Raw genomic sequence first — 53,929 nt, 5'->3', positions numbered from 1 at the left:
GATGAAGCCGCGCCGGGAGTAGTCGTTGAGCAGCAGTTCCCCGATGGCCTTCTGCGTGCCGTAGCTGATCTGCGGGTTGAGGAAGCTGTCGTCGGTGAAGGGCTGGGGCACCTCGCCGCCGTAGACGGCGATGGAGGAAGTGAAGACCACGACCGGCTGTGTCCCCAGCGCGCGGGCGCGTTCCAGCACGTTGAGATGGCCGTGCAGGTTGACCTTGTAGCCGAAGTCGAAATCCTCTTCGGCATGGGCCGAGACGACCGCTGCCAGCAGGTAGATCACGTCGGTGTCCGGCGCGATGGCTTCGGCGGCGGAAACGGGATCGGTGATGTCGGCCTTTTGATAGGCGACCTCGAACGGCGCGTCGATTTCGGCGGGGGTGACGACATCGGCCAGGGTCAGGCGGGTGATGGGCTTGCCGCGCAGCGTGCCACGCTTTGCCAGCAGGCGGGCGAGTTTCTGGCCGACGAGACCGGCGCCGCCGATGATGAGGATGTTCATGGGGTCTCTCCTTGGTCGAAGATCTGCGGCGCCAGCGCGCCGGGGTGCTGGATGACCTCTGCCGCCAGATGGGCGGCGCGGGACATGGCGGTGCCGAGGCTGGCGCCGGTGGCGCGCGCGGCCAGGAACCCGGCGCCGAAACTGTCGCCCGCCGCCGTGCTGTCGGTGATTTTCGTCACCTCGGGCGGGGTGGTGGTGACGCTTCCGTCTGCCTCGGACCAGCCGTGGCAGGGCGCCTCGCCGTTCTTGATCACCACGCAACTGGCCCCGGCGGCACGATAGCGTTGCAGCGTGTCCTCTGGCGTGGCGTCCTGGAAGGCCAGTTGTTCCTCGTCGAAACTGGGCAGCACGGTATCCGAGACGGCAGCGCCCATGAGCAGGCCCGAGCGCATCGCCTCGGCGCTTTCCCACAGACGCGGGCGCAGGTTGGTGTCAAAGGCGATATGGGCGCCCGCAGCCCGCGCCCGTCCCAGTGCGGCGCAAAGCGTCCTGCGGGCCTCGGGTGCGAGGATGGCCAGGGTGATCCCCGAGAACTGGATCACGTCGCGTTCGGCCATGATCTCGTCCAGCCAGGCGGGATCATCGGCGAGCGTCTTGGCCGCGGACTGGCCGCGCCAATAGGAAAAGCTGCGTTCGCCGTCGCGGGTCTGGATCATGTAGAGGCCCGGCGTCCGGGTCGGGTGGCGGCGGATGGCGTCGTTGGACATGCCCTGCGCGCCGATGAACCGGGCCAGGTCATCCGACATGGCGTCCTCTCCCAGCACGGTGCCATAGCTGACGGTCCATGTGGCGGGCAGAAGGCGGCGCGCGTACCAGGCCGTGTTGAAAGTGTCGCCGGCATAGCCCAGCCGGAACAGGCCGGGGTTTTGCGGCGCCGGGGCCATTTCGACCATGATTTCGCCAAGGGAAAGAAAGCGTGTCATTCGGCGGCCCTTGCCTGCGGTTGGGCGGGCAAAAGCTTGCCCGGGTTGAGGATGCCCCTGGGATCGAAGGCCTGCTTGATGGCCTGCATATAGGCCAGCGCCGCGCCGTGTTCGGCATCCATGAACGATTGCTTGCCGATGCCGATGCCATGTTCGCCCGACACGGTGCCGCCCAGCCGCAGGGCGGTTTCGCCAAGGGCATGGGTGAACTCATGCGCGCGGGCCATTTCATCCGGGTCATTGGGATCGACCGACAGGCCGGCGTGGAAATTGCCGTCGCCGACGTGGCCGACGATGGTGGCGGTCAGGCCGAGGCGGGTGGCATCGGCCTGGCTTTGCGCCACGGCCTCGGCCAGGTGAGAGATCGGCACGCAGACATCCGTGGGCCATATGTGCTTTCCCTTCCCCAGGGCGGCAGAGGCGTAATGCGCGTTGTGACGCATGGCCCAGAGCGCGTTGCGGTCCTCTGTCGTGGTGGCCGTCTGCCAGCCCTCGGCACCGAAATCGGCCGCGATCTCCTCGAAACTTGCCATCTGTTCGGCGACCGCCTGCGGCGCGCCGTGGAATTCCAGGAACAGGTGCGGTTTCTCCGGCAGGCCCGCATCGGCATAGGCGTTGAAGCCGCGCACCATCATGTGGTCCAAGAGCTCGATCCGGGCCATCGGGATGCCGCACTGAATGGTGGTGATGACACATTGCACCGCCTGTTCGACATCCTCGAAACGGCAGGTGGCGGCGGTCACGGTCTCTGGCGTCCCGTGCAGGCGCAGGGTCAGCTCGGTGAGGATGCCAAGTGTCCCCTCGGAGCCGATCATCAGGTGCGTGAGGTCATAACCGGTCGAGGATTTCCGCGCGCGCGAGCCCGAGCGGATCACCGTGCCGTCGGCCATGACCGCCTCGAGCGCCAGAACATTGTCGCGGATCGTGCCATAGCGGACGGCGGTAGTGCCAGAGGCGCGGGTGGCCGCCATGCCGCCGATGCTGGCATCCGCGCCGGGATCGACCGAGAAGAAGAGGCCGGTGGCACGCAGCTCCTCGTTCAGGGCCTTGCGGGTCAGGCCGGGCTGCACGGTGCAGGTCAGGTCCTCGGGGTCGACCGCCAGAACGCGGTTCATCCGGCCCATGTCCAGGCTGATGCCGCCGTGCAGGGCCAGGTGCTGGCCCTCCAGCGAACTGGCGGCGCCATAGGCGGTGACCGGGCAGTCCTGCGCGTGGCAGATCTGCAGAATCTGCGAGACTTCCTCGGTTGTCTCCGGGTAGGCCACCGCGTCGGGCGGCGTATTGGGGTAATAGGTCTCGTTCTGGCCGTGCAGCGTGCATTCGGCGTTCGAGGTGCTCAGCCGGTCTCCCAGCAGCTCCTGCAGCCTGGCTATGGCGGTTTCATGGGGCATTGGCAGCGTCTCCGGCGGCGAAGATGGCAAGAACCACGACTGCCAGCATCGAGGCGGCCATGACGTAGTTGATCCGGCGCTGGTCCCTGTCGGACAGGTTCAGCCGGTGCAGCGTGGCCCCGGCCAGAAGCCAGCCCAGGTGGATCGGTATCCAGATCGTATTGACGATGAGCAGCTTGGTCACCGTCTCGAACATGATGCTGTCGGGCGCGTAGGGAAAGCCCGCAAAAAGCGTGGTGTTGACGGCGTAGGCCTTGGGGTTGATCGCCTGCAAGAGGATGCCGGCCATCACGGCCGGGGGCGCCTTGGCCTCGATGAAGGCGATCTTGCTGCCGGCAAAGGCGATGCGCGCCGCGAGGTAGAGCAGGTAAGCGATCGAGGCCACCATCAGCACAGTGCGCACCACCGGCACCGACAGCACGACGGCGGCGACGCCGGAAATCACGGCAAGCGCCACGAGGTTGGTGCCGATGAAAAGCCCCAGCACATAGGCCAGCCCGGGACGGAACCCGTAGGCGGCGCCCAGCCCGGCGGTCGACAACACCCCGGGACCCGGCGTGATGATCAGGAAAAGGACGGCCAGCGCAAAGGTCAGCATGGGGCAGGCGCCCGTGTCGCTGTCATGTTCTCCTCCTGATCCGGCTGATGTCCGGCCTGCTTGCGTGGCGGCCGGTTTGGTATACCATCTGCAATCAAACCAGCCGGGGCGGGAATGTCAACGGCGTGCGGGACGGCGGGAGGCCGTTTGCGGCCAGGTGCCGCCTTGCCCCGTGCGCCGACCCGCCCCGGCGCGCTCAAAAAGGGGAGGAAGCGCATGTCTGACAAGGTCAAGGTCGGGTTCATCGGGGTGGGTCTCATGGGTCACGGGATGGCGAAGAACCTGCTGGAAAAGGGCCACCCGTTGGTCGTCAAGGGCAACCGCAACCGCGCACCGGTCGAGGACCTGGTGGCGCGCGGCGCGGTCGAGGTGGCGACCCCGTGCGAGATGGCCGCAGCCTGCGACGTGATCCACATTTGTCTTGGCAACGCGCCGCAGGTCGAAAGTGTTTTTCGGGGCGAGGACGGCATCCTTGCGGGGATGCGCGACGGTCTGATCGTGGTGGAATGTTCCACCTCCGATCCCAACGTGACCCTGGCGCTGGCCGCCGAGCTGGGCGAACGCGGCGGGCACATGGTGGACGCGCCGCTGGGCCGTACCCCCAAGGAGGCCGAGGCCGGCACGCTGGACGCGATGGTCGGCGCCGACCCGGAGGTCTTCCAGCGCATCCTGCCGGTGCTGGATTGCTGGGCCGGCAACATCAACCACGTCGGCCCCGTGGGCGCGGGCCACAAGATGAAGCTGATCATGAACACCATCGCCATGAGCTATGCCGCGCTTTATGCCGAGGTGACCTCTCTGGGCGCCAAAGTCGGCATCCCGCCTGCCACGATCCAGCGGGTCATCGGCTCGTCCCGGCTGGGCAACGGGTTCTTCGACACCTTCATGGACTACGCGGTGAATCGGAACCGCGACGCGCACAAGTTTTCCGTGGCCAATGCGTCGAAGGATGTGCGCTATGCCCTGTCGATGGCGGCAGAGGCGGGGGCGCTGTCGCCGATGGCCTCTGCCACGCGGCAATATTTCACCCAGATCGAGGCACAGGGCCATGCCGAGGACTACGTGCCCTGGATCGCCGATCACATCGCGCGGATGAACGGGCTGGACCTGGAGGAAGAGGCCAAGAAGGGCCGCGACTAGCCCGTCGCCCGGCGGATCAGCTGGTAGCCCAGGTCGATCCTCGTTCCCTTGATGTCCTCGCCGTCGCAGGCGGCGAGGGTCAGGCGCGCGGCCTCGCGCCCGATGGCCGCACCGTCGATGCGCACGGTCGTCAGGTCCAGCGCGGCGGCCCCCGCCACGTCGATGTCGCCAAAGCCGGTCACCGCCAGGGCGCCGGGCACGTCGATGCCGCGCCGCCGCGCCTCGCAGAGCGCGCCCACCGCCAGCGCATCGCTGACACAGATCACCGCGTCCGTATCGGGCCAGCGTTGCAGGACCTGCGCCAGCCCCTCGGCCCCGTAGTCCGGCCCGCCCTGGTCCTCGCGGGGCGGCACCGAATGGATGCGCGGCGCGTGCCCCTTCAGCGCATCCAGATAGCCTTTCTCGCGCATGTCGGCGCGGGTGTCGCTGGCGCGGTCTGTCCGCAGAAAGACCGGCGCGCGGCGCCCGGATGCGATCAGGTGGCGTGCCATGTCGCGCCCCGCCTGCCGGTTCGAAAAGCCGACAGCGGCATGGATCGGCACCTCCGGCAGCTCCCAGAGTTCGATCACCGGCAGACCGGCGCCGGACAACAGGCGGCGGGTGTCCTCGGTATGGTCGCTGCTGGTCAGCACCAGTGCATCCGGGCGGCGGCCCAGCAGGGTCGAGACCATCAGCGCCTCTTTCTCGGGCTGGTAGCGCGTGCTGCCCAGCAGCAGTTGCAAGCCGCCCGCGCTCAGCCCCTCTTCAAGACCCCGGATGGTGGAGGCAAAGACCGGCTGTTCCAGCGTCGAGACCAGCGCCCCAACGACGCGCGAGCGCTGGGAGGACAGCGCGCCGGCAGTCTCGTCTCGAACATATCCCAGCTCCATTACCGCCTTCTGCACCTTCTCCAGCGTGTCGGCGCTGACCTTGGACGGGGTGCGCAGGGCGCGGCTGACGGTGATCTTGCCCACCCCCGCCGCCCGCGCCACGTCACCCATCGTCACCCATTTGCGGTCCATGTCGGTCCCTTCGTTTGACAGCGCTCAGGATAGGGTGGTATCGATACCACGCAAGTCATGGTATCGATACCATCTGTCGAGCCATCAAGCGTGCAACAGGGGAAGAGACGCGATGCTGAGCCGCGAACAACAGGATTTCTACGCCGAGAACGGCTATCTCAAGGTCGAGCAGGTGGTGACGCCCGAGGAACTGGCAGAGCTGCAATCCGTGACCGACGGGCTGATCGACGCCTCGCGTGGCATCACCGAAAGCGACGAGCGTTTCGACCTCGACACCGGCCATTGCGCCGACACTCCGCGCCTGACCCGGATCAAGCTGCCGCACAAGCAGGATCCCGTCTATGACCGGATCTTGAAACACTCGAAGGTGACGGAGGTGCTGAACGACCTCCTCGGCCCGGACACGGTGCTGAACACCGCCAAGCTGAACTGCAAGGCGCCGGGTGGCGGTGCGGCGGTGGAATGGCACCAGGACTGGGCCTTTTACCCGGCCACCAACGACTCGCTCCTGGCCTTCGGGCTGATGCTGGAGGATGTGACCGAGGACAACGGTCCGCTGCTGGTGATCCCGGGATCACACAAGGGGCCGGTGCTGAGCCATCACGCGGGCGGCGTGTTCTGCGGGGCGATCGACCCGGACGATCCGCTGTTCGAAAAGGACAGGATCGTCACGCTGACCGGCAAGGCGGGGGACATGACGGTGCATCACGTGCGCCTGCTGCACGGCTCGGCGCCCAATGTCTCGGACCGGGCGCGCAAGATCCTGTTCTACGAATGCGCCAGCGCAGATGCCTGGCCGCTGCTGGGCGGGTCGAGCTACATCCATTCGCTCGGACAGCGTAAGTTCTGGGAGGATTTCCAGGACCGGATGATCACCGGCGCGCCGGTCTTCACGCCACGGCTTGCGGATGTGCCGGTGACGCTGCCCTTGCCCCCGGCGCCGGACAACACCTCGATCTTCAAGACCCAGATAAGCGGCGGCGCCAAGAGCGCCTTTGCCTGAGGGTCCTGCGTGCTGAGACACGCGGGGGAGGGGCGTCGCCCCTCTGCGCTTTGCGCATTCACCCCTGGGTATTTGGGTCAAGAAGAAACATCAGGGACGCGCCTGCAGCTTCTTCTTGGTCCAAATACCCTCGGGGGAGTCGACCAGAGGGAGACGGGGGCAGCGCCCCCTTACCCGATTTCCACGGCCGAGCCGTCCGCCAGCATCGCGTCGATGTCCAGTGGCGCCTTGAAGCCGTCCTTGACCTTGTGCTCAAGCTCGGACTCGAGCTTCTGAACCTCCTGGACGCGGCCAATGACCTCGTCGATCCGCGCAAAGGGGATCACCACGACGCCGTTGCGGTCGGCGACAATCATGTCGCCGGTGGCGACATGGCAGCCGCCGACGGTCGCGCTGGCCCCCAGGGTGCCGGGACCCGATGTATAAGGCGAATTGGGGTTCAGCCCGGTGCACCAGGCGGGCAGGCCGGCGGCGACGATGCCGGCGTAGTCGCGCATCGGCCCGTCGGTGACGAAACCGGCGGCGCCCGCGTTTTTGAGCATCCCCGAGAGCTGGTCGCCGATGGTGGCGCGGTCCTGGTTGCCGTGGGCCGCATGGACCACAATGTCGCCCGGCGTCAGCAGGTTGACCGCTGCGAGTGTGGCGATGATGTCCGCGGGGCCGCTGTCGGCCACCAGTGCGGGGCCCACCGCGTGACAGTCGAGGTCACGCCCGAAGCCGATGGGCGCGATGGGTGTTGCCATTGCCCCCATGCCGCCCATCGCGTCGCAGAGGAAGGCGGTCTCGACTCCTTGCAGGGCGGCAATCTGCGCCTCTGTCGGGCGGGGGGCACCCTTGACGATGGTCAGGCGGGGCGGTTCTCCGATCATTGGTCAGTCTCCTTGGCAAGTGGTGTGTCCGGGTCGGGCAGGCGCCAGAGCAGGCGGATATAGGCCAGCCCCGAGGCGGTGGCGGTACAGCGGGCCTTCTGCAGCTGGATTTCTTCGGCGGGCAATTCGCGCAGAAGGGCCAGTTCCTCCATCCGGTCGCATTGCACCAGCGAGGAGAGCAGGTCGTATTTCACCTCGATCCCGGCAAGTGCTGCAATGCGTTCAGGGGCCTTTTCGCCCAGATCCGCCATGCGTGCGGCGATGGCCTCTGACCATTCCTGCCGGGTTTCGGCAAAGCAGAGGCCCGCCACGGCGGGGGTTTCGGTCGAGATTTCAAGGCAGGGCGCGTGCGCAATGTCCACGCAGGCGGTGGGGGCCTTGCCCAGGTCCACCGCCGTCTCGACGCAACTGCGCAGGTTGTCGAGGTCGAGACGCGGCTCTGCCTGCAGGGGGGCTGCCAGCAGCAGCGCGGCCAGCGTCAGGGGCGCCATCCGCTGCGCGGCGGGGCGTGTCGTCATGGTCAAGTCCTCCCGGCCTGGGGGCGGTTTGCGCCCTCTCTTGCCCGGCCTCCCGCCGAGCGGCTTGCATTTGGTATACCAAATTGGAACACTCGCACAAGAGAACAGACCTGCCAGAATCGGCGGGCGTCCCAAGGGAGGAAGGACATGTCTGACACTCGCGCCAACAAGCGGTTCCGCTCGCAGGAGTGGTTCGACAATCCCAACAACCCGGGCATGACCGCGCTTTATGTCGAGCGTTACCAGAACCAGGCCTTTACCCGCGAGGAACTGCAGGGCGAAAAGCCGATCGTCGGCATCGCCAATACCGGCAGCGATCTGGCGCCCTGCAACAAGATCCACGTCTTCCTGATGGACCGGATCAAGGCGGGCATCCGCGAGGCCGGGGGCATCCCGATGGAATTCCCCGTCCACCCGATCCAGGAGACCGGTAAGCGGCCCACTGCCGCGCTGGACCGCAACCTAGCCTACCTGAGCCTTGTCGAGGTGCTGCACGGCTATCCCATCGACGGGGTGGTGCTGACCACGGGCTGTGACAAGACCACGCCGGCCATGCTGATGGGCGCGGCGACGGTGGATATTCCCGCCATCGGGCTGAACGGCGGGCCGATGTTGGACGGCTGGTGGAAGGGCAAGCGCGCCGGCTCGGGCACCATTGTCTGGGAAAGCCGCCGCCTGCTGGCCGAGGGCAAGATCGACTACGAGGAATTCATGGGCCGCGTCTGTTCCAGCGCGCCCAGCCTGGGCCATTGCAACACGATGGGCACCGCCAGCACGATGAACGCCATGTCCGAGGCGCTGGGCATGACCCTGACGGGCTCCAGCGCCATTCCCGCGCCTTTCCGCGAGCGTATGGCGATGGCCTATGAGACCGGGCAGCGCATCGTCGAGATGGTCTACGAGGATCTCAAACCCTCGGACATCCTGACCCGTGAAGCCTTCGAGAATGCCATCGTGGTCAACAGCGCCATCGGTGGATCCACCAATGCGCCGCCGCACCTTCAAGCCATCGCGCGCCACGCCGGGGTGGAACTGAACGTCAAGGACTGGGAGACCATCGGCTTTGACGTGCCCTTGCTGGTCAACATGCAGCCGGCGGGCGAATACCTGGGCGAGAGCTTCTTTCGCGCGGGGGGCGTGCCGGCGGTCATGGGAGAACTGATGAGCGCCGGGCGGTTGCACGCCGGGGCGATGACGGCCACGGGCAACAACGTGGGGGTGAACCTGGCCGGGTGTGACAGTCTGGATACCGAAGTGATCAAACGCTACGACGCGCCGATGCGCAGGAATGCCGGGTTCAAGGTGCTTTCAGGCAACCTGTTCGACAGTGCCTTGATGAAGACCAGCGTGATTTCCGAGGACTTCCGCAAGCGATTCCTGTCGGAACCCGGCAACGAGGGGGTCTTCGAGGCCCGCGCCGTGGTTTTTGAAGGCCCCGAGGATTACCACGACCGGATCAATGACGAGAGCCTCGGCATCGACGAACGCACGGTGCTGTTCATCCGCAACGTGGGCTGTGTCGGTTATCCCGGCTCGGCCGAAGTGGTGAACATGCAGCCGCCCGATGCGCTGATCAAGGCGGGGATCACCCATCTGCCGACGGTGGGGGACGGGCGCCAGTCCGGGACTTCGGAAAGCCCGTCGATCCTGAACGCCTCACCGGAATCGGTGGTGGGCGGCGGGCTGGCCTTCCTGCAGACGGGCGACCGTGTGCGGCTGGACCTGAACGCCAGCCGCATGGATGCGCTGGTTTCGGACGAGGACTGGGCCGCGCGGCAAGCGGCCTGGGAGGCGCCGGAGATCGTCAGCCAGACGCCCTGGGAAGAGATCTATCGCACCCATGTCGGCCAGCTTGGCGACGGCGGCTGCCTGGAACTGGCGACGGCCTATCAGCGCATCGCCAAGGATCTGCCCCGCGACAATCACTGAACACGGTTCGGGGCGGTGACGCGGGAGGGGGGCTCTGCCCCCCGCCTTCGGCTCCCCCCGGAGGTATATATTTGCCCAAAGAAACATGGGGGAGGGACATATGAGCCAGACAATCATCATCACCGGCGGTGCGCGCGGGATCGGCAAGGCCTGCGCCGAGGCCTTCCTGGCGGCGGGCTGGAAAGTCGGGATCGTGGGGCGGACCGAGGCATCGGTGGCCGAGATGGCGGGTAGCCACGAGAACGCGCTGGCGCTGCCCTGCGACGTGGTGGACGAGGCACAGGTGGACGCGGCTTTCGACAAGGCGTTGTCGGAATGGGGCCGGATCGACGCGCTGTTCAACAACGCGGGCGTGTCGGTCATGGGTGGCCCGGTGGACGAGATCAGCGTTGATGACTGGCGCCGTTGCATCGAGATCAACCTGACCGGGTCCTTCATCTGCGCGCGCGCGGCCTTTGGCCGGATGCGGGCACAGGACCCGCAGGGCGGGCGGATCATCAACAACGGGTCGGTCTCGGCCCATGTGCCGCGCTGGGGGTCGGCGCCCTACACGGCGTCGAAACATGCGATCACCGGGCTGACGCGGTCTCTGTCGCTGGACGGGCGGCCCTACAACATCGCCTGTGGGCAGATCGATATCGGCAACACCTTGACCGACATGGCCGAGAAGATGACCAAGGGCGTGCCGCAGGCCGATGGCTCCATCGCGGTGGAGCCGGTCATGGACGTGTCGAACGTGGCGAAATCGGTGCTGCACATGGCGTCCCTGCCGCTGGAGGCCAACGTGCAGTTCATGACCGTCATGGCAAGCGCGATGCCCTATATCGGGCGGGGCTGAATACTGTCCCGGGCCCATGTTTCTTTGGGCCCGAAATACCTCCGGGGGTCCGGGGGCAGAGCCCCCGGCGCATCTACCGCGTATGCGGCACCGGGCGGCGCACTCTCCCGCGCACCACGCGCTCGCGCTGCCAGATATAGAGGCCGGATGCGATGATGATCGCGCCGCCGCCCAGCGTCCAGACCGTCGGCCAGGTGTCGAAGAGCAGGATGCCCGCGACGGCGGCCAGGAAGATCTGGATGTAGATCACCGGTGCCAGGATCGAGGCATCCGCCCAGCGGTGCGCGATCACGGCCGCGATGTGGCCGCTGGCTCCGAAGATGCCGATCAGGCAGAAGGCGATCCAGACCGGTCCCTCGGGCCAGACCCAGCCGCCCAGAACGAAAGGCAACAGCGCCAGCGCGGCAAAGCCGCTGGACCAGATCTGCTGCGTGGCGTTGCCTTCGATCCCCGCCAGGAGCCGCGTCATGATGAAGTAGAGCGCCGCCATGCTGAGCGCCCCGATGGAGAGGAACATGGCGGGGTGGAAATCGACGCCCCAGGGCTGCATCACCACGATCACGCCGAGGAACCCCACGCAGACGGCGATGATCCGGCGCAGGCCAACCTTTTCGCCAAGGATCGGGATGGCCAGCAGGGTGACGACGATGGGACCGGCAAAGGTAATGGTCGTCGTCACGGTGATCGGAAGGTATTTCAGCGCCGAAAAGTTGAACACGGTGCTGCCCAGCAGGAAGAAGCTGCGCAGAAGCTGGCGCCAGGGCGCATTCGAGACGAAGGCCTGGCGCCCCTCCCGCGCGCCGTAGATCACCACAGCGACCAGGAAATGCCCAGCGTAGCGGGCAAAGACCACCTGCAGCGCGGGCAGCCCCGCCAGCATCAGCCATTTTGCCGTGCTGTCGATAAAGGTGAACCCCAGCACGGCCAGGGCCATCATCAGCACGCCGGCGGCGGTGCGGTCTTCGCGGGGGAGGGCTTCGGACATGGGACGCTACTTGGCGGTTGGGCAAAGGAAAGGGCTGGGCGGATGCGGTCAGCCGACCGCCCATCCGCCATCGATCACATGCGCCTGTCCGGTGGTAAAGGCGCTTTCGTCGGACCCGAGGTAGATCGCCAGGTGGGCGATCTCTTCTGGCGTGCCGATCCGTCCCATCGGCTGGCGCGCGTTGAAGGCGCGGCGCGCTTCCTCGTAGTCGCCCATTGCCCGCAGCCGGTCATGCAATGACGGGCTGTCGACGGTGCCGGGGCAGATGCAGTTCACGCGGATGCCCTTGGTCACATAGTCCAGCGCCACGGATTTCGTCAGTCCGATCACGGCGGCCTTGGAGGTGCCGTAGATACAGCGGTTGGGCGCCGCCACGATGCTGCCCGCGATGGAGGCGATGTTGACGATCGACCCGCCGCCGCGTTCGATCATGCCGGGTAGGGCGGCCTGCATGGAATGGAATTGCGACCGGACGTTCAGCATCATGGCAAATTCGAAATCCTCGTCGGTCGCCTCGAGCAGCGTGCCCGCATGCACGAAGCCCGCGCAATTGACCAGGATGTCGGGTTGGGCGGCCTCGATGGCGCGGGTCAGCACGGGCTTGTCGGTCACGTCCAGTGCGAAGGTGGTGCCGGTCAGCCCCTCCAGCAGGTCGGGGTTGAGGTCGGTCGCGGTGACTTCGGCGCCTTCGCGGGCATAGCCTTCGGCGATGGCGCGGCCAATGCCCTGGCCCGCGGCGGTGATGAAGGCACGTTTGCCGGCTAATCTCATGTCAGAACTCCTGTGAAATCTCCCGGAACCTCGCCGCGCCTGACGGGGCGGTGCGTCTGTCCGGACAAGGCGGTGGCCAGCGTCATTTCCAGCGCGGCGATGCCGTCCCTGGGCTGGCAGAGAACGTCGTCGGCACCGGTTTCGAGGAAGGCGGCAAAGCGGTCGATCTGGACCAGCAGCGGGTCGACCTTGTCGAAGCCGGGCGGGTCAAAGCGTTTGAGCGGTTTCGACCATTCCACCTCGCCCGGGCCGGAGGCGCCCCAGCGGGTGAGCGAGGGGAAGGACAGCGCGCCCAGGGTGCCGGTGATGCGGATGTAATCCTCGCCCGAGGCGGCGATGGCGGGGTTCTCGGCGCTGGCGGCCTCGAAGGACCAGGGCGAGGCGCCCGCGTCCGAGATCAGGAAAGACCCCAGCGCGCCGCTGTCGAAGCGGAAGGCGAGCGCGGCGGTGTCCTCGATGACATGGCCGCGCGTGCTGTTGGAGGTCAGCGCCGTGACTTCGACCGGCAGGCCGGCAAAGACGTTCAGCAGGTCGATCTCGTGGCTGAGGTTGGTGGCCAGCGGGCCGGCGCCGGGCAGGCGGCGCCAGGGCACGTCGTAATAGGTGTCATGCTTGCGCAGCGACCACATGCCCTGCAAGCCGACCAGTTGCCCGATGTCCGGCAAGGCGGCGCGGGTGGCCATGACGAAGGGGTGGCACCGGCGATGATGACCGACGATCAGGGGCAGGCCCTTGGCCGCGGCCGTCTCCGCCATGAGCTGCGCGTTGTCGAGCGTGTCGGCGATGGGCTTTTCCACCAGCACCGCCCAGCCGCGCGCCAGCGCGGCGAGGGTCGAGGGACAGTGGTCCGGTGTCGGCGTGGCAATGACGCAGGCGCGGGTCTCTGCCGGGGCGTCGTCAATCGTAGCGACGGCGGGCAGGCCCTCGGTGGCGAGCGTCGCGCGCGTGGTTGCGTCCGGCTCCACGATGGCCGTGATCCGGATCGCGGGCGAGGCGCTGGCCACCTCGATGTGGCGGCGCCCGATGGCACCCGCGCCGATGATGCAGAGGGGGAGGGGGACACTCACGCGGAACGTCCTCGCCTGCGCGGGCAAAGCGATTTGGAAATCGCTTTCAAGCCCTTTCGAAATGGCTTGCCCATCACATCACCGCCCCGATCTGCCAGGGCACGAACTCGTAATCGCCCAGGCCCTGCGCTTCGGACTTGGTCTGTTCGCCAGAGGCCATGCGCAGCCACATCTGGTAGATCTCGCGGCCCACCTCCTCGACCGATTTGCCCTCGGTCAGGATGGTTCCGGCGTTCACGTCCATGTCCTCGGTCATGCGGTTGAACATCTCGCTATTGGTGGCGACCTTCATCGAGGGGCTGGGTTTCGCGCCGAAGGCCGAGCCGCGCCCGGTGGTGAAACAGACGAGGTTGCAGCCCGAGGCGATCTGGCCGGTCACGCTGGCCGGGTCGTAGCCGGGGCTGTCCATGAAGGTGAAGCCCTTGGCCGTCACCGGTTCGGCATATTTGTAGACGCCGGTCAGCGGCGTGGTGCCGCCTTTCGCTGCCGCACCCAGAGATTTCTCGAGGATGGTGGTCAGCCCGCCCTTCTTGTTGCCGGGAGAGGGGTTGTTGTCCATCGAGCCCTTGTTGCGGGCGGTGTAATCCTCCCACCAGCGGATCAGGTCCACCAGTTTCTCGCCCGTGGCGCGGTCGACGGCGCGGGCCGTCAACAGGTGTTCGGCGCCATAGATCTCGGGCGTTTCGGCCAGCACCCCGGTGCCGCCCTGCGCCACCAGCAGGTCACAGGCATGGCCCACGGCGGGGTTCGCCGTGATGCCCGACCAGGCGTCCGAGCCGCCGCATTGCAAAGCGACCATGAGGTCGGAGGCGGGGCATTCGGTGCGCGTGGCCTCGTTCACCACGGGCAGCATGGCCTCGATCTTCTTGATGCCCAGTTCAACGCATTTGCGCAGCCCGCCCACGTCCTGGATGTTCATGGACTGGAACAGGGGGCCGGGTGTCAGCCCATAGGCCTCGACCAGCCAGTCGATCTGGTTCATCTCGCAGCCGAGGCCCGCCATCAGAACGCCGCCTACGTTGGGATTGCGGGCATAGCCCCACATGACCCGTTGCAGCGCCTCGAACCCCTCGGACCCCTGACCGGCCATGCCGCAGCCGGTGCCGTGGACAAAGGCGACGACGCCGTCGACATTGGGGTAGGCGGCGAGTTTCTCGTCGGTGAAATGTTCAGCGATCTTGCGGGCGGCGGTGGCGGAACAGTTCACCGAGGTCAGCACGGCGATGTAGTTGCGCGTGCCGACGCGGCCCGTCGTGCGGCGATAGCCCATGAAGGTGTCCGGCGTGTCGGCAGGGGTCGCGGGCCGCAGGTTGGTGCCGTAGTCATACTCGGTATCCACGTTGCGGAATTCGAGGTTGTGCGTATGGACATGGGCGCCCGGCGCGATGTCCTCGGCGGCATAGCCGATCACCTGCGCGTATTTGATCACCGGCGCGCCTTTGTGGATCGCCTGCGTGGCCAGCTTGTGCCCGCGCGGGATCAGCTGTGTCGCGCCTTCCTGGCCGATTTCAAGCGGGGTGACGGCGGTGACGACATTGTCGGCGTCGGAAAGGCGGACTGTCTTTTTCATCTCGGTCTCTCAGGGGGCTGATCGGCCCCGGTGTCGGGGCGTCATGGCACAAGGCCCCGGCGCGGGGCCGGGGCGGGTGTTTCCGGTGGCGGTCAGGCGCAGACCGGGCTGTCGCCCGACCAGCGGTGAATGGGGATATGCGGCGCCGGGGCCAGCCGGGCGCGGGCCTCTTCCCACATGGTCTTCCACTTTTTCCAGTCGCGCAACTCGGCCTCCGGGGCGCTGCGCGAGCGGGCGATGAAGGCGGGAAAATGCGCGCGGCCCGTCGGCTGGCCGGTGACATTGTAACGGATGTCAAAGCTCCAGCGGAAATCGCTGCTGCGGTTCTCCAGCGAGGCATGGGGCGTCAGCGGATGGAAGAGCACCGCGCCGCCCGCCTTGACCGGCAGGGCCACGGCCTTGTCCTCGTCCAGGTAGCCGGGCGCGATGGCGGTCTGTTTCTGCGGGCAATGCGGGTACATCCGCGGTTTGCCCGGCACCACCGTCAGACAGCCGTTTTCGACGGTCGCGTCCGAGATGGCCAGCCAGACGGTGACCATGCGGGTCTCGTCGCCCTCTTCGTGGGCCACGGCGCGGTCCTGGTGCCAGGCGGTCGCGGTGACATGTGCGCGCGGCTCATCCGCGTGCAGATAGGTGGCGGGGGGCTTCAGGCGGACATGCTGGATCGGGTTGGAGGTCAGCTCGGGGCCGATCAGGTCTTCGACCATGTCCAGCAGGCGGGCATCGGTCAGCATGTCAAATACGGCTGGGCCGAAGTGAAAGGGCGTATCGGCGGCGATCTCTCCGCCGGGCAGGGAAATGTCCATCGGCTGGAACCAGTCGCAGCCCGCCTTGTAGGAGGTCAGCAGCTTCTGCCAGAAATCCATGCCCTCGGCGGCGGGCACGCGGCCCTCGTCCTGCCAGCGGGCATAGAGCGCATCCAGCAGCGCGGCATATTCGGCCTTCACCGATGCCAGCAGATCGGGGTTCAGAACATCCTCGACCACGAGATACCCTTCGCGGTCGAACTGCGTGACCTGGTCCTGGGTCAACATCAAGGGCATGGGCTGTCCTTTCGCTACGGGGCGCGGGGGGAGGGGGCTCTGCCCCCGCCGCGGCAGGGCCGCGGCCCCCCGGGGTATTTTCGCCAAGAAGAAGCCCGGGGGTCGCAAGGGGACCGGACCGGGGCGCGGGGGCCTCGGTCCGGTCCGGGGTCACAGGAAGATCGTGACGATGGGCGGCCAGGCCAGCAGCACCGCCAGCGCGCAGAGTTGCAGCGCGATGAAGGGCAGGAAGCCGCGGAAGATATCGGTGAGCGAGATATGCGCCGGGGCCACCGATTTCAGGTAGAAGGCGGCCGGCCCGAAGGGGGGCGACAGGAAGCTCACCTGCATGTTCATACAGAAGACCACGCCGAACCAGATGGGCACATAGCGTGCGTCCACATGGGCGAACCAGCCGATCTCTTCCGCCGGCAGGCGGACGACGATGGGCAGGAAGACCGGCATGACCAGCAGCACGATGCCGACCCAGTCCATGAACATCCCCATGATGAGGAAGATCAGCATCATCACCAGGATCACGCTCATGGTGGGCATGTCGGCACCGACGATCATGTTGGCGACATATTGCGGCCCGCCCGCCAGCGTATAGGCGGCGGCCAGCGCCGCGGCGCCGATGGTCACCCAGATGATCGTGCCGGTGGATTTCAGCGTCCGCATCAGGCTGTCATAGACGATGTCCCAGGTCATCTCGCGCCGGATCAGGCCAATGACGAAGACCGCCACAGCGCCCATGCCGGCGGCCTCGGTGATGCCGGTGATGCCGCCGTAGATCGACCCCAGCACGACGCCGATGACGACGATAGGTGCGATCAGGCCCTTGCCCATCTCCCAGCCCGCGGCGGTGCGTTCACGCCCGACCACGAAGAAGACGATCAGCGCAAAGATCACCAGCGCGCCCGCAAGCCAGGGAATGTCCGAGACCATGCCGAGCAGGATCGGATCGACCCCCTCGACCACCTCGTTGACGCCGGTCACGGTGAAGAAAAGCGCGCGCAGGATCAGCACGCCGGTGATCCAGATGCCGAAGCGGGACAGGAAACCAAGGAACATCAGCCCTTTTTCCCCGCCCTTGGGCGCGTCCGGATCCTCGGGCGGCAGCGGCGCCTTTTCCGGCGACAGCTGCGTGGTCACGATGATGTAGATGATGAAGAAGGATGCCAGCATGAAACCGGGCAGGAAAGAGGCGGTGAAGAGCGCCTTGATCGAGGTTTCCGTCACCAGCCCGTAGAAGATCAGGACGATCGAGGGCGGGATCATGGTGCCGAGGCTGCCGGAGGCGCAGATCGTGCCGATGGCGAGGTTCTGGTTGTAGCCCAGCCGCAGCATCTGGGGCAGGGCGATCAGGCCCAGCAGGACCACCTCGCCGCCGATGATGCCGGACATGGCGGCCATGATGACTGCCATGACGGAGGTCACGATGGCGATGCCGCCGCGCACCCGGCTGAGCCAGACGTTCAGCGAGGAATACATGTCGCGCGCGATGCCGGATCGCTCCAGCAGCGCGGCCATGAAGATGAAGAGTGGTACTGATATCAGCACGTAGTTCGTCATCTGTCGGTAGACGGCCTGGCCCAGCACGCTGAGCGGCCCCTGTCCCCAGGTTCGGAACAGGATATCGACGTCGAATTTCAGGACCAGAGTGACCACCGCGAGGAAGGCCGAGGCAAGGCCCAGGGGCATCCCGATGGCCAGCAGCGCGAACATCGCAAGCAGAAGGATCAGGGAGAGGGTGCCGATGTCGACCATTACTTCTTGTCCTCTTCCAGGGTGCGGCGCAGGGCCTCGATCTCGTGCTCGTCGATCTCGTCGGCCGGGTTGTGGTGTTCGGGTGCCTTGTTCCAGTCGGCGATCAGGTTCGACAGGGCCTGGATGGCGACCAGCACGATGATGAACAGGATGGCGGGTTTCACCGTCCCCGGAATGGGCGGATCCCAGGCGGTGCCAAAGGTTTCCATCCGCAGCATCCGGCGCATGGCGTCGTTGTAGCCGCCCCAGACAAGGCAGAAGGTGAAGACCCAGATCAGGAAGACCGAAACGCAGTCCGCGGCCTTCTGCATCCAGCGGGGCATCATGTCGTAGATGACGTAGATGCGGATGTGGCTGCGTTGCTGCATCGCGTAGAGACCGGCCAGCAGGAAGAGAAAGCTGGCGATCCAGAGCGACAGTTCGTTGGCCCACATGGTCGGCTGGTTGAAGACGTAGCGCGACACCACCTCGTAGAACATGACGATCACGATATAGGCGATCGACATCATGGCCAGGCGGGCGCAGACCAGTGAGAGGATGTCGAAGGGCCCCGTGCGGTCGACCTCGATAGTGCCCTTGTCATCGCTGAGGAAAAGCGCGGTGAACAGCAGCGCGAGCGCGAGGCTGAACAGCGTCACCGTGACGATCGGTTTGCCCTGGGGGCGGATCATGTCGTGCATGCCGATGGCATCGGACGAGATGAACTGGTTGAAGACGAGAAAGATGAAGAGTGCGATGGTCAGGCCCGAAAACCCGATCATGGCCATTTGAACCGGCTTTCTGAGCGGTCCCAGCCAGACGCTGTCCTGTTGCATGCGCGGTCACCCCGATGTGAAGAGTGGCAGTTGGCCTGTCGCCCGTGCCGTCCCCCTAGCCGTTCCGCGTCCTGCGTGCGGGCGCATGTGGCAGAGACGAAAACGGCGAGCCTTGCGAAAGGCTCGCCGCGAGGTCACGAGGCGGTCAGCCCGGCGATCACTCGGCGATCAGGCCGAGCGCCGTCAGGTACTCGCGGTGGCTTGCCACCAGGGCAGCCGCTTCGGGCGTCTTTTCGGCCCAGCGGTCCCAGGAGGTCTGCGCCGCCTTGCGGAAGTCCGCGCGGTCCTTGGCCGACCAGTTGTGAAGCGTCACGCCCTTGGCCTGCAGCTCTGCCGCGGCTTCGGCGTTCTTCTTCTCGTTCGACAGGGCGGTGTGCAGGGTCAGTTTCTGCATCGCGGTGTCGATGATGCGCTGGTGCTTTTCGCTCAGACCGTCCCAGACGGCCTGGTTGCAGGCCAGGTGGTCCGACGGCATCGAGTGGAAGCCGGGGTAGGTGGCATGGCTGACGATGTCATAGAGGCCCAGGCCGACGTTGTTGTAGAGGCCCGAGGCGTCTGCACCGTCGATGATGCCGGTTTCCAGCGCGGTAAAGATCTCGGTGAAGTCCATCACGATGGGCGTGGCGCCCATTTCAGTGAAGATCTCGGTTTCCAGACCCGGGGGCGAGCGGAACTTCCAGCCTTTCAGATCGTCCGGGCCGGCCAGCGGCTTGGACGACGACAGCGACTCCTGGCCGTAGAGCCACCAGCCGATCAGCTGCATGCCCTGCGCGTTGTACAGTTCCTGCGCGGCATCGTAGCCACCGCCGTAGTACAGCCAGGAAATCTGCTGCCAGGGGGTGTCGTAGCCGCCCATGATGTCGCCGACGAACTGGAACGCCGGGTTCTTGCCGGTCTGGTAGGCGCCGCCGGTCATGTCGCAGTCGAGGATGCCGTTGATGGCCGCGTCGAAGGTTTCCGTCGTGGCCACGACGGACGAGCTGTAGAACATCTCGATGGCGATTTCGCCGCCGGACATCACCTGCACGTCATCCGCGAATTGCGCCGCCAGCACACCCGAGGGGTGCTCGGACGCATAGTGTGTCTGGATGCGCAGGGTCACGTCCTGCGCGTGGGCCGCGGATGCGGCAATGGCAACGGCCGCGGCCGTCGTCAGGATCTTTTTCATATGTTCCTCCCTGTGGCGGGCTCCCCCCCGCCGATGGTTATCGGGGTCGGACCCCGTACCCGGATGGTATACCATCCCGTAAAGGCAAGCTAACCAAAGCAATGTCGACAGGCAAGGATTTTTGGTATACCAAATTTGCTTCATGGGAGGCCGCCCTTCCGGGTGGAAAAAAGGTGCGGATTCAGGGAGGTGAACTGCGCCATGACGGATGAGACTCTGCCCGAACAGATCGCGACTCGGCTACGCCGGGACATTCTGCGGGGCGTGCTGCCGCCGGGCACGGCGGTCAAGGAACGCGACCATGCCGCCGAACTCGGCGTCAGCCGCACACCCCTGCGCGAGGCGATTCGGATCCTGGCGAAAGAGGGGCTGGTGCAGCTGCGCCCGGCGCGGTCGCCGATCGTGGCCAGGCCCAGTTTCGAGGAAGTGGCGCACAACATCGAGGTGATGTCGGCGCTGGAGGTGCTGTCGGCCCGGCTGACCTGCGAGCGGGCCAGCGCCGAAGAGATCGAGAGCATCGCCGAGGTCGCGGACCGCATGGACCGGCAATATGACAGCCTCGACATGCTGGACATCTTCGAGATCGACATGAGTTTTCACCTCGCCATCGCGCGCGCGGCGGGCAATCCTGTTCTGGCAGAGGTCCACCAGTCATTGCTGGCGCGTCTGTGGCGGGCGCGGTATCTGTCTGCCAGTCGCAAACGTTCGCGCGAGCGGGTGCTGCGCCAACATGCCGAGATCGTCGCCGCTCTGCGAGCGCGCGATGCGGAATCCGCCTAGGCCCAGGTGCAGGCGCATCTGGATCACCTGCTGATCAACGTGGCCGATTTCTTCGAGTCCGTGAAGGACGAAGGCGGCGAGGCGCCGGAGCCGGTCGAATGAGCGGCCAGAGAAGAAAGACCAAGGAACAAGGATTGGGAGATCAATGAAACTACTGCGTTTTGGCCCGGCGGGCCAGGAAAAGCCCGGCATGCTGGACGGCGACGGCCAGGTGCGTGACCTGTCGGCCCACGTGACCGATTTTGCCGGGGCCTCCGTCTCGCTGGAAGCGCTGGAGGCGCTGCGGGCCATCGACTCGGCCAGCCTGCCGCTGGTGGCCGAGCCGGGCCGCATCGGCTCATGCCTGGCCTCCGTTCCGAACTTTTTCTGCATCGGTCTGAACTATGCCAAGCATGCCGCCGAAACCGGGTCGGAGCCGCCGAAGGAGCCGATCCTCTTTTCCAAGGCGAGCTCGGCGCTGTCGGGGCCCTATGACCCCGTGGTGATCCCGCGCAACTCGGTCAAATCCGACTGGGAGGTCGAACTGGGCGTGGTGATCGGCAAGACCGCCTCCTACGTCAGCGAGGCGGAGGCGCTGAGCCATGTCGCGGGCTACTGCGTCATCAACGACATGAGCGAGCGCGAATTCCAGATCGAGAAGGGCGGCCAGTGGATCAAGGGCAAGTCTGCCCCGACCTTCGGCCCGACCGGCCCCTGGCTTGTCACGGCCGACGAGGTGCCGGACCCGCAGGCGCTGAAGCTCTCGCTCGACCTGAACGGCGAGACGGTTCAGGACAGCGATACTTCGGACATGATCTTTGGCGTGGCCGAGATCATTTCCTACATGTCGCAATTCATGATGCTGCAGCCGGGCGACATCATCGCCACCGGCACGCCTTCGGGTGTCGGCATGGGGATGAAGCCGCAGCGCTTCCTGAAGCCGGGCGACGTGATGGAAGTGCGTGTCGAGGGCCTGGGCGAACAGCGGCAGGAAACGGTCGCGGCCAGCTGAACCGGGGCATCCAGGCGGCTTCGAAGCCGCTTGGAAACGCTTTTGCAAAAGCGTTGAGAAAGGGCCTTTGAAGGCCCTTTCCTTTTAGTGGATCAGCGAGCCGCCGTTCACGTCCACCTCCGAGCCTGTGACATAGGCCGAGAGCTCCGACGCCAGGAACAGGCAGCAGCCCGCCACGTCGCTGGCCTGTCCCGCGCGGCCCATCGGGATGCCGGACAGGATCTGTTCCATCATCTCGTCGGTCAGTGCTCCGCCGGTGATGTCCGTGGCGATGAAGCCGGGGCAGATCGCGTTCGACCGGATGCCGTCGGGGGCCAGTTCGCGGGCCATCGCCTTGGTCAGGCCAAGGATGCCAGCCTTGGCTGCCGAGTAGTGCGGCCCGCCGAAGATGCCGCCGCCCCGCTGGGCCGAAACGGACGAGATGTTGACGATGGAGCCGGTCTTGCGCTCGCGCATGTGCGGGATCAGCGCCTGGCTCATGTAGAGCGTGCCGCGCAGGTTGACGTCGGTTACGGCATCGTAGTTCTTTGGCTCGATCTGCATCAGTTTCAGCGGCTGCGTGATGCCGGCGTTGTTGACCAGGATGTCGACCTGGCCCAACCCGTCGATGGCGGATTTGGCTGCCGCTTCGCACTGGGGCTTGCTGGTGACATCGCAGGCCAGGCCGACGTGGCCTTCGCCCGGCAGGTCGGCGGCGGCGGCGCGGGCGGCCTCGCCGTCGAGGTCGAGGATGGCGATGCGGGCGCCGTGTTCGGCAAAGAGTTGCGCCGTGGCCTTGCCGAGGCCTCGGGGGCTGGCGGCGCCGGTGATAACGGCGGTCTTGTCCTTGAGAAGCATGTGGGTGTCCTGTGGTTGTCGGGGGCAGGGGGCTCTGCCCCCTTTGGCCTGCGGCCATTCACCCCCGAGGGTATTTGAAAAACCAAAGAAGATGCGGCGTCAGAGCCTTGTCTTCACGCGGGCCGTGATGGCGCGCACGCTGAGGCCATACTGGTCGTGCAGCGTGGGTAATGCGCCGGCGTCGAGGAACTCGTCCGGCAGCGCGATCGAGTCGAAGGCGGGGTGGATGCCCGCGCGCATCAGGTCCGCCGCGACCGCCTCGCCCAGGCCGCCGACGATGGTGTGGTTTTCCAGCGTCACGACCAGGCGCCCGGTCTTGGCGGCTTCCTTGCGGATGGTTTCCGTGTCGAGCGGTTTCAGCGTCGGCACATGCAGGACGGCGCAGTCGGTGCCCTCGGTCTTCAGCGCCTTGGCGGCGTCCAGCGCGCGCATGGTCATGAAGCCGGTGGAGATGAAGAGCACGTCACTGCCGCCGTGGATCACCTGCGCCTTGCCCAGCTGGAACCTGTAGCCGTATTGGCCCAGCACGTCCGGCACCTTGCCCCTCAGGAGGCGCATGTAGACCGGGCCGGGAAAATCCGCGATGGCATGGGTGGCCTGGGTGATGTCGGTGGCGCAGCACGGGTCGACGATGGTCAGGTTGGGCATGCCGCGGAAGATCGCCAGGTCCTCGGTCGCCTGGTGGCTGGGACCGTAGCCGGTGGTCAGGCCGGGCAGGGCGCAGACGATTTTCACCGGCAGGTTTTCCTCGGCAATGGCCATGATGATGAAGTCGTAGGCGCGGCGCGAGGCGAAGACGGCGTAGGTCGTGGCGAAGGGGGTAAAGCCCTCGCGCGCCAGCCCGGCAGCGGCCGAGATCATCACCTGTTCGGCCATGCCCATCTGATAGAACCGGTCGGGGTAGGCATTGGCGAAAACGTGCAGGTCGGTGTATTTCGACAGGTCCGCCGTCAGGCCGACGATGTCGTCCCGCTTCGCCGCCAGATCACAGAGTGCGTTTCCGAAGGGGGCGGCGACGGTGTCGCGGCCCTCGGCGTCCAGCGAGGCGATCATGGCGGAGGTGGTCAGGCGCTCTCCATCCTCGGAGACGGGGACGGCGCGGGGGGTGTATTTCGACTTGCGGCGCGAGGTCGGGCCGATGGGGGCGTCTTGCATGTCTCTGGCTCCTTGTCGGTCCGGCTCAGGCCGGGATGGCGTCGTCGAGGATGGCGATAGCGCGCGCCCATTCGGAGGGGTCCACGCGGACGAAATGGGTGATCTCGCGCTCTTCGAGAAAGGGGACGCCCTTGCACATCTGGGTCTTGCAGATGATGACGCGGGGGCGCGGATCAGACAGGGTGCGCGCGGTGTCGAAAGCCGCCACCAGCGCGTCCAGGTCGTTGCCGTCCACCTCTTGCGCGTGCCAGCCGAAGGCGGCCCATTTCGGCGCCTCGTCGCCCCGGGCGAGCGCCTGCGTGGTCGGCCCGTCGGCCTGCTGGTCGTTGAAATCCACCACGCAGATCAGGTTGTCCAGTTGGTGGGCGCTGGCGGACATGACCGCCTCCCAGGTCGAGCCTTCGCCCAGTTCGCCGTCCGACATCATGTTGTAGACGAAGGCGGGGTTCTTCTTGCGTTTCAGCCCCAGCGCCGCACCCACGGCGATGCCGAGGCCGTGGCCCAGCGAGCCGCCGGTGATCTCCATGCCCGGCGTGTAGGCGGCCATGCCCGACATGGGCATCCGGCTGTCGTCCATGCCGTAGGTTTCCAGCTCGTCCTCGGGCAGGATGCCGGCCTCGATCATCGCGGAGTAGAGCGCGATCGCGTAGTGGCCGATCGACAGGTAGAACCGGTCGCGCCCTTCCCATTCCGGGTCTTCGGGCTTGTAATTCAATGCGTGGAAATAGCTGACGGCCAGCACGTCGGCCACGCCGAGCGCCTGCCCGATATAGCCCTGTCCCTGCACCTCGGCCATGCGCAGCGCCAGCCGCCGGATGGACCAAGCCCTGCGCGCGAGGCTGACATTGGCGCCCGCGTGTTGCGTTTCGGTGGACATGGTCTCCTCCCTCGTCCGATTTGGTATACCATTTTCCAGAAGACCCCACGTCAAGGCAAGAGCTCTTCGCCTGCTTTGTCGCATTCAGGAGAGGATCGGGCGTTTTCGGTTTGAGGGTCGCGCCAAACTCGACTTGGATGGGGCCAAAGCAGGGAGAGCGCGATGCAGTTCGGATTGAGCGACGAGCAGGAGATGATCGTCTCGACGGTGCGCAGCTTCGTCGAAAAGGAAATCTATCCTTTCGAGGCCGAGGTCGAACGGAGCGGGGAGGTGCCGCCGGGCCTGGGCGAAGAAATCAGACGCAAGGTGATCGATCTCGGTTTTTACGCCTGCAACTTCCCCGAGGAGGTGGGCGGCGCGGGGCTGGGCCACCTCGATTTCACGCTGGTCGAGCGCGAACTCGGGCGCGGCAGCATGGCGCTGACGCATTTCTTTGGCCGGCCGCAGAACATCCTGATGGCCTGCGAGGGCGCGCAGCGCGAGCGATACCTGTTGCCTGCCGTGCGGGGCGAGCGGATGGATGCGCTGGCCATGACGGAACCGGAGGCGGGCAGCGATGTGCGCGGCATGAAGTGCACCGCCCAGCGGCAGGGCGGCGACTGGGTGGTGAACGGGACCAAGCACTTCATCTCGGGCGCCGATCACGCGGATTTCTTTATCGTCTTCATCGCCACGGGGGTGGACGAGACGCCGAAGGGGCCGAAAAAGCGGATCACCTGTTTCCTGGTGGATCGCGGCCATCCGGGGTTCGAGGTGCGCGATGGTTATCGGTCTGTCAGCCACCGGGGTTACAAGAACTGCATCCTGGAGTTTTCCGATTGCCGGCTGCCGGATGCCCAGGTGCTGGGCGAGGTCGATGGCGGGTTCGAGGTGATGAACACCTGGCTCTATGCCACGCGCCTGACCGTGGCCGCCTTTTCCGTGGGCCGGGCGCGGCGCTGTTTCGACATGGCGGTGGATTACGCGGCACAGCGCAAGCAGTTCGGGCAGGCGATTGCCAAGTTCCAGGGAGTGTCCTTCCAGGTGGCGGACATGGTGACCGAGATCGACGCTGCCGACTGGCTGACCCTGGCCGCGGCTTGGCGGCTGGACGAAGGCCTGCCGGCGAACCGCGAGATCGCCTCGGCCAAGGTCTACGCGACCGAGATGCTGGCACGGGTGACGGACACGACCTTGCAGATCTTCGGCGGCATGGGGCTGATGGATGATTTCCCCATCGAACGCTTCTGGCGCGATGCGCGGGTGGAGCGGATCTGGGACGGGACCAGCGAGATCCAGCGCCACATCATCGGGCGGGAGATCTTCCGCCCCCTGGGGGCGTGATGGCGGCGGGGGGTGGTGGGTCGATGACCCACCCTACAGGGGTCAGACGATTGTCGCGGCTGTTGCGCCCGCAAAGCATCGCGGTGATCGGCGGCGGGGGCTGGTGCGCGAATGTCATCCGCGAATGCCGCCGAATGGGGTTCGGCGGGCCAATCTGGCCGGTGCATCCGACGCGCGCCGAGGTTGGCAGGCTGCCGGCTGTGGCGCGGATCGAAGACCTGCCAGGGCCGCCGGACGCGGTCTATGTCGGCATCAACCGGTCGGCCACGGTTGCGGCGGTGCGGGTGCTGTCGGAACGGGGTGCGGGCGGCGCGATCTGCTTTGCCTCGGGCTTTGCCGAGGCGCAGGCGGAACTGGCGGATGGCCGGGACATGCAGGCGGCGCTTCTGGACGCGGCGGGGGAGATGCCCGTGCTGGGGCCGAACTGTTACGGGATGCTGAACGCGCTCGACCGGGTCGCGCTCTGGCCCGATCAGCACGGGCTGGTGCCGGTGGACCGTGGCGTGGCGATCCTGTCGCAAAGCTCCAACGTGGCGCTGAACCTGACGATGCAGCGGCGCGGCCTGCCGATTGGCTTTCTGGGCACGGTGGGCAACCAGGCGCAGGTGGATCTGAGTGCCCTTGGCTTGGCGCTGCTGGAGGATCCACGGATCACGGCGCTGGGGCTTTACATCGAGGGGATCGCGGATGTCCGGGGCTTCGAGGCGCTGGCGGCGCGGGCGCGGGCGCTGGGCAAGCGGATCGTGGCGCTGAAACTGGGGGCCTCCGAACAGGCGGGGTTGGCGGCGGTGTCGCATACCGCGTCCCTGACCGGCAGCGATGCGGGTGCGCGGGCCTTTTTGCGGCGGATCGGGGTCGCGCAGGTCTCTTCCTTGTCGACCTTGCTGGAATGTTTGAAGATCCTGCATGTGGCCGGGCCTTTGCGGTCCAACCGGCTGGTCTCGGCCTCTTGCTCGGGCGGCGAGGCGAGCCTGATGGCGGATACCGGGCTGGGCTATGACATCGCGTTTCCGCCCCTGGGCGCCGCCCAACGGGAGGCACTGCGCGCGGCGCTTGGCCCCAAGGTCGCGTTGGCCAACCCGCTGGATTACCACACCTATATCTGGGGCGACGTGCCCGCGATGACGGCCTGTTTCGCCGGCCTGCTGCGGGGAGAAGACCTGGGCGCGGGAGTGGTGGTGCTGGATTTCCCGCGCGGTGACCGCTGTTCGACGGCGGATTGGGAGCCGGTGATCGAGGCCCTGGCCCGGGCGCGGGGTGATGTGCCGCTGGCGGTGCTGTCGAGCCTGGTCGAGACGCTGCCGGAGGATGTGGCGGAACGGCTGATGGCACTTGGGATCGTGCCGCTCTGCGATCTGCCGGCGGCGCTGGAGGCGCTGGCGGCGGCGGCGTTCCTCGGGCGCGCGGTGGACCCGGCGCCGGTGTTGTTGGCGCGGGGGGAGGGGGCGCTGCCCCCGTCGCGTTCCGCGACTCCCCCGGGGCATTTTTGCCAAGAAGAAGCCGGGGGCGTTCTGCAGGAGGCCGAGGCGAAGCGGATTCTGGAGGGCGCGGGCCTTGTGGTGCCGTCGCACGCGCGCGCCGCAACGTCGGGTGAGGCGGCGGAGGCGTCGGCGCGGATCGGTTTCCCGGTGGTTCTGAAAGGCGAGGGCTTTGCTCACAAGAGCGAGGCGGGAGCGGTGAGGCTGAACCTGGCTTCGCCGGAGGCGGTGCGGGCGGCGGCGGAAGAGATGGGCGCGCAGGGTTACCTCGTCGAGGAAATGGTCGGTGGCGCGGTGGCGGAACTGCTGGTCGGCGTGGTCCGCGATCCGGCGCACGGGTTTGTCCTGACGCTGGGGGCGGGTGGTGTCTGGACCGAGATCCTGGGCGACACGCAGGTGCGGTTGTTGCCGGTGTGTGCACCGGAGGTGCGCGACGCGCTGGCGGGCCTGCGGATCGCGCCGCTTTTGGCAGGCTATCGCGGTGCGCCGGTGGCGGATGAAACGGCGGTTGTGGCCGCCGTTCTGGCGGTGCAGGCTTTCGTCGCGGCCCATGCCGACAGGATCGAGGAACTGGAAATCAACCCGCTGATCGTCACGCCCGACCGGGCGGTGGCGGCGGATGCGCTAATCCGGTTGAGGACGGAAAGACAGGAAGGAGAAGGCGATGCCGCTTGAGATGAACCGAGAGGTCTTTATCACCTGCGCGGTGACAGGATCGGGTGGGACGCAGGACCGCAGCCCGCATGTGCCACGCTCCCCCAGGGAGATCGCCGACAGCGCAATCGAGGCCGCGAAGGCGGGTGCGGCGGTGGTGCATTGCCATGTGCGCGACCCGGAGACCGGGGCGCCCTCGCGGGAACTGGCCTATTACCGAGAGGTGACTGAACGCATTCGCGATGCGGATGTGGACGTGGTGCTGAACCTGACGGCGGGCATGGGGGGCGACATCACCTTTGGCTCGACCGAGGCGCCCTTGCCGGTGAACGCGGCCGGGACCGACATGATCGGCGCCGCCGAGCGCGTGGCGCATATCTCCGAGTGCCTGCCGGAGATCTGCACCCTGGATTGCGGCACGATGAATTTCGCAGAGGCCGATTACGTCATGACAAACACGCCCGGCATGTTGCGCGACATGGGCGCGCGCATGACCGCGCTGGGGGTCAAGCCGGAGATCGAGGCCTTTGACACCGGCCACCTGTGGTTCGCCAGGCAACTGGTGAAAGAAGGCGTGCTGGAGGGGCCTGCGCTGGTGCAGCTTTGCATGGGCGTGCCCTGGGGCGCGCCGGACGATCTCAATACCTTCATGGCAATGGTCAACAACGTCCCCGATGACTGGTGTTTCAGTGCCTTCGCGCTGGGGCGCAACCAGATGCCCTATGTCGCCGCCTCGGTGCTGGCGGGCGGCAACGTGCGCGTCGGGCTGGAGGACAACCTGTTCCTGGACAAGGGCGTATTGGCGACCAATGCCCAGCTGGTCGAGCGTGCCGTGGGGATCATCGAGACTCTCGGTGCCAAGGTCATCGGTCCCTCAGCGGTGAGAGAAAAACTGGGTCTGACCAAGCGCGCGCCAAGATAGCGCTTGTCGCCCCGATGGTCGGCGCCGCAGGGTTGTCGCGCGCTGACATCGGGGGAGGGGGCATGGCCAGCATCGGGATCGGAATCGTCGGCGGCGGATACATGGGCAAAGCGCATTCCGCCGCCTTCGCCGCCGTTGGCACGGTGTTCGAGACAGGGTTGAAACCGCGACTGGTGGCAATCGCCGGGTCCACGCCCGACAGCGGGGCCCGCTATGCCGAGGCCTATGGATTCGATCGCGCTGCCCGCGACTGGCAGGCGCTTATCGAGGACCCAGAGGTGGAGGCGGTGGTGATCGCCTCTCCGCAGTCGACGCACCGCGAGATCGCCGAGGCTGCATTTGCCCTGGGCAAGCCGGTGCTCTGCGAGAAGCCCCTTGGGCTGTCGCTGGAGGAGGCACGGGCCATGCTGGCGGCGGCAGAGCGCGCCGGGGTCGCGCATATGGTGGCCTACAACTATAGCCGGACCCCCGCCACAGGCTTTGCCCGCCAGTTGATTGCCGGGGGTGATCTTGGGCGGGTGCATCACCTGCGAATCGAACATACCGAGGATTTCCACCTGACCTCGATCCTGCCGCCCTGGCGATCGCAGGGCGCGGCCAACGGCTGTCTTGGCGATTTGGCACCGCATCCGATCAATGCCGCCCTGGCGTTGGGCGGAAAGATCGCCGAGGTTTCGGCGGTGATCGAAACGGTCTTTCCCGAACGCAACGGCGTGACCATGACCAATGACGACCAGGTGCTGATGACCGTGCGCTTTGAGAACGGGGCCAGCGGACAGCTTTTCGCCAGCCGCGTCGCGACGGGCCGGAAAATGGGCTATGCCTACGAGGTGACCGGGGAAAAAGGCGCGATCCGATTTGACCAGGAGGATCAGAACGCGCTCTGGCTTTGTGACGGGACGGCCCCGGCGGAACGGGCGGGGTTTACCAAGATCCTGACCGGTCCGGCGCATCCCGACTATAGGGGGTTCTGTCCGGGGCCGGGGCATGGCACCGGCTACCAGGATCAGATCATCATCGAGGCGAAGGATTTTCTGCAGGCCATCGACGGCGGGACGCCGGTCTGGCCGACGTTCGCTGACGGGGTCGAGGTGCACCGGGTGATGGCCGCGGCGCGCGCGGCGGCGGTGTCGGGGACCTGGGCGCGGGTGGCGGATTTCTGAGACCGGGAGACGTGGGAATGGGAAAACTGAACTGGGGCATGATCGGCGGCGGCGAGGGCAGCCAGATCGGCCCGGCCCACCGGCTGGCCGCCGGGCTGGACGGGGCGTTTTATTTCGTCGCCGGGGCGCTGGATCACCGGGCCGAGGAGGGCCGCGCCTATGGCCGGCGGCTTGGGCTGGCCGCGGACCGGGCCTATGGCGACTGGCGCGAGATGCTGGAGAGCGAGCGGGGCCGCGCGGACCGGGTGGACCTGGTGACCGTGGCCACGCCCAATGCCACGCATTTCGAGATCACCAAGGCCTTCCTGGAGGGTGGATTTCACGTTCTGGTCGAAAAGCCCATGACAATGACGGTCTCCGAGGGCGAGGAGATCGTTTGCCTGGCGCGCGAGACTGGGCGCATCTGCGCGGTGAACTATGGCTACTCGGGCTATGCGCTGGTCCGGCAGATGCGGGCAATGGTGGCGGCCGGGGATCTGGGCCGTGTGCGCATGGTGGTGGCGGAATTTGCCCACGGCCATCACGCGGATGCGGGGGATGCGGACAACCCGCGCGTGCGCTGGCGCTATGACCCGGCGCAGGCCGGGGTTTCGGCGCAGTTTGCCGATTGCGGCATCCACGCGCTGCACATGGCCTCTTTCGTGATCGGGCAAGAGGTCGAACGGCTGTCGGCGGACACGGTGAGCTGTATCGAAAGCCGGGTGCTGGAGGATGACGCCCAGGTGAACCTGCGCTTTGACGGCGGCGCGGTGGGGAGGCTCTGGACCTCGTCGATTGCGCTGGGGCGGCAGCATGGGCTGACCTTGCAGGTCTTTGGCGAAAAGGGTGGGTTGCGCTGGGCACAGGAGCAGCCGAACCAGCTGTATTGGATGCCGCTGGGCGGGCGGCTGGAGGTGATCGAACGCGGCGGGCCGGGCCTGTCGCCCGAGGCCACGCGGGCCAGCCGGGTGACGGTGGGCCACGCCGAGGGGATGCCGCTGGCCTTTGGCAACATCTACGCCGACCTGGCCGAGGCGATCCGGGCGCGGGCCGAGGGGCGCGCGATCGACCCGGCGGCGGATCTCTATCCGCGGGCGGAGGACGGGTTGCGGTCCATGGCGGCGGTCTTCGCGGTGGCGGAGAGCGGCAAGGCCGAAGGCGCCTGGGTGGAGGCGCGACCGCCGATGATGCGCTGAGAGGCGTTGGGTGATGGGACGGGGGCGGACGCTGTTCCGCGGCGCGTAAGACGCACCGCGCACCGTCCCTTTTGTGCGCTTTGGTCGAGGCCTTCCCTTTGGGTCTCACCAAGGCAAAAGCCAAGCACGAGAAACCCCGCCGCGGCGGGGCCGGGCGGGGCGCTTCAGTCAACGGGGAAGGGTGGTCAGGCCACCTGTTCCAGTGCCACCTCGGGCGTGACACCCAGCGCGAAACAGACGTCGCGTGTCAGCTCGGGACGATTGAGCGTGTAGAAGTGCAGCTTGTCCACGCCGCCTTCGAGCAGGTCGGTGCAAAGCTCGGTGCAGATCGCCGTCGCCAGCAGATCCTCGCGCCCGTCGCGCTGCGCCTTTTCGAAGGCGTCCGACACCCATTGAGGGATGTAGGTGCCACAGCTTTCGGCAAAGCGGCGCGCGCCGTTCCAGTTCTCGATCGGCAGGATGCCCGGCACCAGCCTGTCGCCGTCGATCCCGGCCTTCTGACAGGCATCGCGGAAGCGGAAGAAGGTGTCCGCCTCGAAGAAGAACTGGGTCAGCGCCTCGTCCGCGCCGGCGTCCAGCTTGCGCTTGAGCCAGGCGATGTTGGCGTCCATGTCCTCTGCCTCGGGGTGGCAGTCGGGGTAGGCGCCGACGCGCTGGGTGAATTTGCCGGTCTCGGCCAGCGCCTCGATCAGTTCGATCGAGTTGGCAAAGCCCTCGGGGTGCTGGGTAAAGCCTGCCGCGCCCTTGGGCGGGTCGCCACGCAGGGCGACGATGTCGGTGACGCCCGCCTCGGCAAAGCCTTCGGCGATGGCCAGGGTCTCGGCGCGGGTGGCGTTGACACAGGTCAGATGCGCCGCCGTGCGCAGGCCGGAATGCTTGTGCAGCGTGGCCACCACGTCGCGGGTCAGGTCCCGGGTGGTGCCGCCCGCGCCGTAGGTCACCGAGACGAAGCGCGGCGCCAGCGGGGACAGAACCTGCACGGCGTCCCAGAGGCGAAAGGTGGCCTCGATGTTTTTCGGCGGGAAGAATTCGAAGGAGATTTCGGGGCGCTGCATGATCCGGGGTGTCCTCTATGACGTTGGAGCCCTTGTCGCACGTGCAGCATTGTGAGACAAACTCATAAATTTCAAGATCAACATGAGGCGGATGAGGGAAAGCCCCCATGCATATCGAATTCCGGCATCTTCGGACCATCAAGGCGATCCATGACGCGGGCGGCGTGGCGCGGGCGGCGGAGATGCTGAACATCACCCAATCGGCGCTCAGCCACCAGATCAAGGGGCTGGAGGACCAGGCCGGGGTCGAGTTGTTCGTGCGCCGGTCCAAGCCGATGAAACTCTCGGCGGCGGGGTTTCGCCTGTTGCGGCTGGCGGAACAGATCCTGCCGCAGGTTGAGGCGGTGCAGGCCGAGTTCGCGGGGCTGCGCGAGGGTAAATCCGGACGGCTGCACATCGCCATTGAATGCCACGCCTGTTTCGAATGGTTGTTCCCGGTGCTGGAAGGGTTCCGAAAGAAATTCGGCGACGTGGACGTGGACATTCGCCCCGGTCTGGCCTTCGACGCGCTGCCCGCGCTGATGAAGGAAGAGGTGGACGTGGTCATTTCCTCGGATCCCGAAGACCTGGCTGGCGTCACCTTCGTGCCGCTCTTCGACTACAGCCCGGTTTTCGTAGCCTCCTCTCAGCATCCGCTGGCGGAAAAGGCCTTCATCGAGGCCGAGGATTTCCGGGGCCAGACGCTGATCACCTACCCGGTGGACCGCTCACGCCTGGATATCTTCAGCCAGCTCCTGACCCCGGCCAAGGTGGAACCGGCGGCGATCCGGCAGGTGGAACTGACGGCGGTGATCCTGTTGCTGGTGGCGTCCAACCGCGGCGTGTCGGTGCTGCCGGACTGGGTCGTTCGCGAGGTGAAATACAGCTCGGATTATGTCACGCGGCCGCTGACGAAAGAGGGGCTGACGCGGCGCCTTTACGCGGCCGTGCGGACCGAGGACCTGGACAAACCCTTCATGAAGTTGCTGATCCGGTTGGCGGGGGAAGAGGCGCGCAGGTTGCAGGCCGCGTAAGTGCTCAACAGCCCTTGTCCGCCTGGGCAAGGGCCAGATCCCAGCGGTTCACATAGGCAACGCCCTGCAACGGTTCATGGCGGGCGTTCATGACCTCGTCCGCCTTCTGGGCGAAACAGCCGCAGTCCACGCCGGGCAGATTGGCCCGGCACCAGCCGACCGGGTCGGCAGGGGCCGAAGCGGCGCCAAAGGGCGGCGGGCCGCTGCGCGGCAGCCCGCCTTCGGTCAGAGGCGGCAGCTGGTTCACCCCGACGACTAGCAAGGCGACGGTCGCCAGAACGGTGGCAGCGGTGATCCATCTGATCGGCATCACGGGTTCCAGAAGGGGTGCACGAGAAGGCAGGCGGATCGCCCGGGCCGGACCCCACGCCGGCCCCGTGAGGGTACTATGACCTTCGGTGCTGGCGAAGCGCCAAGTATCTTGAATTTTGGGACAAATCTAATGGCAGCCGCATCCTGTTCGGATGTGCAGACAGTCAAAACATAAGGCTCCGGGCGTGACCGCCCGGCCTGTTTTTAATTCGGAATGCCGGGGCTCGTGACCGGCGTCCAGGTCAGAGGATCTTGAGGTCCGAGGCCATCGTGCGGCCGTCGCGTCCCTCTCGCAGCTCATAGCTGACCTTCTGATTGTCGGCGAGCCCGGTCAAGCCCGAGCGTTCGACAGCGGAGATATGGACAAAAACATCCTTTCCCCCTTCGTCCGGCGCGATGAATCCATAGCCTTTCGTGGTGTTGAACCACTTCACGGTGCCGTTCGGCATAATCCCCGTGCTCCTATTCAAGTCCTAGCGTTCATCCCCGTGCAGATCGGAGAAGGTCACATTCGCCTTTCAGGGCCGCAGGACGCCGGGGCGTCAAGCATCCGGTGTACGAATATCACGCAGGTGAGATTAGCGCAGATAGGGGAATTACAAGAGTCCCACTCTCGCATTTCGACGAAAACTTGCCTATCTGACGATCCTGAACCGCGGACTGCCAAGGGATTGTGCATGATCATCTACGGGTTGAAGACCTGCGATACCTGCCGAAAGGCACGCAAGGCGTTGCCGGAGGCAACATTTGTCGACGTCCGCGAAGAGGGCGTTCCGGCCGAGATCCTGGATCGCGCCCTGGCGCAGTTCGGGGACAAGCTGGTCAACACGCGTTCGACCACCTGGCGGGATTTCGACGAGGATACGCGCGCGATGGAGCCCGCCGCGCTGATCGCGGCCCATCCGACGGTGATGAAACGTCCGCTTTTCGTCGAGGATCAGCGCATTGTGCTGGGGTGGGACAAGGCGGCCCAGTCGGCCCTCGGCGTGGTTTGAAGGAGGCAGGAAAATGCGCAACGCGGCACTGACACTGGGCATCATCGCCGGTGTGATCGGCATGATCGTGGGCTTCTTCGGCTTCGGCTACACGGAACTGGTCAAGAACGTGGGCGAAGTCGAGGAGATGTTCGGCATGTTCGACGATCCCCAGACGGTGCGCATCGTGTCGATCCTGGCACCCCTGCTGGCCATTGCCGGTGGCGCGATGGCCAAGGCGCGCGCACTGTGGGGCGGAATCCTGCTGCTGCTTTCGGCGGCGGCGATGTTCCATGCCTTCGGCTTCAACGTCTTCACCATGTTCCCCATCGCCTTCGCGGGGCTGGGCGGGGTGCTGGCGCTCGCGGCGGGCAAACCCGACGAGCCCAAGGCGCATTTCTGATCGCTCAGGCCGGGACCTGGCGCGCGACAGGCGCCAGTCCGAACAGCCGGTCCAGCGACAGAACGCCTGCGCCGCGGATCACCATGACCATCAGCAAGACGATCCAGAGCGCGCGCTCGTCGATCAGGCCATAGCGTGTGTCGAAGAGCGCGCCCAGCGTGCCGCCATGCCCGGTCACGTCGACCCAGGTTTGCACGGTGACAAAGCCGATCATCCCCAGCGCCGCCAGCCGCGTGAACAGGCCGAGGACGATCAACAGGGGCAAAAGCCATTCCGCGTAGGTTCCGGCAATGGCAATCAGATCATGGTGAAACCCCATGTTGGCAGTATTGTAGCCCGCCGCCTCGAAGGCCTTGGGAAACATCTGCGCATAGGTGCCGGATTCCAGCGTGAAGAAATCCAGGATCCCCTCTTCGCCCTTGCGATCCCAGACCTTCGTTCCGGCGGAATTCCAGTAATACCGCAAGAGTGTCGCCGCAAAGATCAGCCGCGCCAGCAGCGGGATCACCTGATCGCCCAGGCGTTCGACAGGGGCAAAGATCGCATTGTGAAGGGAAATGAGACGGTCCATCGAATCCTCAATCGGTGAGCAGGTCGGAAAAGGCGCCCTGCTGCAACAGCAGCGAGAGCGTGGCGGAAAGGTCGAAGTCGGGGCCTGCGGTTTCGACCGCCGTGCCGAATGTCCCGCCCTTGATCAGCGCGGCAAGGAAACCGGCCCCGCCCGGCGGCAGAAGATGTGGCAAGGGGTCGAAATCCGGGCGGGTGATGACAACCGCCTCGGCCCGGGCCGGGGGCTTGGGCTGGCCCGATTCCATCGTGAACCGGTAAATCGACAGCACCGGCCAGTCTGATCGCAGAAGCCGCAAGGCAGATGCCGGCACCAGGCGCGCCCTCATGAGCGCAGCCTCATCCATCCCCGCCAGACGCGTGGCATCCAGCGCCGGCGCGTCCGCGGCATGATAGCTCTGGCGCAGGGCCAGTTCTATCCGTGCCACATCACCAAGGTAGCCGATCCCGCGCAGTGCCTCGATCCGTTCCAGGAACTCGGGGAAACCCGTACCGTAGTGCATCATCAAGGGGCTGGCGGGCGGATGGGCGCGCAGGAACATCCCTGCCGCGCGGGCGAAATTCTCGGGTCCGATCAGTTTCGCCACCGCCGGAAAGCCGATCTCCAGCGCCTCGCGCAGGGCCACGGCCACGTTGTTGCGATAGACGTTGAACCGCCGCCCGGCGGGACGCCCCGCACCATCGGTCAGGCCCTTGGGAACAGGCGCGTCCCCGCGCAGCAGCGCAGTGCGAAAACCTGTCTCGGCATGGCTGGCCATTGCGCGCTCCTTCGTGTTTCTTCTTTGTCCAAATACCGCGGGGGCAGAGCCCCGATCTTCACGCCGTCAAGCGCGCCAGCGCCCCGGCTGCCCGCGCGGCCTCTGCCGCCAATACGGGCCAGTCCGGCACGTCGTTGTCCCATTCGATCAGCAGCGGCAGTGGCCCGGCGCGATCCAGCACCATGTCCAGCAAGGCCCAGACCGGGTCCGCCACCTCGCGTCCGTGGTTGTCGATCAGCAGTGGCGCGCCGAAATCGTCGTGATCCTCGTCATGGCCCGCCAGGTGGATCTCGCCCACCGCCGCCATCGGAAAGCGCGCGATGTAGTCCTGCGGGCTGTATCCCAGGTTGGTGGCCGAGACGAAAACGTTGTTCACATCCAGCAAGAGCCCGCAGCCGGTACGTCGGACGACCTCGTACAGAAAATCCGTCTCGTCCAGCGTGCTTTCGGCAAAGGCCAGGTAGCTCGAGGGGTTTTCCAGCAACATTCGCCGCCCCAGCGCCTCCTGAACTTCGTCGACGTGGTCGCAGACGCGGGCCAGCGTGGCAGGGGTATAGGGCAGTGGCAGCAGGTCGTTCAGAAAGGCGCTGTCATGGGTCGACCAGGCGAGGTGTTCCGAAAAGCTCGCCGGGTTCAGCCAGCCGACGAGATGTTTCAGCCGGGCAAGGTGCTCCGGGTCCAGCCTGTCCGGCCCGCCGATGGACAGGCCGACACCATGTACGGAAATCGGAAAGCGGTCGGACAGCGCGCGCAACTGTGCCAGCGGTCGGCCGCCATCGCCCATGTAGTTCTCGGCGTGGACCTCGAACCAGCCCACGGGGGCGGGATCGTTGTGGATGGCCGAATAGTGCTGCGGCTTGTAGCCGACGCCGGGCAAGGGGGGGAGGGGGCTGGTCGTGTCGAACATCGCTCTGACTCGGATCGGGGCGTGAAAGGGCAAGAGGCCACGGGGCGCGCGCGTGGCGGCGCCCCGTGACGTGGACCTTACGAGTCCATCGGCAGGTCGCGTTCCAGCGCATCCAGCGAGCCCATGCGCGCGGTGCCGTCCGCCATTTCCGGCAGCTCGATCTCGGTGCAGGTGCCCGCGTCGACCAGCGTCCAGGCGTTGCCCTGGTAGTCGACGGTCGATGTGCCGGCGCAGGTGGTGCCGGGGCCTGCGGCACAGTCGTTTTCGCCGGCGAGGCTGACGCCGTAGCACTTTTCCTGTGCCATTTCGTCGGCATGGGCGCCGGTTGCGGCGATGGCGGCGGCGACGGCGCCGACGAGGGCGGCGGATTTCAGAGTGTAGGACATGTGGGTTCCTCCGGTGTTTGCACGTTGCGAAACTTGGCCGCGGGCCGATTTGCCCGTCGGTGACTGCAGGGTGCCGCGCTGGAAGGTTTGTCGCGATACACGGGCCTGTGCATCACGCGCCCGTCAGCCCCCGTGTCGTGCCCGAGAGGTCAGAGGGGGGATTCCTGCCGCTGGAAGGGGGGATTTGTAACGATAGCTGCCCGTATGCCCATGCTGCATGGCAGAATGTTACAGGACGCATGTCCCGCGCGGGCAGGCGGGCAGGTCTCTTCACGGGTTTCGTCAGGGCTGTAACGCGTCAAGTCGGGGTTTCCGTCGCTTGAAATGCAAAAAAAGGCCGCCCCCGAGGGGACGGCCCTTGTCTTCATTGCAACCGGGGCGGCTGTCAGCCGCGCAGATCGGGCGGGGTCGCGTCGCGGCCAAGCTCGGCCGTGATCTCGTCCAGCGTGGCGACCTGGGTCTGCTTTTCACCCAGGCGACGCACGGTGACGGTGCGCTCTTCGACCTCGCGGTGGCCGACGGCCAGGATGACCGGGACCTTGCCGACCGAATGCTCGCGGACCTTGTAGTTGATCTTTTCGTTGCGAATGTCGGCCTCGGCCCGGACACCGGCCCTGGTCAGCGTCTCGACCACATGCGCAACATAATCATCCGCCTCCGAGGTGATCGAGGCCACGACCACCTGCCGCGGGGCCAGCCAGAAGGGCAGCTTGCCGGCATGTTCCTCGATCAGGATGCCGATGAAACGCTCGAAGGACCCCAGCGTCGCACGGTGCAGCATCACAGGGCGGTGCTTGTTGCCGTCGGCGCCGATGTAATGCGCGTCCAGACGTTCGGGCAGGACAAAATCCACCTGGAAGGTGCCGCACTGCCAGTCACGGCCAATCGCATCGGTCAGAACGAATTCCAGCTTGGGCCCGTAAAAGGCGCCTTCGCCCGGGTTCAGCTCGATGTCGTTCGTCACCTTGCGCGTCGCGGTCAAGAGCGCCTCTTCGGCCTTGTCCCAGATCTCGTCCGATCCGGCGCGGGTATCGGGCCGGTCCGAGAACTTGATCTTGTACGAGGGGAAGCCGAGGTCGCGATAGATCCCGGCCAGGAACCCGATGAAACGCTCGGTTTCTGCCGCGATCTGGTCCTCGGTGGCAAAGATATGCGCGTCGTCCTGGGTAAAGCCGCGCACCCGCATGATCCCGTGCAGCGCGCCCGAGGGTTCGTAGCGCGCACAAGAGCCGAATTCGGCCATGCGCAGGGGCAGGTCGCGGTACGACTTCAGGCCCTGCTTGAAGATCTCGACGTGGCAGGGGCAATTCATCGGCTTGAGCGCGTTGATCGCCTTTTCACGGGCATGTTCCTCGTCCACTTCGACGATGAACATGTTTTCCTGGTACTTTTCCCAGTGGCCCGAGCGTTCCCATAGCTTGCGGTCGACGACCTGCGGCGTGTTCACCTCGACATAGCCGCCGCGCGTCTGCTGACGGCGCATGTAGTCCTGCAGCGTGGTGTAGATCTTCCAGCCGTTCGGATGCCAGAAGATCTGGCCCGGCGCCTCTTCCTGCATGTGGAACAGGTCCATCTCGCGGCCCAGCTTGCGGTGGTCGCGCTTGGCGGCCTCTTCCAGCATGTGCAGGTGCTTTTTCAGGTCGTCGCGGTTCTTGAAGGCGACGCCGTAGATGCGTTGCAGCATCTGCCGGTCGCTGTCGCCGCGCCAGTAGGCGCCCGCCACGCTCATCAGCTTGAAGCTGTCGCCGGGGACCTGGCCGGTGTGCTGCAGGTGCGGGCCACGGCAGAGATCCTGCCAGTGGCCGTGCCAGTACATGCGGATCGGATCGTTGCCGGGAATGGCCTCGATCAGCTCGACCTTGTAGGGCTCGTTGTTGGCCTCGTAGTATTTCACCGCCCGCTCGCGGTCCCAGACCTCGGTGGTCACCGGATCGCGGCGGTTGATGATCTCTTTCATCTTCTTCTCGATCGCGCCCAGATCCTCGGGCGTGAAGGGCTCTGCCCGGTCGAAGTCATAGTACCAGCCGTTCTCGATCACCGGGCCGATGGTGACCTTCACGTCGGGCCAGATCTCCTGCACGGCGCGGGCCATGATATGCGCGAGGTCGTGCCGGATCAGTTCCAGCGCGGGCGCGTCATCGGCCATCGTGTTGATCGCGATGCGCGCATCTTCCTCGATGGGCCATTGTAGGTCCCAGTGGGCCTCGCCCAGGGTGGCGGAGATCGCTTTCTTGCCAAGCGATTTGGAAATGCTCGCCGCCACCTCGGCAGGGGTCACGCCCTTGTCGAAGTCACGTTTCGAGCCGTCGGGAAATGTCAGGGAAATCTGGCTCATCGGCCTAGTCTCCTCGTCGGTTTGGCGCCCACGGAACGCCCGGTTGCGGGTATGCGTTATGCCAAGGGCAATGGCCCCCGAGGTCAGTGAAGTCAAGCGGGAAGAGGGCGGGATGAGCAATAGCACAACAGAAGTCTACGAAGGATTGACGGGCGCCGAGGAGGTCAAGGCGCGCGAGGCCCGCAACGGGCTGCGGCACGCAACCAGCCTGACCATGACCAAGATCGCCGACGGGTTGATCGACCCCAAGCTGGTGCTCAGCTGGCTGGGTGACGCCCTTGGTGTGCCTGCCGGTATCGTCGGATTGTTCGTACCGATCCGCGAGGCGGGTGCGCTCTTGCCGCAGATCGTGCTGGCGGGGCGGGTGCAGGCGATGCGGCACCGGAAATGGGCCTGGGTTGCCGGGTCGGCGGGACAAGGGATCTGTGCCGCGCTGATCGTGTTGGCGGCGCTGTTGCTTTCCGGCTGGGTGGCGGGTGTTGCGATGGCGCTGGCATTGGGCGGTCTGGCGGTCAGCCGGTCGCTGTGTTCCGTCAGCTTCAAGGACATCCTGGGCAAGACGGTGGGCAAGACCCGGCGTGGTGCGGTGACGGGGATTGCAGGGTCGGTCTCGGCGCTGGCGGTGCTTGGGTTCGCGCTGATCCTGATGGTGGGGCCGGGGCAGGCGCTTTGGCCGGTGATGGCGGCGATTGGCCTGGCCTCGGTGCTCTGGCTGCTGGGCGCGCTCCTGTTCTCGACACTGGAGGAAAACGCCTCGGAGCCGGAAAAGGGCGCGGGGCTGAACCTGTCGCCGCTACGTGAGGACGCGCGGTTGCGCCGCTTCGTGGCCGCCCGTGGCGCGCTGACCGTGACCGCGCTGGCGCCGCCCTATTTCGTCCTGCTGGGCGGAGGGCAAAGCGCCCTACAGGCGTTGGGGGCGCTGGTTCTGGCCTCGTCTGCGGCCTCTTTCCTGTCGTCCTATGTCTGGGGGCGCTTGGCGGATCGGTCGTCGCGGCTGGTGCTGGCGGCCTCGGGCGTGCTGGCGGCGTTGTTCATGGCACTGGCGGTGCTGGCCGACCTTGCCGGCTGGGCGGGCGCGCCCTGGGTCATCCCTGCGCTGCTGTTCGGCCTGATGCTGGCCTATCACGGGGTGCGCCAGGGGCGGTCCGTCTACCTGGTCGATTTCGCGCCGGGGGAACAGCGCTCGACCTACGCCGCGCTGGCGAACACCTCCATCGGCCTGTTGCTTCTGGCGGTGGGTGTACTGGGCGGTGCGCTGGCCGCGCTCGGGCCGCAGGTGGCGCTGGCGGGGTTCGTGCTGCTCAGCCTGCTGGGGGCCGCGCTGTCGCTTGGCCTCGAAGAGGTCGAGCGATAGGCGCTTGCCTGTCCTTGCCGCGCGGCGCAGTCTGACCCCAGCAGGGGGAGGCGTCATGCGGACATACGAAGAGATTCTCGATCTCGCGGCGGATCGCAAGGGCGGGCGCGCGGCTGTTCTGGCCGACATGCCGCCGGTTCTGGATGCGGATGCGCTGGCGGCCATTCCCGATGACCGCTGGCTTGCCCAGATGGCGCGTGGCATCTTTCAGGCCGGGATCAGCTGGCAGGTCGTGGAAAACAAATGGCCTGGCATCGAGGAGGCGTTCCACGGTTTCGACGTGGGCCGCGCCGCCATGATGTCCGAGGACTGGTTCGATGACTTGCTGGCCGATCCGCGTATCGTGCGCAGCCCGCCCAAGGTGCAGGCGATCCAGCAGAATGCCGTATTCATCCAGGAGGTGGCCGCCGAGGCGGGGTCGTTCGGGCGCAAGGTGGGCTACTGGCCGGCCGAGGATTTCGCCGGGCTGCTGGACTGGATGAAAACGAACGGCGCCCGGCTGGGCGGGGCCACCGGCGCCTATACGCTGCGGTTCCTTGGCAAGGAAAGCTATATCATGTCGCCGTCGGTCGTCGCCCGGCTGGTGGCAGAGGGCGTGGTGGACAAGGCGCCCACGTCGAAAAAGGCGATGCAGGCGGTGCAGGCGGCCTTCAACACCTGGAAGGACCAGAGCGGCGAAAACCTGACGGTCATCAGCCGCGTCCTGGCGCAAAGCGTCGACGCCTGAGGGCAGGGGGGACTTGCCTTGCCCCAAAGGAAACCGGAAAGCCGTTTTCGATCCCGAAACGCTGACGCTATGGTTCGAGGCGAAGAGAAAGGGGGCTGAATGACGGTCGTATCCCATGTCGAAGGTCCGCGCGGCGACAGGCTGGTCTATGCAAAGACCTCGGGCCGGGGACCCTGCGTGGTCTTCCTGTCCGGCTATCGCTCGGACATGGAAGGCACCAAGGCGGTGCATCTCGAAGGCTGGGCCAAGTCGGAGGGGCGGGCCTTTCTGCGCTTGGATTATGCCGGGCACGGTCAATCCGGCGGGGTCTTTGAAGAGGGGTGTATCGGCGACTGGGCCGCGGATGCCGAGGCGGTCATCACCCATGCGGTTGAGGGGCCGGTGGTGCTGGTCGGCTCTTCGATGGGCGGCTGGATCGCGTCGATCCTGTCCAGGCGCCTGCCGCAGATCACCGGGTTCGTCGGCATTGCCGCCGCTCCGGATTTCACCGAGGACGGCTTTTGGGCCGGGTTTTCCGAACAGGCGCGGCGTCAGGTCATGCAAGAAGGCAAGATCCTGATGCCCTCCGCCTACGAGGACCCCTATGTCGTGACCCGCAAGCTGATCGAGGACGGGCGGCGAAACCTGGTCCTGCGCTCTCCGCTGCCGATGGACTGGCCGGTGCGGCTGTTGCAGGGCACTCTGGACGAGGCGGTCAGCCGCGAAACAGCGCTGCGTCTGCTGGACCATATCGAGGGGCCGGACGTGCGTCTGACGCTGGTCAAGGGCGCCGATCACCGCTTTTCCACGCCGGCCTGCCTGACCCAGATCGAACGGGCCATCCGCGAGGTCCTGGGGTGAGTGCGCTGCTCTGGGGGCTGGGTGCGCTGGCGGTGGCGGGTGGCGCCTATGGCGCCTTTGCCCCCCGCGAACCCGTGGTGACGGACGTCCGGTTTGACGCGGCGCAGCTGGACGGCGGCGTCAATGACTGGCTGGCACGGAGCGAGGCCAAGGTGCCCAACCTGCGGCCTGGCGCGCAGAAACAGGTGATCTGGGCTGGCGCGCCCGAGGTGCAGACGGATTGGGCACTGGTCTATGTGCACGGGTTTTCCGCCGCCCCGCAGGAAATCCGGCCGGTGCCGGACATGGTCGCGCAGGGGCTGGGGGCAAACCTTGTCTTTACCCGGCTCAAGGGCCACGGCCGCGACGGCCCCGCGATGGCAGAGGCCACGGTCGAGGGCTGGATGGAGGATATGGCCGAGGCGCTGGCCATCGGGCACCGTATCGGGCGCCGCGTGTTGCTGATGGGCTGTTCCACCGGCGCCACGCTTGCCACCTTGGCCCTGCACGAGGCGATGGGCGAGGAGGTCTCCGGGGTGATCCTCGTCTCTCCCAACTACAAGCTGGCCAATCCCAAGAGCGCGCTGATCACATGGCCGGGCGCGCGCTGGTGGGTGCCCTGGCTGGCTGGACGCGAGATCGGCTTTGAGCCGCGCAGCGCGGCGCACGGGCAATACTGGACCTCGCGTTATCCCAGTCTCGCCGTTCTGCCGATGGGGGCCGCGGTGCGTGAGGTGCATCGGCGACGGCACCGGGACCTGTCCGTGCCCGCCCTTTTTGTCTTCGACCCCGGCGACCGGATCGTCGATCACGGTGTAACTCGCCAGGTCGCCGCGCGCTGGGGCGCGCGGGCCGATCTGCACGAGCTGGACCTTGGGCCGCAGGATGATCCGTCGCGTCACCTCGTGGCCGGGGATGTCCTGTCGCCGCGCATGTCAGAGCCGGTGGCCGGGGCCATGCTCGACTGGGCGCGCAGGCTATAGCATGACGCCGAACAAGGAGAGAATGATGGACCAGAGGGTCAGTCTTATCACGCTGGGATGCCGGGACATGGCGCGCGCCAGCGCCTTTTACGAGGCGCTGGGTTGGAAACGGGTCGAGACGCCCGAGGGGATCGTGGTCTTTGACCTGATCGGGCAGGCGCTGGGCCTTTATCCGCTGGAAGACCTGGCCCGCGACATGGGGCGCGCGCCGGAGGACCTGGGCACCGGGGCGGCGACCCTGGCCTGCAACGTCCGTGACAAGGCGGAGGTGGCCAAGGTTCTGGCGGCGGCCGAAGCAGCGGGCGCCACGATCCTGAAACAGGCGCAGGACGTCTTTTGGGGTGGGCACATCGGCTATTTCGCCGACCCCGATGGCCACGTCTGGGAGGTGGCGCACAACCCGTTTTCCACGCTGGGGCCGAACGGGGAGTTCCGCTGGGAAGGCTACGGCGATGGTTGACCGGGCAGCGCGATGAGGCGCCCGCGCTCCATGTGGTCCCTGGAAACCCTGGGGCGCGAACGCCTGTCACGGTATTTCTGGATGCGCGAGTTCCTCTGTTCGGAAATCGGCAACTTCCACGAGATCAGCAACATCCCGGACAATCCCGACCTGGCGCTGGAACGTGGGCGGGCCTTTGCCACGACCCTGCTGGACCCGCTGGAGGAAACCTTTGGCCGGGTCTTTGTCCGGTCGGGCTATCGCTCGGCCCGGTTGAATGCCTTTGGCAACGCGCACCGGCTGAACTGCGCGCGCAACGACTATCCACTGGAATGCCATATCTGGGATCTGCCCGACCGGCCTGTCGCCGGCGCCTCGATCGTGATCCCGTGGTTTGCGGACCGCCATGCGCAGGGCCGCGACTGGCGCGACCTGGCCTGGTGGCTGCATGACCACCTCGACTACTCGGAAATCTGGTTCTTTCCGAAACTTTGCGCCTTCAACATCGCCTGGCGGCCAAGGCCCTTGCGCCGGATCGACAGTTACATCCCGCCCAGGGGCTGCCTGCTGAAACCCGGGGCATCACCCGCCGAACCGCCTGATGTTCGGACGGCGCGCTACCGGGATTTCCCGCCGTTCCGCGGCATTGCCTATCCGGGGTGAGCCGTGCTGGACAGGACCGCGGACCGGGGCTAGCGTGCGGAAAACACAACCAAAGAGAGATGCGATGGCGCCCGCGCCGCAGAGATCCGTTCCGATGTCCCGCCCTGGGGGCCGCAGCTGATGCATGGCCTTGATCCACAAAACCGCGATTTCGCGGATTTCCTGCTGACCGCGACCCGCGAGATCTGGGAGGGGCGGGGCCTGACCGCCCGCGCGCAGGCCCATTATCATCCCGACGTGATCCTGCGCGGCGCCGAAGGCGTGCAGTTCGGCGCCCGTGCCGTGGCCGAGGACGCGATGGCCACGCTGGTCAGCCTGCCGGACCGGCGCCTGCTGGGCGAGGACGTGATCTGGTCGGGGCATGACCGGGTGGGGATGCTGGGGTCTCAACGCATCCTGACCCTCGCCACCCATAGCGGGGACGGCCCCCTTGGCCCCGCGACGGGGCGCACTCTGAAATACCGCGAAATCGTGGACAGCTATGCCAAGCGTGACCAGATCAGCGATGTCTGGCGGGTGATCGACAGCGGCGCGTTGCTGCGCCAGCTGGACCGCACGGCAGAGGAATGGGCGCGGGCACGGCTGCCGCATCTGGACCCGGATACGCAGCCCTTCACGCCCCGCGTCGACGTCACCGGCCCCTATACCGGCCAGGGCAATGCCGACCAGTGGGGAGAGGGCTTTGCCAACGTGTTGATCCGGGTGATGGAGGGCGAGCTCTCGATCATCCCCGACCAGTACGACCGGGCCTGCCACCTGCATTATCCCTGCGGGGTCGAGGCGCATGGGCCGGAGGCAGCGGATCGCTTCTGGCTGGGGCTCCGGGCGGCGTTGCCCTCGGCCCGGTTCGAGGTCCATCACCGGATCGGCATGGAAGAGCCGCTGATGCCGCCGCGCGCCGCGCTGCGCTGGTCGCTCAAGGGCCGGCACGAAGGCTGGGGTGCTTTCGGGGCACCAACAGGCGCGGACATCTATGTCATGGGCATGAGCCACGCGGAATTCGGCCCCGGCGGGCTGCGCCGGGAGTGGACCTTGTACGACGAGGCGGCGATCTGGACGCAGATCGTGGCCCAGACCGGGTGAGCCTGCGCGAGACCTACGAACGGCAGGCGGCGCGCTATGATGCCGAGCGCGGAAAGTCCCTGTTCGAACGCGCCTGGCTGGACCGGGCGCTGGCGGATGTGCCTGCGGGCGGGGCTGTTCTGGACCTGGGCTGCGGGGCGGGCAGGCCGATCGGGGTCTTCCTGGCGGGGCAGGGGTTTGCCGTGACGGGTGTCGATTTCTCATCGGCCATGCTGGCGCTGTTTTCGCAAAACGTCCCCGGTGCGCGGGCCTTGCTGGCGGACATGCGCACGCTGGACCTGGGCCGGGCCTTCGACGCGATCATCGGCTGGGGCAGTTTCTTTCACCTTGCGGAGGCGGAGCAGCGCGCCGCCTTGCCGCGTATCGCGGCGCACCTGGCGCCGGGCGGGCGGCTGTTGCTGACGGTCGGGCCGGAGGCCGGAGAGGCCTGGGGCAAAGTCGGAGGGGAACCCGTCTACCATGCCTCGCTGTCTCCGGAGCACTACGCGGAGGTGCTGGCAGAGGCAGGCGCCCCGGTCGAGGATTTCGTGCCCGAGGACCCGGCCTGCAACGGGCATTCGCTGTTGCTTGCACGGCGCCCGGGCGGGGCCTAGGGTGCCGCCGCACGGGCAGGGGTGAAACCATACAGATGCAGGACATGCAGCACATTTCAGGCACCGCAGGATCATGACGGAGCCGGTGGTCTTTCTGCCCGGGATGATGTGCGACGCGCGGCTTTTCGGGCCGCAGATCACGGATCTGTCCCGCGATCACGCGGTGATGACGGTGCCGATCACGCAGGGCGAGAGGATCGAGGAGATCGCCTCGTCCGTGCTGGACGTGGCGCCGATGCGCTTTGCCCTGGCCGGGCTCAGCATGGGCGGCATGGTGGCGATGGAGCTTTACCGCCGCGCCCCCGACCGGGTGACACGGCTTGCGCTGATGGACACCAGCCCGCTGCCCGAGCCACCCCAGATGGCGGCGCTGCGCGATCCGCAGATCATCAGGGCGCGATCCGGCAAGCTGCGAGAGGTCGTGTCGAGTGACCTGCTCCCGCAATACCTGGCACATGGCCCCCACAGTGCCGAGATCGGCGCACTGGTCATGGACATGGCACTGGGCCTTGGGGTGGAGGTCTTCGTCCGCCAGTCCCGCGCAATGCAGCGTCGGCGCGATCAGCAGGGCACGTTGCGGCGTATCAACGTGCCGACGCTGGTCCTCTGCGGCGCAGAGGATTCGATCTGCCCGATCAAGCGCCATACCTTCATGGCCGAGATGATCCCCAAGGCGGAGCTGCGCGTGATCGAGGAGGCGGCCCACATGCCGACCCTGGAACAGCCCGACGAGGTCACGCGCGCGCTGCGCGACTGGCTGGCGAAACCGCTGCTCTTGCGCTGAGTTTGCGGGATTGACCGGCGCGGGCGGCGTCCCTATGTGGGGCGGGCGCGGAAGGCCGGACGGCCGCTTGCCATTGGCGAGAGGAAAGTCCGGACTCACCGAAGCACCGGTGCCGGGTAACGCCCGGGCAGGGCAACCTGACGGAAAGCGCCACAGAAATGAAACCGCCGTCGCACCGGAGGTGCGCACTGGAAGCCCGCTTCTGGTGAAACCGAAGGAGACTGTGGCGGTAAGGGTGAAACGGTGGGGTAAGAGCCCACCGGGGGGCTGGCAACAGCGCCCGCATGGCAAGCCCCACCGGGAGCAATGCCGAATAGGGATCGTGCGCGCCCTCGGGCGCAGGGCCGCTTCGGCCTTGGCGATCCGGGTTGGCAGCTAGAGCCGCGTGGCAACGCGCGGTCCAGAGGAATGGTCGTCTGAGGGCGGGGAAACCCGCCCAAGAACAGAATCCGGCTTACAGGCCTTCCGCGCATGAGTTTTTGGCCCGATCCCGTGTTGACTCGCGGGCGATACGCGGTAAAAGGCGGGCTTCATACAGATTTCACACCGGGCGATCTTCCGGTGTTGCAGGAGACGACACATGGCGAAGCCGACCACCATCAAGATCCGCCTGAACTCCACCGCGGGCACCGGCCACTTCTACGTGACCAAGAAGAACGCTCGGACCATGACCGAGAAGATGACGATCAAGAAGTACGACCCCGTCGTGCGCAAGCACGTCGAGTACAAAGAAGGCAAGATCAAGTAAGCCATTCTGGCCGAAGGTCTTTTTTCGGGTCGCGCGGGGGATGCCCCACGCGGCCTTTTCGTCTTTGGAACATGTTCGGCAGGAGGGCGTGCCATGTCTGGCTGGACAACGCTGCGCAGCGCCCGACAAGAGGACATCGGCGCGCTGGATCACCTGTTTCAACGCAGCTACGCGCGGCTGCTGGCGCCTGATTATCCGCCTTCGACCCTGATTACGGCGGTCCCGGTGATCGGACGGGCGCAGCCCGCGCTTGTCGCCTCTGGCCGGTTCTACGTTGTCGACGATGATGCCGGGCGCTTGTTGGGCGCGGGCGGCTGGTCTGTCCAGGCGCCGGGTGGACGGCCTGGGACACCGGGGATCGGCCATGTCCGCCATGTCGCCACCGATCCCGATGCGACACGGCGCGGCGTCGGCCGCCAGTTGCTGGGCCATATTCTGCAAGAGGCCCGGGCCGAAGGGCTGCAGGAGATGCATTGCCAGAGCACGCTGACCGCGCGCCCCTTCTATGAAAGAATGGGGTTCCAGCCACGGCATGAGATCAGCGTGCCGCTCGGGGGAGGCATAACCTTTCCGGCGGTCTTCATGATCTGCCCGCTCCGGACTTAGCCTTTCAGGGGCTCTGCCGGGGCGCCGTTCGCCTTGGTCCAGCGGCGCTCCTCGCCGTGGCTGCGTTCGATCAGCTGCACCCTGTCGTGGCCGGGGTAATGCACCCGGTCGCGGGTGGCCCGGGTGCCGATCACCAGGACACGCGCGGGCCTGTCGCCCCGGTTTTCAAGGCGATGCGCGGTCTCGACCCCGGCGGCAAAGGTGGCGACGTCGCCGGTGCCCATCTCCTGCTCGCTGTCGCCCTCGACCAGGACCACGGTGCCGTCGAGCACGTAGACCATCTCGTCCTCGGCCTCGTGCCAATGCGCAAAGGAAGAGGCGGACCCGGGCGCCAGGATTTCGACCAGTGCGCCGAACTGCGTCAGTCCACCCGATTCGCTGAACAGCAGCGCCTCGAAACTGCCAAGCGCGCCGTCGCCCGATCGTCTCTGGACGGAGTCTTTGGTGATGATTGGCATGTTGTCCCCCACGGCCCATTGGCCCAACACGAAAAAGGGCCGGTCAGATGACCGGCCCTTTCGCTATAGCATGTTTGTGTCGCGATGTTGCCCGGGGGCTTATTCGCGGCTGCCCAGCAGTTGCAGCAGGAACATGAACATGTTGATGAAGTCGAGGTAGAGGTTCAGCGCGCCCATGATGGCGGCCTTGCCCAGCCACTCCTTGTCGCCATGCGCAGCATGGGCGATGTAGGTGTTCTTGATGTTCTGCGTGTCATAGGCGGTCAGGCCGGCGAAGATCAGCACACCCAGGATCGAGATCGCGAACTGGATCGCGGGCGAGCCGAGGAAGATGTTGATGATCGAGGCGACCAGAAGGCCGATCACACCCATGATCAGGAACGATCCCCAGCCGGAGATGTCCTTCTTGGTGGTGTAACCCCAGAGCGACAGGCCGGCAAAGGCGATCGAGGTGGTCAGGAAGACCTGGATGATCGAGAAGCCGGTGAAGACCAGGAAGATCGAGCTGAGCGACAGACCCATCAGCACGGCGAACCCGTAGAACACAAGCTGTACGCCAGCGGCGGACAGGCGGTTCACGGCGGCACCGAAACCGAAGAAGATGAAGGCCAGCGGCGCGAACATGATCACCCATTTCAGCGGCGACATGTAGATCGCCTCGCCGAAGCTGGTCAGGTATTGGCCGTCGCGGATCATCGCGGTGGCGCCCGACGGATCGCTGGTGACCGCAAGCCCGGCAATGGCCCAGGCTGCCAGGAAGGTGATGAAAGTGCCCACGGACATTGTGCCGTAGACCTTGTTCATATGGGCGCGCAGCCCCTCGTCAATCTGGGCAGCGCGTGCGCCGGAGACGCCAGCTGCCCGGACTGTATCATATTCTGCCATGTAAGCCTCCGATGTTGACATAGGTCCGGGGGCCCAAGGCCCCCGCACTTCACGCTAGATATTGGAGGAACGCAGGGGATTTTCAAGAACTTCGGGTCGGAAACGGGTCAATAAGATTCCCCGATTTGTCACCATTCGCGTTCAGGCTCGATCCAATGGGCCGGTGCGTCCCAGCGCGGCGCCTCGGAGGCCGGTTTCCCCACGGCAACCGACGCGGCGGAAGGGCGGCGCAACCGCGCAAGGTGGCGGACCGGCTGGGCGGACTGCGCCGAATGGTCAGCGCGAAAGAACGGGCGGGGGAACAGGGCGGGCAGGGCGCGGATCATCATGGCATCCTTCACGAGAAATGATTGCAGGCCGGGTTGGTATCTTCTTCGTTGATGAATGTGGCGATCCGTGCTTGATATTGGAAGTGAATGTATGTGACCTCTCTCATCACAAGGGGTGATGAATGCGAAATCTCGACGTAACGACGCTGCGATCCTTCGTGGCGGTGGCCCAGGCGGGGGGCGTGACCCGTGCCGCCGGGTTCCTGAACCTGACGCAATCCGCGGTCTCGATGCAGATCAAGCGGCTGGAAGAAATGCTGAACCTGCAGTTGCTTGACCGGACGGGGCGGGGCGTGACCCTGACACCCGCGGGGGGGCAGTTGCTGGGCTACGCGGAAAAGATCGTGTCGCTGAATGACGAGGCCTATACCCGGCTGACCGACCAGAGCTGGGAAGGCGAAATTCGCCTCGGCGTGCCGGTGGACATCGTCTACCCGGTGATTCCGCTGGTCTTGCAACGCATGGCGCGCAGTTTTCCACGGGTGAAGGTGCAGCTTGTCAGCTCATTCACGCGCGTTCTGAAAGCGCAGTTCGCGCGCGGCGAGATGGACGTGATCCTGACCACGGAAACCGGGGTCGAGGCGGGCGGAGAGACGCTTTTGGACGTGCCGGTCCGCTGGGTCGGGGCGCCGCAGGGGCAGGCCTGGCGGGAACGCCCGCTGCGGATCGCAATGGCGCGCACCTGCGTCTTTCGGGACGAGGCAATGCGGCGCCTCGACGAGGCGGATATTCCCTGGGAACTGGCGGTGGATTCCGACAGCGAAACAACCATCGACGCGACCGTCAGCGCCGACCTGGCCATTGCCGCGCGGCTGGAAGGGCACCTGGCGCCCTACCTTGCCTATGTCGATTGCCACAACCTTCCTGACCTGGGGATGATGAAGGTCAACCTCTATCAGGGCAGCGGGCAGGCGGCCTATACGCGGGCGCTTTGCGAGGATATCCGGCAGAGCATGGCGTCGCTTTAGCAGTCAGACACCGACGTCCGGCCCGTGACACAGCATCGGGTCGTCGTTCTGCTGCGCCTCGTAGAGGACCGTGCTGGAAGGGTCGTTTTCAAACACGGCCCGGAGGCCCGACCCCTCGCGGAAAAAGCTCCAGCACTGGGGATCGGGGTTGTCCTCGTAGACAAAGCAGATCTGGCCAGCCTGTTCGTACCAGAAGCCGTCCTTGCATTTTCCATCCAGGAAGGACCACTGCACCTTGCGGTCGGGCAGGTATTTCTCGACGCCGTAGGCCTCACCGTTGAGGCCGAAGTAAAGCGTTTTTCCGGTGACATAACTTTCGAAATCAGTGGCCGACATCGGCTCGGCCGCCAACGCGGGCAGAGCGGTCAGGCAGGTCAGGGCAATGGCGTAGAGCTGTTTCATGCGCCGGAGCCTGCCAGAATCCCCGCGCTACCGGAAGTCGGGTATTAATGAATGGTTAACCATAGGCGGGCTCTAGCTCGCGCCATTTTCGGGCGCGCCTGTCCATCAGGCGCCGCCAGAGCGGGGGCACCAGGGCGATCACCGCCATAACCGGCAGGGAGTGCGGCAGGATCGGCATCCTGTCCCGGTCCAGGTCGAGCCCCGGGTAGGGCCGGGAGGGATGCGCGTGGTGATCCGAATGGCGCGGCGCGTTCAGCATCAGCGCCGTGGAAAAACTCTGCGGTGCGTTCCAGCTGTGCTGCGGCCCGACCGGTTCGAATTTCCCGTGTGTGAGTTCGCGCCGGCGCAGGCCGTAGTGTTGGACATAGTCGCTGAGCAACAACTGCGCCTGGGCGTAGGCCGCAATCGCCAGCAGTGCCAGCACGCCACCGGCCCCACCGATGAGGGCCGCCACAAACACGGATGCCGCTGCACCCCCGACATAGCCGACATAGGGATGCCATCCGCGGGTTTGCCGCAGCCGCGATTCGGCACGCAATCCTGCCCGGAACCCGCCGATCCAGGCGCGCGGCGCAAAGGCGTAGAAACTCTCTCCCGGTCTGGCAGAGTTCGGATCGCGCGGCGTCGCGGCGTGGACATGGTGGACCCGGACATGGGCCGAGGCATGGTGCCCGAAGAGGAAGGAGGCATAGACCGCCGTTCCCAGGCGCCGCAGTATGCGGGACGAGCGGTGGATCAACTCATGCGCGTTGGAGTTTCCAACCTGACCGATAAACAGTGAAAGAGAAAGGAATATCAAAATCTTGTCGGTCGTTGTTGCGGTGGAATGCACCAAGGCCCAGACGCCGCCGTAGAGCAGAGGAAAATGCGCAATTGCCAGCAGCGTTGATAGCCCGTCCCCGGCGGGAAATTCCTGTTCCGGATGGTCGGGGGCGGCCAGTGCCGATAGTCTGTCCATCGCGTAGGTAAAGACGGTGATGTAGACCAGCGCCAGCGCCGGAAAAGGGCCATCCACCACCAGCGCAAGCGCCAGCAGAACGACCATGCCCAGGGTTGCCAGTGTGAAACGCAGCATCACCGCTCCAATACGATCCGGAATTTAACATATCGGAACTTTCCGTTCCCCTTGCGACGAAATCGAGGGATTTTCTGGGCGCTCGCCTGCCCAATTCGGTCGTTTTTCACCCCTTGCCCGGAAGCTTTCGGCGTTAGGGTCTGGCGGAACGAATGGAGGCACGCATGGCACTCGACGAACGCAAGGGCGTCTGGAAATCGGGTAAGGGCAAGGGGCGTCACACGCCGAAGGGCCGCCAGGTCGACGATACGGCCCAGGCCGAGGTGAAGGCGCTACTGGACGACCGCTCGCGCAACCGCGACCTGCTGATCGAATTCCTGCACCTGATCCAGGATGAATTCGGCCATCTCTCGGCCGCGCATCTGCGCGCCCTGGCCGAGGAAATGCGCCTCAGCATGGCCGAGGTCTACGAAGTGGCCAGCTTTTACGCCCATTTCGACATCGTGAAAGAAGGCGAGACGCCGCCGCCCGCGCTGACCATCCGGGTCTGCGATTCGCTGTCCTGTGAACTGGCCGGGGCCGAGCAACTGCGCGCCGCGCTGGAAGAGGGCATGGATCCGACGCAGGTCCGCGTCTTGCGCGCGCCCTGCATGGGCCGCTGTGACACGGCGCCGGTGCTGGAGCTGGGACACAACCACATCGACCACGCCGACGTGGCCAAGGTGCATGCCGCGATCGAAGCAGGCGATACACACGCACATGTCCCGGAATATCAAGGGTTTGCTGCATATTCCTCAGATGGCGGCTATGCCCGTCTCAAGGATCTGCGCGAGGGCGGAAACTGGGAAGAGGTGCAGGAAACGGTCCTCTCTTCCGGCCTGCGTGGCCTTGGCGGAGCGGGTTTCCCGTCGGGCCGAAAGTGGGGCTTCGTCCGCGGAAATCCCGGACCACGCTACCTGGCCGTGAATGGCGACGAGGGCGAGCCGGGCACCTTCAAGGACCGCTTTTACCTCGAGCGGGAACCTCATGTTTTCCTTGAGGGGATGCTGATCGCTGCCTGGGCCGTGGAAGCGGATCGCTGCTTTATCTACATGCGCGACGAATATCCCGCCGTGCTGGAAATCCTGCGCCGCGA

The 53,929-nt window shown here is 66.1% G+C and carries 58 protein-coding genes and 1 other RNA gene (1 of these 59 cut by a window edge); 28 read left to right on the top strand and 31 right to left on the bottom strand.

Annotated elements, in window-relative coordinates:
• The 4 genes in view from denD to PVW46_RS10835 are tightly spaced (each overlapping or abutting the next) and all read right to left on the bottom strand, a layout consistent with a single transcriptional unit that may run on beyond the window.
• Positions 1-498 carry the 5' portion of a D-erythronate dehydrogenase gene (gene denD / locus PVW46_RS10850; protein WP_043144017.1) on the bottom strand. 465 nt of this gene lie to the left of the window's left edge, so 498 of the gene's 963 nt are visible here — the first part of the coding sequence; it begins with the start codon at positions 496-498; its stop codon lies off the left edge, out of view.
• Positions 495-1,421 (bottom strand): sugar kinase, encoded by a 927-nt coding sequence (locus PVW46_RS10845; protein WP_069210002.1) that lies wholly within the window; start codon positions 1,419-1,421, stop codon positions 495-497. The genes denD and PVW46_RS10845 overlap by 4 nt, the downstream gene beginning before the upstream one ends.
• On the bottom strand, positions 1,418-2,812 hold the full coding sequence (locus tag PVW46_RS10840; RefSeq protein WP_069210001.1) for an FAD-binding oxidoreductase: 1,395 nt from the start codon (positions 2,810-2,812) through the stop codon (positions 1,418-1,420). The genes PVW46_RS10845 and PVW46_RS10840 overlap by 4 nt, the downstream gene beginning before the upstream one ends.
• Positions 2,802-3,410 carry a LysE family translocator gene (locus PVW46_RS10835; protein ID WP_069210000.1) on the bottom strand — a complete coding sequence of 203 codons (609 nt, stop codon included), beginning with the start codon at positions 3,408-3,410 and terminating at the stop codon, positions 2,802-2,804. Before PVW46_RS10835 ends, PVW46_RS10840 begins: the two co-directional genes overlap by 11 nt.
• Positions 3,411-3,626: 216 nt before the next feature.
• On the opposite strand from PVW46_RS10835, the gene PVW46_RS10830 reads away from it, so the two are divergent.
• On the top strand, positions 3,627-4,550 hold the full coding sequence (locus tag PVW46_RS10830) for an NAD(P)-dependent oxidoreductase (RefSeq protein ID WP_069209999.1): 924 nt from the start codon (positions 3,627-3,629) through the stop codon (positions 4,548-4,550).
• Here the strand turns inward: PVW46_RS10830 and PVW46_RS10825 are convergent.
• Positions 4,547-5,551: a LacI family DNA-binding transcriptional regulator gene (locus PVW46_RS10825; protein ID WP_083242349.1), complete on the bottom strand. Its 1,005-nt coding sequence runs from the start codon at positions 5,549-5,551 to the stop codon at positions 4,547-4,549. The genes PVW46_RS10830 and PVW46_RS10825 overlap by 4 nt on opposite strands.
• 112 nt (positions 5,552-5,663) lie before the next feature.
• Here PVW46_RS10825 and PVW46_RS10820 point away from each other — a divergent pair, with 112 nt between their 5' ends.
• Positions 5,664-6,554, top strand: coding sequence for a phytanoyl-CoA dioxygenase family protein (locus PVW46_RS10820; protein WP_069209998.1), 891 nt, complete (start codon positions 5,664-5,666; stop codon positions 6,552-6,554).
• A 170-nt stretch (positions 6,555-6,724) separates the two neighbouring features.
• Here the strand turns inward: PVW46_RS10820 and PVW46_RS10815 are convergent, their stop codons facing one another.
• Together PVW46_RS10815 and PVW46_RS10810 are read right to left on the bottom strand one after the other, a co-directional pair.
• Positions 6,725-7,423, bottom strand: a complete 699-nt coding sequence (locus PVW46_RS10815; protein ID WP_069209997.1) for an RraA family protein — start codon at positions 7,421-7,423, stop codon at positions 6,725-6,727.
• Complete coding sequence (locus PVW46_RS10810; RefSeq protein WP_069209996.1) at positions 7,420-7,941, bottom strand: hypothetical protein; 522 nt, start codon at positions 7,939-7,941, stop codon at positions 7,420-7,422. Before PVW46_RS10810 ends, PVW46_RS10815 begins: the two co-directional genes overlap by 4 nt.
• Positions 7,942-8,088: 147 nt before the next feature.
• On the opposite strand from PVW46_RS10810, the gene PVW46_RS10805 reads away from it, so the two are divergent.
• Positions 8,089-9,870, top strand: coding sequence for an IlvD/Edd family dehydratase (locus PVW46_RS10805; protein ID WP_069209995.1), 1,782 nt, complete (start codon positions 8,089-8,091; stop codon positions 9,868-9,870).
• Between the two features lie 100 nt (positions 9,871-9,970).
• Positions 9,971-10,708 carry an SDR family oxidoreductase gene (locus PVW46_RS10800; RefSeq protein ID WP_043144047.1) on the top strand — a complete coding sequence of 246 codons (738 nt, stop codon included), beginning with the start codon at positions 9,971-9,973 and terminating at the stop codon, positions 10,706-10,708.
• 73 nt (positions 10,709-10,781) lie between these two features.
• Here the strand turns inward: PVW46_RS10800 and PVW46_RS10795 are convergent, their stop codons facing one another.
• The 8 genes from PVW46_RS10795 to PVW46_RS10760 form a co-directional block, all read right to left on the bottom strand.
• Positions 10,782-11,693, bottom strand: coding sequence for a DMT family transporter (locus PVW46_RS10795; protein ID WP_043144050.1), 912 nt, complete (start codon positions 11,691-11,693; stop codon positions 10,782-10,784).
• A 48-nt stretch (positions 11,694-11,741) separates the two neighbouring features.
• The gene (locus tag PVW46_RS10790) at positions 11,742-12,464 is read right to left on the bottom strand and encodes an SDR family oxidoreductase (protein WP_043144052.1); all 723 of its coding nucleotides are present in this window, start codon (positions 12,462-12,464) and stop codon (positions 11,742-11,744) included.
• On the bottom strand, positions 12,461-13,531 hold the full coding sequence (locus PVW46_RS10785) for a Gfo/Idh/MocA family protein (protein ID WP_083242348.1): 1,071 nt from the start codon (positions 13,529-13,531) through the stop codon (positions 12,461-12,463). The genes PVW46_RS10790 and PVW46_RS10785 overlap by 4 nt, the downstream gene beginning before the upstream one ends.
• 73 nt (positions 13,532-13,604) lie before the next feature.
• On the bottom strand, positions 13,605-15,101 hold the full coding sequence (locus PVW46_RS10780; RefSeq protein WP_069209994.1) for a UxaA family hydrolase: 1,497 nt from the start codon (positions 15,099-15,101) through the stop codon (positions 13,605-13,607).
• 92 nt (positions 15,102-15,193) lie between these two features.
• Positions 15,194-16,144, bottom strand: a complete 951-nt coding sequence (locus PVW46_RS10775) for a phytanoyl-CoA dioxygenase family protein (RefSeq protein WP_274575912.1) — start codon at positions 16,142-16,144, stop codon at positions 15,194-15,196.
• A gap of 150 nt (positions 16,145-16,294) precedes the next feature.
• Positions 16,295-17,890, bottom strand: a complete 1,596-nt coding sequence (locus PVW46_RS10770; protein WP_274575911.1) for a TRAP transporter large permease — start codon at positions 17,888-17,890, stop codon at positions 16,295-16,297.
• Positions 17,890-18,705: a TRAP transporter small permease subunit gene (locus tag PVW46_RS10765; protein ID WP_043144065.1), complete on the bottom strand. Its 816-nt coding sequence runs from the start codon at positions 18,703-18,705 to the stop codon at positions 17,890-17,892. Before PVW46_RS10765 ends, PVW46_RS10770 begins: the two co-directional genes overlap by 1 nt.
• Positions 18,706-18,862: 157 nt before the next feature.
• Positions 18,863-19,873, bottom strand: coding sequence for a TRAP transporter substrate-binding protein (locus PVW46_RS10760; RefSeq protein WP_043144068.1), 1,011 nt, complete (start codon positions 19,871-19,873; stop codon positions 18,863-18,865).
• 201 nt (positions 19,874-20,074) lie between these two features.
• Between PVW46_RS10760 and PVW46_RS10755 the strand changes: the two genes are divergently transcribed.
• Complete coding sequence (locus tag PVW46_RS10755; protein ID WP_274575910.1) at positions 20,075-20,653, top strand: GntR family transcriptional regulator; 579 nt, start codon at positions 20,075-20,077, stop codon at positions 20,651-20,653.
• Positions 20,654-20,798: 145 nt separating this feature from the next.
• A complete protein-coding gene (locus PVW46_RS10750) occupies positions 20,799-21,644 on the top strand; it encodes a fumarylacetoacetate hydrolase family protein (protein ID WP_069209992.1) in 846 nt (281 codons plus the stop codon).
• Positions 21,645-21,728: 84 nt separating this feature from the next.
• Here the strand turns inward: PVW46_RS10750 and PVW46_RS10745 are convergent, their stop codons facing one another.
• The 3 genes from PVW46_RS10745 to PVW46_RS10735 all read right to left on the bottom strand — a co-directional run bounded on the left by PVW46_RS10745 (position 21,729) and on the right by PVW46_RS10735 (position 24,513).
• Positions 21,729-22,481: an SDR family NAD(P)-dependent oxidoreductase gene (locus tag PVW46_RS10745; protein WP_069209991.1), complete on the bottom strand. Its 753-nt coding sequence runs from the start codon at positions 22,479-22,481 to the stop codon at positions 21,729-21,731.
• 99 nt (positions 22,482-22,580) lie between these two features.
• A complete protein-coding gene (locus PVW46_RS10740; RefSeq protein WP_083242347.1) occupies positions 22,581-23,636 on the bottom strand; it encodes a transketolase family protein in 1,056 nt (351 codons plus the stop codon).
• A 25-nt stretch (positions 23,637-23,661) separates the two neighbouring features.
• Complete coding sequence (locus PVW46_RS10735; protein WP_043144079.1) at positions 23,662-24,513, bottom strand: transketolase; 852 nt, start codon at positions 24,511-24,513, stop codon at positions 23,662-23,664.
• A 162-nt stretch (positions 24,514-24,675) separates the two neighbouring features.
• On the opposite strand from PVW46_RS10735, the gene PVW46_RS10730 reads away from it, so the two are divergent.
• The 5 genes from PVW46_RS10730 to PVW46_RS10710 all read left to right on the top strand — a co-directional run bounded on the left by PVW46_RS10730 (position 24,676) and on the right by PVW46_RS10710 (position 31,228).
• Positions 24,676-25,836: an acyl-CoA dehydrogenase family protein gene (locus PVW46_RS10730; RefSeq protein WP_069209990.1), complete on the top strand. Its 1,161-nt coding sequence runs from the start codon at positions 24,676-24,678 to the stop codon at positions 25,834-25,836.
• Between the two features lie 23 nt (positions 25,837-25,859).
• Positions 25,860-27,989 carry an acetate--CoA ligase family protein gene (locus PVW46_RS10725; protein ID WP_069210096.1) on the top strand — a complete coding sequence of 710 codons (2,130 nt, stop codon included), beginning with the start codon at positions 25,860-25,862 and terminating at the stop codon, positions 27,987-27,989.
• The gene (bcoG, locus tag PVW46_RS10720; RefSeq protein WP_069209989.1) at positions 27,979-28,890 is read left to right on the top strand and encodes a 3-dehydrocarnitine:acetyl-CoA trimethylamine transferase BcoG; all 912 of its coding nucleotides are present in this window, start codon (positions 27,979-27,981) and stop codon (positions 28,888-28,890) included. Before PVW46_RS10725 ends, bcoG begins: the two co-directional genes overlap by 11 nt.
• 62 nt (positions 28,891-28,952) lie before the next feature.
• The gene (locus PVW46_RS10715) at positions 28,953-30,053 is read left to right on the top strand and encodes a Gfo/Idh/MocA family protein (protein ID WP_069210095.1); all 1,101 of its coding nucleotides are present in this window, start codon (positions 28,953-28,955) and stop codon (positions 30,051-30,053) included.
• 17 nt (positions 30,054-30,070) lie between these two features.
• The gene (locus tag PVW46_RS10710) at positions 30,071-31,228 is read left to right on the top strand and encodes a Gfo/Idh/MocA family protein (RefSeq protein ID WP_069209988.1); all 1,158 of its coding nucleotides are present in this window, start codon (positions 30,071-30,073) and stop codon (positions 31,226-31,228) included.
• A gap of 185 nt (positions 31,229-31,413) precedes the next feature.
• On the opposite strand, the gene metF is transcribed toward PVW46_RS10710, so the two are convergent.
• Positions 31,414-32,283, bottom strand: coding sequence for a methylenetetrahydrofolate reductase [NAD(P)H] (gene metF, locus PVW46_RS10705; RefSeq protein WP_069209987.1), 870 nt, complete (start codon positions 32,281-32,283; stop codon positions 31,414-31,416).
• A 107-nt stretch (positions 32,284-32,390) separates the two neighbouring features.
• On the opposite strand from metF, the gene PVW46_RS10700 reads away from it, so the two are divergent.
• Entirely contained in the window at positions 32,391-33,296 is a 906-nt protein-coding gene (locus tag PVW46_RS10700; protein ID WP_069209986.1) for a LysR family transcriptional regulator, read from the top strand.
• Between the two features lie 4 nt (positions 33,297-33,300).
• On the opposite strand, the gene PVW46_RS10695 is transcribed toward PVW46_RS10700, so the two are convergent.
• Both PVW46_RS10695 and PVW46_RS10690 read right to left on the bottom strand, forming a co-directional pair.
• Entirely contained in the window at positions 33,301-33,606 is a 306-nt protein-coding gene (locus PVW46_RS10695) for a hypothetical protein (protein ID WP_043144098.1), read from the bottom strand.
• 244 nt (positions 33,607-33,850) lie between these two features.
• Complete coding sequence (locus tag PVW46_RS10690; RefSeq protein ID WP_043144101.1) at positions 33,851-34,057, bottom strand: cold-shock protein; 207 nt, start codon at positions 34,055-34,057, stop codon at positions 33,851-33,853.
• Positions 34,058-34,285: 228 nt separating this feature from the next.
• Here PVW46_RS10690 and PVW46_RS10685 point away from each other — a divergent pair, with 228 nt between their 5' ends.
• On the top strand, positions 34,286-34,603 hold the full coding sequence (locus PVW46_RS10685; RefSeq protein WP_069209985.1) for an arsenate reductase family protein: 318 nt from the start codon (positions 34,286-34,288) through the stop codon (positions 34,601-34,603).
• Between the two features lie 13 nt (positions 34,604-34,616).
• Positions 34,617-34,985 carry a hypothetical protein gene (locus PVW46_RS10680; protein WP_069209984.1) on the top strand — a complete coding sequence of 123 codons (369 nt, stop codon included), beginning with the start codon at positions 34,617-34,619 and terminating at the stop codon, positions 34,983-34,985.
• 4 nt (positions 34,986-34,989) lie between these two features.
• Here the strand turns inward: PVW46_RS10680 and PVW46_RS10675 are convergent, their stop codons facing one another.
• From PVW46_RS10675 to thrS, 5 genes are all read right to left on the bottom strand, one after another.
• Positions 34,990-35,556: a DoxX family membrane protein gene (locus PVW46_RS10675; RefSeq protein WP_069209983.1), complete on the bottom strand. Its 567-nt coding sequence runs from the start codon at positions 35,554-35,556 to the stop codon at positions 34,990-34,992.
• A 7-nt stretch (positions 35,557-35,563) separates the two neighbouring features.
• Complete coding sequence (locus PVW46_RS10670) at positions 35,564-36,310, bottom strand: HvfC/BufC N-terminal domain-containing protein (RefSeq protein ID WP_069209982.1); 747 nt, start codon at positions 36,308-36,310, stop codon at positions 35,564-35,566.
• A 58-nt stretch (positions 36,311-36,368) separates the two neighbouring features.
• Positions 36,369-37,217 (bottom strand): MNIO family bufferin maturase, encoded by an 849-nt coding sequence (gene bufB, locus PVW46_RS10665; RefSeq protein WP_069209981.1) that lies wholly within the window; start codon positions 37,215-37,217, stop codon positions 36,369-36,371.
• A 77-nt stretch (positions 37,218-37,294) separates the two neighbouring features.
• Positions 37,295-37,603, bottom strand: a complete 309-nt coding sequence (locus tag PVW46_RS10660) for a BufA1 family periplasmic bufferin-type metallophore (protein ID WP_043144113.1) — start codon at positions 37,601-37,603, stop codon at positions 37,295-37,297.
• Between the two features lie 385 nt (positions 37,604-37,988).
• Positions 37,989-39,938, bottom strand: coding sequence for a threonine--tRNA ligase (gene thrS, locus PVW46_RS10655; RefSeq protein WP_069209980.1), 1,950 nt, complete (start codon positions 39,936-39,938; stop codon positions 37,989-37,991).
• 112 nt (positions 39,939-40,050) lie between these two features.
• On the opposite strand from thrS, the gene PVW46_RS10650 reads away from it, so the two are divergent.
• The 12 genes from PVW46_RS10650 to PVW46_RS10595 all read left to right on the top strand — a co-directional run bounded on the left by PVW46_RS10650 (position 40,051) and on the right by PVW46_RS10595 (position 48,737).
• On the top strand, positions 40,051-41,292 hold the full coding sequence (locus tag PVW46_RS10650; RefSeq protein WP_069210094.1) for an MFS transporter: 1,242 nt from the start codon (positions 40,051-40,053) through the stop codon (positions 41,290-41,292).
• A 55-nt stretch (positions 41,293-41,347) separates the two neighbouring features.
• Positions 41,348-42,019 (top strand): DNA-3-methyladenine glycosylase I, encoded by a 672-nt coding sequence (locus tag PVW46_RS10645; RefSeq protein ID WP_069209979.1) that lies wholly within the window; start codon positions 41,348-41,350, stop codon positions 42,017-42,019.
• Between the two features lie 99 nt (positions 42,020-42,118).
• Entirely contained in the window at positions 42,119-42,859 is a 741-nt protein-coding gene (locus PVW46_RS10640; RefSeq protein ID WP_043144122.1) for an alpha/beta hydrolase, read from the top strand.
• Positions 42,856-43,821, top strand: coding sequence for an alpha/beta hydrolase (locus PVW46_RS10635; protein WP_083242346.1), 966 nt, complete (start codon positions 42,856-42,858; stop codon positions 43,819-43,821). Before PVW46_RS10640 ends, PVW46_RS10635 begins: the two co-directional genes overlap by 4 nt.
• Before the next feature lie 25 nt (positions 43,822-43,846).
• On the top strand, positions 43,847-44,281 hold the full coding sequence (locus tag PVW46_RS10630) for a VOC family protein (protein ID WP_069209978.1): 435 nt from the start codon (positions 43,847-43,849) through the stop codon (positions 44,279-44,281).
• A 30-nt stretch (positions 44,282-44,311) separates the two neighbouring features.
• On the top strand, positions 44,312-44,923 hold the full coding sequence (locus tag PVW46_RS10625; RefSeq protein WP_069209977.1) for a hypothetical protein: 612 nt from the start codon (positions 44,312-44,314) through the stop codon (positions 44,921-44,923).
• A 120-nt stretch (positions 44,924-45,043) separates the two neighbouring features.
• Positions 45,044-46,006: an ester cyclase gene (locus PVW46_RS10620; protein ID WP_069209976.1), complete on the top strand. Its 963-nt coding sequence runs from the start codon at positions 45,044-45,046 to the stop codon at positions 46,004-46,006.
• Entirely contained in the window at positions 46,003-46,599 is a 597-nt protein-coding gene (locus PVW46_RS10615; RefSeq protein ID WP_274575906.1) for a class I SAM-dependent methyltransferase, read from the top strand. Before PVW46_RS10620 ends, PVW46_RS10615 begins: the two co-directional genes overlap by 4 nt.
• 73 nt (positions 46,600-46,672) lie before the next feature.
• Positions 46,673-47,383 (top strand): alpha/beta fold hydrolase, encoded by a 711-nt coding sequence (locus tag PVW46_RS10610; protein ID WP_069209975.1) that lies wholly within the window; start codon positions 46,673-46,675, stop codon positions 47,381-47,383.
• Between the two features lie 47 nt (positions 47,384-47,430).
• An RNA gene (gene rnpB / locus PVW46_RS10605) (RNase P RNA component class A) lies at positions 47,431-47,856 on the top strand.
• 107 nt (positions 47,857-47,963) lie between these two features.
• A complete protein-coding gene (rpmG, locus tag PVW46_RS10600) occupies positions 47,964-48,131 on the top strand; it encodes a 50S ribosomal protein L33 (protein ID WP_043144134.1) in 168 nt (55 codons plus the stop codon).
• A 93-nt stretch (positions 48,132-48,224) separates the two neighbouring features.
• On the top strand, positions 48,225-48,737 hold the full coding sequence (locus PVW46_RS10595; RefSeq protein ID WP_274575904.1) for a GNAT family N-acetyltransferase: 513 nt from the start codon (positions 48,225-48,227) through the stop codon (positions 48,735-48,737).
• Here the strand turns inward: PVW46_RS10595 and PVW46_RS10590 are convergent.
• The 3 genes from PVW46_RS10590 to PVW46_RS10580 form a co-directional block, all read right to left on the bottom strand.
• On the bottom strand, positions 48,734-49,195 hold the full coding sequence (locus PVW46_RS10590; RefSeq protein WP_069210091.1) for a cupin domain-containing protein: 462 nt from the start codon (positions 49,193-49,195) through the stop codon (positions 48,734-48,736). The genes PVW46_RS10595 and PVW46_RS10590 overlap by 4 nt on opposite strands.
• Before the next feature lie 99 nt (positions 49,196-49,294).
• A complete protein-coding gene (locus PVW46_RS10585; RefSeq protein WP_043144139.1) occupies positions 49,295-50,080 on the bottom strand; it encodes a Bax inhibitor-1/YccA family protein in 786 nt (261 codons plus the stop codon).
• 128 nt (positions 50,081-50,208) lie between these two features.
• Positions 50,209-50,421, bottom strand: coding sequence for a hypothetical protein (locus PVW46_RS10580; protein WP_167647559.1), 213 nt, complete (start codon positions 50,419-50,421; stop codon positions 50,209-50,211).
• A 110-nt stretch (positions 50,422-50,531) separates the two neighbouring features.
• On the opposite strand from PVW46_RS10580, the gene PVW46_RS10575 reads away from it, so the two are divergent.
• The gene (locus tag PVW46_RS10575; protein WP_043144142.1) at positions 50,532-51,377 is read left to right on the top strand and encodes a LysR family transcriptional regulator; all 846 of its coding nucleotides are present in this window, start codon (positions 50,532-50,534) and stop codon (positions 51,375-51,377) included.
• Positions 51,378-51,380: 3 nt separating this feature from the next.
• On the opposite strand, the gene PVW46_RS10570 is transcribed toward PVW46_RS10575, so the two are convergent.
• Together PVW46_RS10570 and PVW46_RS10565 are read right to left on the bottom strand one after the other, a co-directional pair.
• Complete coding sequence (locus PVW46_RS10570) at positions 51,381-51,779, bottom strand: hypothetical protein (RefSeq protein WP_069209973.1); 399 nt, start codon at positions 51,777-51,779, stop codon at positions 51,381-51,383.
• Positions 51,780-51,834: 55 nt separating this feature from the next.
• Positions 51,835-52,854: an alkane 1-monooxygenase gene (locus tag PVW46_RS10565; protein ID WP_069209972.1), complete on the bottom strand. Its 1,020-nt coding sequence runs from the start codon at positions 52,852-52,854 to the stop codon at positions 51,835-51,837.
• A 164-nt stretch (positions 52,855-53,018) separates the two neighbouring features.
• Between PVW46_RS10565 and PVW46_RS10560 the strand changes: the two genes are divergently transcribed.
• On the top strand, positions 53,019-53,929 hold a 911-nt coding region (locus tag PVW46_RS10560), incomplete at its 3' end, for an NAD(P)H-dependent oxidoreductase subunit E (RefSeq protein WP_274575896.1).

The sequence above is a fragment of the Mameliella sp. AT18 genome (assembly GCF_028807275.1).
GTDB classification, from domain to species: Bacteria; Pseudomonadota; Alphaproteobacteria; order Rhodobacterales; family Rhodobacteraceae; genus Antarctobacter; species Antarctobacter albus.
Note: the sequence above shows the minus strand (reverse complement) of the source record. Positions and strands in the feature narration are given on the sequence as shown.

Bases quoted from the DNA above. Each gene is read 5' to 3' on its own strand.
- PVW46_RS10830 (WP_069209999.1), top strand. From the start codon at position 3,627: ATGTCTGACAAGGTCAAGGTCGGGTTCATCGGGGTGGGTCTCATGGGT.
- PVW46_RS10730 (WP_069209990.1), top strand. From the start codon at position 24,676: ATGCAGTTCGGATTGAGCGACGAGCAGGAGATGATCGTCTCGACGGTG.
- PVW46_RS10570 (WP_069209973.1), bottom strand. From the start codon at position 51,779: ATGAAACAGCTCTACGCCATTGCCCTGACCTGCCTGACCGCTCTGCCC.
- PVW46_RS10800 (WP_043144047.1), top strand. From the start codon at position 9,971: ATGAGCCAGACAATCATCATCACCGGCGGTGCGCGCGGGATCGGCAAG.
- PVW46_RS10745 (WP_069209991.1), bottom strand. From the start codon at position 22,481: ATGCTTCTCAAGGACAAGACCGCCGTTATCACCGGCGCCGCCAGCCCC.
- bcoG (WP_069209989.1), top strand. From the start codon at position 27,979: ATGCCGCTTGAGATGAACCGAGAGGTCTTTATCACCTGCGCGGTGACA.
- bufB (WP_069209981.1), bottom strand. From the start codon at position 37,217: ATGTTCGACACGACCAGCCCCCTCCCCCCCTTGCCCGGCGTCGGCTAC.
- PVW46_RS10780 (WP_069209994.1), bottom strand. From the start codon at position 15,101: ATGAAAAAGACAGTCCGCCTTTCCGACGCCGACAATGTCGTCACCGCC.
- PVW46_RS10670 (WP_069209982.1), bottom strand. From the start codon at position 36,310: ATGGCCAGCCATGCCGAGACAGGTTTTCGCACTGCGCTGCTGCGCGGG.
- PVW46_RS10620 (WP_069209976.1), top strand. From the start codon at position 45,044: ATGCATGGCCTTGATCCACAAAACCGCGATTTCGCGGATTTCCTGCTG.
- PVW46_RS10845 (WP_069210002.1), bottom strand. From the start codon at position 1,421: ATGACACGCTTTCTTTCCCTTGGCGAAATCATGGTCGAAATGGCCCCG.
- PVW46_RS10700 (WP_069209986.1), top strand. From the start codon at position 32,391: ATGCATATCGAATTCCGGCATCTTCGGACCATCAAGGCGATCCATGAC.
- PVW46_RS10625 (WP_069209977.1), top strand. From the start codon at position 44,312: ATGTGGTCCCTGGAAACCCTGGGGCGCGAACGCCTGTCACGGTATTTC.
- PVW46_RS10755 (WP_274575910.1), top strand. From the start codon at position 20,075: ATGACGGATGAGACTCTGCCCGAACAGATCGCGACTCGGCTACGCCGG.
- PVW46_RS10630 (WP_069209978.1), top strand. From the start codon at position 43,847: ATGGACCAGAGGGTCAGTCTTATCACGCTGGGATGCCGGGACATGGCG.
- PVW46_RS10645 (WP_069209979.1), top strand. From the start codon at position 41,348: ATGCGGACATACGAAGAGATTCTCGATCTCGCGGCGGATCGCAAGGGC.
- PVW46_RS10685 (WP_069209985.1), top strand. From the start codon at position 34,286: ATGATCATCTACGGGTTGAAGACCTGCGATACCTGCCGAAAGGCACGC.
- PVW46_RS10565 (WP_069209972.1), bottom strand. From the start codon at position 52,854: ATGCTGCGTTTCACACTGGCAACCCTGGGCATGGTCGTTCTGCTGGCG.
- PVW46_RS10840 (WP_069210001.1), bottom strand. From the start codon at position 2,812: ATGCCCCATGAAACCGCCATAGCCAGGCTGCAGGAGCTGCTGGGAGAC.
- PVW46_RS10590 (WP_069210091.1), bottom strand. From the start codon at position 49,195: ATGCCAATCATCACCAAAGACTCCGTCCAGAGACGATCGGGCGACGGC.
- PVW46_RS10715 (WP_069210095.1), top strand. From the start codon at position 28,953: ATGGCCAGCATCGGGATCGGAATCGTCGGCGGCGGATACATGGGCAAA.
- PVW46_RS10760 (WP_043144068.1), bottom strand. From the start codon at position 19,873: ATGAAAAAGATCCTGACGACGGCCGCGGCCGTTGCCATTGCCGCATCC.
- PVW46_RS10805 (WP_069209995.1), top strand. From the start codon at position 8,089: ATGTCTGACACTCGCGCCAACAAGCGGTTCCGCTCGCAGGAGTGGTTC.
- PVW46_RS10650 (WP_069210094.1), top strand. From the start codon at position 40,051: ATGAGCAATAGCACAACAGAAGTCTACGAAGGATTGACGGGCGCCGAG.
- PVW46_RS10820 (WP_069209998.1), top strand. From the start codon at position 5,664: ATGCTGAGCCGCGAACAACAGGATTTCTACGCCGAGAACGGCTATCTC.
- PVW46_RS10810 (WP_069209996.1), bottom strand. From the start codon at position 7,941: ATGACGACACGCCCCGCCGCGCAGCGGATGGCGCCCCTGACGCTGGCC.
- rpmG (WP_043144134.1), top strand. From the start codon at position 47,964: ATGGCGAAGCCGACCACCATCAAGATCCGCCTGAACTCCACCGCGGGC.
- PVW46_RS10640 (WP_043144122.1), top strand. From the start codon at position 42,119: ATGACGGTCGTATCCCATGTCGAAGGTCCGCGCGGCGACAGGCTGGTC.
- PVW46_RS10765 (WP_043144065.1), bottom strand. From the start codon at position 18,705: ATGCAACAGGACAGCGTCTGGCTGGGACCGCTCAGAAAGCCGGTTCAA.
- PVW46_RS10585 (WP_043144139.1), bottom strand. From the start codon at position 50,080: ATGGCAGAATATGATACAGTCCGGGCAGCTGGCGTCTCCGGCGCACGC.
- PVW46_RS10725 (WP_069210096.1), top strand. From the start codon at position 25,860: ATGACCCACCCTACAGGGGTCAGACGATTGTCGCGGCTGTTGCGCCCG.
- metF (WP_069209987.1), bottom strand. From the start codon at position 32,283: ATGCAGCGCCCCGAAATCTCCTTCGAATTCTTCCCGCCGAAAAACATC.
- PVW46_RS10775 (WP_274575912.1), bottom strand. From the start codon at position 16,144: ATGCCCTTGATGTTGACCCAGGACCAGGTCACGCAGTTCGACCGCGAA.
- PVW46_RS10690 (WP_043144101.1), bottom strand. From the start codon at position 34,057: ATGCCGAACGGCACCGTGAAGTGGTTCAACACCACGAAAGGCTATGGA.
- PVW46_RS10735 (WP_043144079.1), bottom strand. From the start codon at position 24,513: ATGTCCACCGAAACGCAACACGCGGGCGCCAATGTCAGCCTCGCGCGC.
- PVW46_RS10790 (WP_043144052.1), bottom strand. From the start codon at position 12,464: ATGAGATTAGCCGGCAAACGTGCCTTCATCACCGCCGCGGGCCAGGGC.
- PVW46_RS10795 (WP_043144050.1), bottom strand. From the start codon at position 11,693: ATGTCCGAAGCCCTCCCCCGCGAAGACCGCACCGCCGCCGGCGTGCTG.
- PVW46_RS10740 (WP_083242347.1), bottom strand. From the start codon at position 23,636: ATGCAAGACGCCCCCATCGGCCCGACCTCGCGCCGCAAGTCGAAATAC.
- PVW46_RS10825 (WP_083242349.1), bottom strand. From the start codon at position 5,551: ATGGACCGCAAATGGGTGACGATGGGTGACGTGGCGCGGGCGGCGGGG.
- thrS (WP_069209980.1), bottom strand. From the start codon at position 39,938: ATGAGCCAGATTTCCCTGACATTTCCCGACGGCTCGAAACGTGACTTC.
- PVW46_RS10710 (WP_069209988.1), top strand. From the start codon at position 30,071: ATGGGAAAACTGAACTGGGGCATGATCGGCGGCGGCGAGGGCAGCCAG.
- PVW46_RS10695 (WP_043144098.1), bottom strand. From the start codon at position 33,606: ATGCCGATCAGATGGATCACCGCTGCCACCGTTCTGGCGACCGTCGCC.
- PVW46_RS10595 (WP_274575904.1), top strand. From the start codon at position 48,225: ATGTCTGGCTGGACAACGCTGCGCAGCGCCCGACAAGAGGACATCGGC.
- PVW46_RS10815 (WP_069209997.1), bottom strand. From the start codon at position 7,423: ATGATCGGAGAACCGCCCCGCCTGACCATCGTCAAGGGTGCCCCCCGC.
- PVW46_RS10660 (WP_043144113.1), bottom strand. From the start codon at position 37,603: ATGTCCTACACTCTGAAATCCGCCGCCCTCGTCGGCGCCGTCGCCGCC.
- PVW46_RS10610 (WP_069209975.1), top strand. From the start codon at position 46,673: ATGACGGAGCCGGTGGTCTTTCTGCCCGGGATGATGTGCGACGCGCGG.
- PVW46_RS10835 (WP_069210000.1), bottom strand. From the start codon at position 3,410: ATGCTGACCTTTGCGCTGGCCGTCCTTTTCCTGATCATCACGCCGGGT.
- PVW46_RS10680 (WP_069209984.1), top strand. From the start codon at position 34,617: ATGCGCAACGCGGCACTGACACTGGGCATCATCGCCGGTGTGATCGGC.
- PVW46_RS10770 (WP_274575911.1), bottom strand. From the start codon at position 17,890: ATGGTCGACATCGGCACCCTCTCCCTGATCCTTCTGCTTGCGATGTTC.
- PVW46_RS10575 (WP_043144142.1), top strand. From the start codon at position 50,532: ATGCGAAATCTCGACGTAACGACGCTGCGATCCTTCGTGGCGGTGGCC.
- PVW46_RS10675 (WP_069209983.1), bottom strand. From the start codon at position 35,556: ATGGACCGTCTCATTTCCCTTCACAATGCGATCTTTGCCCCTGTCGAA.
- PVW46_RS10750 (WP_069209992.1), top strand. From the start codon at position 20,799: ATGAAACTACTGCGTTTTGGCCCGGCGGGCCAGGAAAAGCCCGGCATG.